Source organism: Blastomonas sp., assembly GCF_030373265.1.
In the GTDB taxonomy this organism is placed as follows: domain Bacteria; phylum Pseudomonadota; class Alphaproteobacteria; order Sphingomonadales; family Sphingomonadaceae; genus Blastomonas.
The window spans coordinates 1-40,775 of the sequence record NZ_JAUCZC010000030.1 but is presented as its reverse complement, the minus strand read 5'-3'; the positions used below and the strand labels follow the sequence as shown (position 1 = coordinate 40,775).

Annotated in this window: 34 protein-coding genes; 14 read left to right on the top strand and 20 right to left on the bottom strand. The window is 65.4% G+C overall.

Features of this window, described 5'->3' with window-relative positions; all coding sequences use genetic code 11:
* Nucleotides 1–379 precede the first annotated feature (379 nt).
* Together QUV11_RS14960 and QUV11_RS14955 are read right to left on the bottom strand one after the other, a co-directional pair.
* A complete protein-coding gene (locus QUV11_RS14960; RefSeq protein ID WP_300883694.1) occupies nt 380–1,219 on the bottom strand; it encodes a helix-turn-helix domain-containing protein in 840 nt (279 codons plus the stop codon).
* 298 nt (nt 1,220–1,517) lie between these two features.
* On the bottom strand, nt 1,518–3,329 hold the full coding sequence (locus tag QUV11_RS14955) for a DUF885 family protein (RefSeq protein WP_300883693.1): 1,812 nt from the start codon (nt 3,327–3,329) through the stop codon (nt 1,518–1,520).
* Nucleotides 3,330–3,447: 118 nt separating this feature from the next.
* Between QUV11_RS14955 and QUV11_RS14950 the strand changes: the two genes are divergently transcribed.
* From QUV11_RS14950 to QUV11_RS14935, 4 genes are all read left to right on the top strand, one after another.
* Nucleotides 3,448–4,479 (top strand): quinone-dependent dihydroorotate dehydrogenase, encoded by a 1,032-nt coding sequence (locus tag QUV11_RS14950; protein WP_300883692.1) that lies wholly within the window; start codon nt 3,448–3,450, stop codon nt 4,477–4,479.
* 154 nt (nt 4,480–4,633) lie between these two features.
* Nucleotides 4,634–6,361, top strand: coding sequence for a gamma-glutamyltransferase (gene ggt / locus QUV11_RS14945; RefSeq protein ID WP_300883691.1), 1,728 nt, complete (start codon nt 4,634–4,636; stop codon nt 6,359–6,361).
* Nucleotides 6,362–6,467: 106 nt separating this feature from the next.
* A complete protein-coding gene (locus QUV11_RS14940) occupies nt 6,468–7,580 on the top strand; it encodes a sensor histidine kinase (protein ID WP_300883690.1) in 1,113 nt (370 codons plus the stop codon).
* An 88-nt stretch (nt 7,581–7,668) separates the two neighbouring features.
* Complete coding sequence (locus QUV11_RS14935) at nt 7,669–8,397, top strand: response regulator (RefSeq protein ID WP_300883697.1); 729 nt, start codon at nt 7,669–7,671, stop codon at nt 8,395–8,397.
* Nucleotide 8,398: 1 nt separating this feature from the next.
* On the opposite strand, the gene QUV11_RS14930 is transcribed toward QUV11_RS14935, so the two are convergent.
* Together QUV11_RS14930 and QUV11_RS14925 are read right to left on the bottom strand one after the other, a co-directional pair.
* The gene (locus tag QUV11_RS14930; protein WP_300883689.1) at nt 8,399–9,598 is read right to left on the bottom strand and encodes a dipeptidase; all 1,200 of its coding nucleotides are present in this window, start codon (nt 9,596–9,598) and stop codon (nt 8,399–8,401) included.
* A 14-nt stretch (nt 9,599–9,612) separates the two neighbouring features.
* A complete protein-coding gene (locus QUV11_RS14925) occupies nt 9,613–10,278 on the bottom strand; it encodes an MOSC domain-containing protein (RefSeq protein WP_300883688.1) in 666 nt (221 codons plus the stop codon).
* Nucleotides 10,279–10,493: 215 nt separating this feature from the next.
* Between QUV11_RS14925 and QUV11_RS14920 the strand changes: the two genes are divergently transcribed.
* The 3 genes from QUV11_RS14920 to QUV11_RS14910 all read left to right on the top strand — a co-directional run bounded on the left by QUV11_RS14920 (nt 10,494) and on the right by QUV11_RS14910 (nt 13,056).
* Nucleotides 10,494–11,525, top strand: coding sequence for an RcnB family protein (locus QUV11_RS14920; protein WP_300883687.1), 1,032 nt, complete (start codon nt 10,494–10,496; stop codon nt 11,523–11,525).
* Nucleotides 11,526–11,642: 117 nt separating this feature from the next.
* A complete protein-coding gene (locus QUV11_RS14915; protein WP_300883686.1) occupies nt 11,643–12,323 on the top strand; it encodes a 2OG-Fe(II) oxygenase in 681 nt (226 codons plus the stop codon).
* 226 nt (nt 12,324–12,549) lie between these two features.
* On the top strand, nt 12,550–13,056 hold the full coding sequence (locus tag QUV11_RS14910) for a cytochrome c family protein (RefSeq protein WP_300883696.1): 507 nt from the start codon (nt 12,550–12,552) through the stop codon (nt 13,054–13,056).
* Between the two features lie 213 nt (nt 13,057–13,269).
* On the opposite strand, the gene hemA is transcribed toward QUV11_RS14910, so the two are convergent.
* From hemA to bchF, 14 genes are read right to left on the bottom strand one after another with little or no spacing between them, the layout of a single operon-like run.
* A complete protein-coding gene (gene hemA / locus QUV11_RS14905) occupies nt 13,270–14,490 on the bottom strand; it encodes a 5-aminolevulinate synthase (protein WP_300883685.1) in 1,221 nt (406 codons plus the stop codon).
* A complete protein-coding gene (puhE, locus tag QUV11_RS14900; RefSeq protein WP_289618849.1) occupies nt 14,480–15,295 on the bottom strand; it encodes a putative photosynthetic complex assembly protein PuhE in 816 nt (271 codons plus the stop codon). The genes hemA and puhE overlap by 11 nt, the downstream gene beginning before the upstream one ends.
* A 4-nt stretch (nt 15,296–15,299) precedes the next feature.
* Nucleotides 15,300–16,388 carry a magnesium-protoporphyrin IX monomethyl ester (oxidative) cyclase gene (gene acsF, locus QUV11_RS14895; protein ID WP_300883695.1) on the bottom strand — a complete coding sequence of 363 codons (1,089 nt, stop codon included), beginning with the start codon at nt 16,386–16,388 and terminating at the stop codon, nt 15,300–15,302.
* Nucleotides 16,389–16,425: 37 nt separating this feature from the next.
* The gene (locus QUV11_RS14890; protein ID WP_300883684.1) at nt 16,426–16,719 is read right to left on the bottom strand and encodes a hypothetical protein; all 294 of its coding nucleotides are present in this window, start codon (nt 16,717–16,719) and stop codon (nt 16,426–16,428) included.
* Nucleotides 16,720–16,732: 13 nt separating this feature from the next.
* Nucleotides 16,733–17,239: a photosynthetic complex assembly protein PuhC gene (puhC, locus tag QUV11_RS14885; protein WP_300883683.1), complete on the bottom strand. Its 507-nt coding sequence runs from the start codon at nt 17,237–17,239 to the stop codon at nt 16,733–16,735.
* The gene (gene puhB / locus QUV11_RS14880; protein WP_300883682.1) at nt 17,236–17,868 is read right to left on the bottom strand and encodes a photosynthetic complex putative assembly protein PuhB; all 633 of its coding nucleotides are present in this window, start codon (nt 17,866–17,868) and stop codon (nt 17,236–17,238) included. The genes puhC and puhB overlap by 4 nt, the downstream gene beginning before the upstream one ends.
* Nucleotides 17,865–18,638 (bottom strand): photosynthetic reaction center subunit H, encoded by a 774-nt coding sequence (gene puhA, locus QUV11_RS14875; protein ID WP_300883681.1) that lies wholly within the window; start codon nt 18,636–18,638, stop codon nt 17,865–17,867. Before puhA ends, puhB begins: the two co-directional genes overlap by 4 nt.
* 27 nt (nt 18,639–18,665) lie before the next feature.
* Nucleotides 18,666–20,099: a BCD family MFS transporter gene (locus tag QUV11_RS14870; protein ID WP_300883680.1), complete on the bottom strand. Its 1,434-nt coding sequence runs from the start codon at nt 20,097–20,099 to the stop codon at nt 18,666–18,668.
* Complete coding sequence (gene bchM, locus QUV11_RS14865; protein ID WP_300883679.1) at nt 20,096–20,791, bottom strand: magnesium protoporphyrin IX methyltransferase; 696 nt, start codon at nt 20,789–20,791, stop codon at nt 20,096–20,098. Before bchM ends, QUV11_RS14870 begins: the two co-directional genes overlap by 4 nt.
* Nucleotides 20,791–21,684, bottom strand: a complete 894-nt coding sequence (bchL, locus tag QUV11_RS14860; RefSeq protein ID WP_300883678.1) for a ferredoxin:protochlorophyllide reductase (ATP-dependent) iron-sulfur ATP-binding protein — start codon at nt 21,682–21,684, stop codon at nt 20,791–20,793. Before bchL ends, bchM begins: the two co-directional genes overlap by 1 nt.
* Before the next feature lie 15 nt (nt 21,685–21,699).
* Nucleotides 21,700–25,320, bottom strand: a complete 3,621-nt coding sequence (locus QUV11_RS14855; protein WP_300883677.1) for a magnesium chelatase subunit H — start codon at nt 25,318–25,320, stop codon at nt 21,700–21,702.
* Nucleotides 25,310–26,989: a ferredoxin:protochlorophyllide reductase (ATP-dependent) subunit B gene (gene bchB / locus QUV11_RS14850; RefSeq protein ID WP_300883676.1), complete on the bottom strand. Its 1,680-nt coding sequence runs from the start codon at nt 26,987–26,989 to the stop codon at nt 25,310–25,312. Before bchB ends, QUV11_RS14855 begins: the two co-directional genes overlap by 11 nt.
* A 4-nt stretch (nt 26,990–26,993) precedes the next feature.
* Entirely contained in the window at nt 26,994–28,283 is a 1,290-nt protein-coding gene (locus QUV11_RS14845; protein WP_300883675.1) for a ferredoxin:protochlorophyllide reductase (ATP-dependent) subunit N, read from the bottom strand.
* Entirely contained in the window at nt 28,280–28,852 is a 573-nt protein-coding gene (bchF, locus tag QUV11_RS14840) for a 2-vinyl bacteriochlorophyllide hydratase (RefSeq protein ID WP_300883674.1), read from the bottom strand. Before bchF ends, QUV11_RS14845 begins: the two co-directional genes overlap by 4 nt.
* 212 nt (nt 28,853–29,064) lie before the next feature.
* Between bchF and QUV11_RS14835 the strand changes: the two genes are divergently transcribed.
* Nucleotides 29,065–30,159, top strand: coding sequence for a B12-binding domain-containing protein (locus tag QUV11_RS14835; RefSeq protein ID WP_300883673.1), 1,095 nt, complete (start codon nt 29,065–29,067; stop codon nt 30,157–30,159).
* 23 nt (nt 30,160–30,182) lie between these two features.
* Complete coding sequence (gene ppsR, locus QUV11_RS14830) at nt 30,183–31,610, top strand: transcriptional regulator PpsR (protein WP_300883672.1); 1,428 nt, start codon at nt 30,183–30,185, stop codon at nt 31,608–31,610.
* A 40-nt stretch (nt 31,611–31,650) separates the two neighbouring features.
* Here ppsR and QUV11_RS14825 read toward each other — a convergent pair whose 3' ends face one another.
* Nucleotides 31,651–34,464 carry a CHAT domain-containing protein gene (locus QUV11_RS14825; RefSeq protein WP_300883671.1) on the bottom strand — a complete coding sequence of 938 codons (2,814 nt, stop codon included), beginning with the start codon at nt 34,462–34,464 and terminating at the stop codon, nt 31,651–31,653.
* A gap of 154 nt (nt 34,465–34,618) precedes the next feature.
* Nucleotides 34,619–36,055 carry a hypothetical protein gene (locus QUV11_RS14820; RefSeq protein WP_300883670.1) on the bottom strand — a complete coding sequence of 479 codons (1,437 nt, stop codon included), beginning with the start codon at nt 36,053–36,055 and terminating at the stop codon, nt 34,619–34,621.
* Nucleotides 36,056–36,242: 187 nt separating this feature from the next.
* On the opposite strand from QUV11_RS14820, the gene chlG reads away from it, so the two are divergent.
* Genes chlG through QUV11_RS14795 form a run of 5 tightly spaced genes read left to right on the top strand, consistent with a single transcriptional unit; the run spans nt 36,243 to nt 40,536 of the window.
* Complete coding sequence (gene chlG / locus QUV11_RS14815; protein WP_300883669.1) at nt 36,243–37,145, top strand: chlorophyll synthase ChlG; 903 nt, start codon at nt 36,243–36,245, stop codon at nt 37,143–37,145.
* Nucleotides 37,142–38,506, top strand: a complete 1,365-nt coding sequence (locus tag QUV11_RS14810; RefSeq protein ID WP_300883668.1) for a BCD family MFS transporter — start codon at nt 37,142–37,144, stop codon at nt 38,504–38,506. The genes chlG and QUV11_RS14810 overlap by 4 nt, the downstream gene beginning before the upstream one ends.
* A gap of 21 nt (nt 38,507–38,527) precedes the next feature.
* Nucleotides 38,528–39,739 (top strand): geranylgeranyl diphosphate reductase, encoded by a 1,212-nt coding sequence (locus tag QUV11_RS14805; RefSeq protein WP_300883667.1) that lies wholly within the window; start codon nt 38,528–38,530, stop codon nt 39,737–39,739.
* A gap of 43 nt (nt 39,740–39,782) precedes the next feature.
* Entirely contained in the window at nt 39,783–40,265 is a 483-nt protein-coding gene (locus QUV11_RS14800; RefSeq protein ID WP_300883666.1) for a TspO/MBR family protein, read from the top strand.
* 1 nt (nt 40,266) lies between these two features.
* The gene (locus QUV11_RS14795; protein ID WP_300883665.1) at nt 40,267–40,536 is read left to right on the top strand and encodes a hypothetical protein; all 270 of its coding nucleotides are present in this window, start codon (nt 40,267–40,269) and stop codon (nt 40,534–40,536) included.
* Nucleotides 40,537–40,775 lie beyond the last annotated feature (239 nt).

Genomic DNA, 40,775 nt, shown 5'->3' with positions numbered 1-40,775 from the left:
CAGCGCAGTGCAGAAACACCCTTGCCAACGGAGAGCCGTCCACACAGGGGTCGCTTGCTGAATGGCAACTTTTGCCAGACATGCTCCAAAGCCGCCACCCCTCCGCTCAGCCTGAGCTTGTCGAAGGCCCCGCTATACGGCCTGCCTGGGTGGCGGCCCTTCGACTTCGCGGGCTCAAGGAAGGACCAGGCGGGCATCGCCAAAGGCAAATCCCGTCCCGGCCTGTCTTTCCTCATCACCCCGGACCTGATCCGGGGCCCAGGGCGTGTCTGTGCGCCGAATGGAATTCAAACCCTGGGTTCCGGGTCAAGCCCGGGATGACGGACCAGGCCGACTATCGGCATCAGGGAGGCCGGGTTTCGGCTAGCTGCCTTACGTCTCACGTGTCGGCCACCAGCGGGTTGATCCGGCCCTTGAGCTTGCCGCGCTGGTCGATCAGCCTGGCCAGCGCGCCCTCACCGGTGCGCAGCCGGTTGGGCGTGGTCCCGGCAAACAGCTTGAGCTCGCGAATCATGTGCGACTGGTCGTAGAATGCGTCGCGCAGGAAATCCGCCTCGTCGGGCTGGGCATCGATCAGCGCGCGCGCCGCCCGCAGCGCGCGATATTTGCGCGACAGATATTTGGGCGGCATCCCGTAAAGCTGCTTCACCCGCCGGGTGAGCTGCCGCTCGGACAGCTTGCTCATGGCATGCAGTTCGGTGACCATCGGCGACACGCTCGACGCCAGCCACTGATCGACCATCCGGGTGAAGGCCACCATCTCGGGATTGGCCTGCTCCATGATCGGACCCAATATGGCGTCGGCGGCAGCGCACATCGCGGGCAGCGAATCGAGCGCGCGGACCTCCTCGAGCCGTTGTTCGATATTGGGGAACACCTTCACCGCAGGCTCGATCCGGTCGAGATAATCCGCCGCGCTCTGCTGGGTGAGCGCACCCCAGCCCGCCGCCGTGATCCCCAGACCGAACATGTGGAACGGCCCCTCGATCTCGAACTTCACCGCCGCAGTGGTCGGCCCCATCAGCACCGCGCCGCTGCATTGCGTCTTCGAGCCATCGGGGAAATGCATGGTTACACGCCCGCGAGTTGCCAGCCGCAACTGCGCGATCGCTGCGCGTTCGCCATCCATGACATACGGGTCCGGACTGTCGAACAGATAATAGACGGACACGAATTCGCGAAGCGGTTCGCCCGGAAGGGCGTATTGAAGATTCGGCATGCGCGGCCCCACTCCCGGTACAACAGGCAGCGGATTGCCCGCTCGTCCTGTGCCGGTGTTATGTTTTAGTCGACCCGTTAAATCCTATAGACCGATTGGCGCACAAAAAAAAGGCGATCCCGCCACAAGGGCAGGATCGCCTGTTAGGAAAAGAACTCTTGGCATCTCTGCCTTGAGCCCTTCGGGTCGCAGGGGGGCTATAAGCCATGATTTCGAACGTGGATTGGACAGATTCGACACTATGAAAAATCATGCAAAATCTGTCGGCTAGGCGAAATTTGGTTAACAGTGGCGGAATTCAGCCGCCTTGGCTCACCCAGGCATCGATGCGCTCTTCGAGCACCGTCAGCGGCACCGGTCCGCTTTTGAGAATCGCATCGTGGAAACGGCCGTATTCGAACTTGTCCCCCAGCGCCTTTTGCGCGCGATCGCGCAATTCCATGATCTTGAGCTTGCCGATCATATAGGCGTTGGCCTGGCCCGGATAGACGACATAGCGCTCGATTGCCTTGGAGATGTCGCCATCGGGATTGGGGGTGTTGTCGGTGAGATACTGGATCGCCTGCTCGCGGCTCCAGCGCTTGTGGTGGATGCCGGTATCGACCACCAGACGGCAGGCGCGCCACAATTCCATCCCCAGCCGGCCGAAGTCCGAATAGGGATCTTCATAAAAGCCCATGTCCTTGCCCAGCTCTTCCGAGTACAGGCCCCAACCCTCGGTATAGGCGGTGACCCCGCCAAAGCGGCGGAACGGGGGCAGATCGCCCAGTTCGGTCTGCACCGCGCGCTGGAGGTGATGGCCGGGCAGGCCTTCATGATAGGCCAGCGCCTCGAGCTCGGTCGACGCCATGTCGTTGAGGTTGTACAGGTTCACATAATAGGTGCCGGGGCGCGACCCGTCGGGCGCGGGGCTCTGGTAGAATGCCTTTCCGGCAGATTTCTCGCGGAACGCCTCGACCGCCTTCACCGTCAGCGGTGCCTTGGGCAAGGTGTTGAAATACGCCGGCAGCTTTGCCTGCATCGCTGCCAGCTTGGTGTCGACCGCGGCGAGATAGTCTTCGCGGGTTTTGAAATAGAAGCGCTCGTCGGTGCGCACGAACACGAAGAATTCCTGCAGCGTGCCTTTGAAGCCGACGGTCTTCATGATCTCGCGCATTTCGCCATGGATGCGCGCGACATTGTCCAGTCCGATCTTGTGCACTTCGTCGGCGCTGAGGTCGGTGGTGGTGTAGTTCGCGAGCCGCTCGGCATAATACTCCGCGCCGTTCTCGAACCGCCACACGCCGTCTTCGGCAGGGGCGATGGCCTGCTGCCGTTCCATTTCGGTGATCAGCCGCTGATAGGATGGCTGCACGCTGGTCCGCAGCGCCTGGCTGCCGGCTCCAATCAGCGCCGCCTTTTCGTCTGCCGCGATATCGAGCGCCTCGACCTTCTTGGTGAGATCGGCGAGCAGCGTCGAGGGCGCGCCATCATCGAATGGCGCGCCCTTGATGACGTTGCGCGCATCGTCGATCACGAACGGAAAGACCCATTTGGGCGGCATGACCCCCGCTTCGGCGCGCGCGCGCGAATCGGCGATCAGGCTGTCGAGCCTGGGCCCCATCCCCTGCAGCCGCGCGACATACGCCTCGGCATCGCTCCTGTTCGCGACCCGGTGGATGTTGATCAGAAAGGCAGGCATCTGGCTTTGCGCGCCGTTCATCTGATCGAAGACGTAATCGTTGCGGCGGAACGGGTGCGCCCTGGCCGACCGCTCGGCCTGATATTCGAACAAGCGGTAGCTCAACCGGTCTTCCTCGCTGAGCGTGGCCGGATCGAAGCGCTCTTTCATCGTCGCCAGCGCCTGCTGTCCCCGCTGGAAATCGACCACGGCCGTGGTGTCCGACGGATCGTTCCATTTGCCATAGTCCTCGTCGCGAATGCCGCGATAAGCCTTGCCCTGAGGGGATTTGGCGAGATTCTCGGCATCCACCTGCTCGAAGAACGCGGCAAGCTCGGCATTCTGGGGTGCAGCAGCGGGGGCGGCTTGCGTCTGGGCAGCCAGCGGGCTGGCGAGCACCAGCGGGCTGGCGGCGAGGAACAGGGCTTGGGCGAGGGTACGCAAGGACATAGGGCGACTTTCCGTTGTTCTGGGAGGACTTGGCCCAAAGCGTATACGGTTGGTTCCACCGGGTAAACCGCTCCGCGGAGCGCTTGACCATCGACCCATCGCAAAGCCATAGGACAGCATGCTGTTTTCGCTCGCCCGGCCCGCCCTGTTCCTGCTCGATGGAGAGACCGCGCACCGGATGACGCTGGCGGCGCTGCGCCTGATGCCCGCCTCTGCCCCGCCTGCGCCCGATCCGGTGCTTGCGATGCGCGTGGCGGGGATCGATTTTCCCGCGCCGGTGGGCCTGGCTCCCGGGTTCGACAAGAATGCCGAAGCGCCGCACGCGCTGTTCGGCTTCGGTTTCGGCTTTGTCGAGATCGGCACCGTCACCCCGCTGCCGCAGGCGGGCAACCCGCGCCCGCGGCTGTTCCGGCTGGTCGAGGACAAGGCGGTGATCAACCGCATGGGGTTCAACAACGACGGCGCCGGCGCCGTGGTCGAGCGGCTGGTGGCCGCCAGAGACAAGGCCGGGATCATCGGCGTCAACATCGGCGCCAACAAGGACTCGGTGGATCGAGTCGCCGACTATGCGACGATGACCCGGATCATGGCGCCGCTGGCGCGCTATCTAACCGTCAACATCTCCTCGCCCAACACGCCGGGTCTGCGCGCGTTGCAGGATGCGGACGCGCTGGGGGCGCTGCTGGATGCGGTGACCGAGGCGCGCGGCGGACATCCGTGCCCCATATTCCTCAAGCTTGCGCCCGATCTGGAACCGGCGGACATCGACGACATCACCCGGATCGCGATGGACCGGAAGCTCGATGCGCTGATCGTATCGAACACCACGATCACCCGCCCCGCGCTGCGCTCGCGCCATGCCGGCGAGGCAGGCGGGCTGTCGGGCGCGCCCTTGCGCGACCTGGCACAGCAGCGGCTCAAGGATTTCCGGGTGGCGAGCGGCGGCGCGATCCCGCTGATCGGCGTGGGCGGAATTGCCTCGGCCGAGGACGCCTATACCCGCATCCGCGCAGGCGCGTCGCTGGTGCAGATCTATTCCGCGCTGGTGTATCAGGGTCCGGGGCTGGCGGGACAGATCAACCGGGGGGTGAAGGCCCTGCTCAAGCGCGACGGATTCGCGACACTGGCCGACGCGGTTGGGGTCGATTAAGGGTCAAAGCCCATCCGGTCCCCTGCGCAGGCAGGGGCCCATCTTCTAAGCTTTCGTACGGATACGCCGGCGGCAATGGGGCGTGGGCAGGGGGGATGGGCCCCTCCCTTACCACCAGCCTTGCCGCACCCTGCCCCGGCGCTATAACGCTGCAATGATCGCTTTTCCCCGTCCGCTGCTCGTCGCAGCCGCCTTCGCCCTCTCCTCGCTGTCGATCGCCTGCCACGCGCAGGCGCCGGCGCCACGCGACACATCCGCCACCGCTGAAATCGGCAAGGGCGTCGTTTCCGCCGCTGACCCGCGCGCGACCGCGGCCGGGCAGGAAATCCTGCGCAAGGGCGGGTCTGCCGCCGATGCCGCGATGGCGATGATGCTGGCGCTAACCGTGGTCGAACCGCAAAGCTCGGGGATCGGCGGCGGCGGGCTGCTGCTGCACCATGATGCGACGACCGGTACGCTCAGCACCATCGACGGGCGCGAAATGGCGCCATCTGCAGCCACCGACCAATGGCTGCTGGGCAAGGACGGCAAGCCGCTGCCGTTCATCGACGCCTTTCAGGGCGGACGCGCGGTGGGCGTTCCCGGCAACATCCGGCTGATGGCGATGACTCACGCCAAATGGGGCAAATTGCCTTGGGCGGATGTGTTTGCCCCTGCAATCCGGCTTGCGGACGAGGGCTTCGAGGTCAGCAACGTTCTCGCCAGCACCTTGAAGCGCTTAGCGCCGATCTGGGCGCGCTTCCCCGATGCCCGCGCGATCTACTGGAACGCCACCGGTCCCAAGGCGGCCGGCGAGAAAGTGACCAACCCCGCGCTCGCCGAACTGCTGCGCGCGGTGGCGAAGAACGGCCCCGACGCGTTCTACACCGGCAAGCACGGCCAGGCTCTGGTCGACGCGGTCAGCAAGGCGAGCGTCAACCCGGCCGCGATGACGATGGCCGATCTTGCCGCCTACACCGCCAAGGAACGCCCTGCGGTGTGCTCGCGCTATCGCGGCTACAAGGTCTGCGGCATGGGCCCGCCCTCGTCGGGCGCAACCACGGTCCAGCAGATCCTCGGCATGCTCCAGGCCCACGATATCGGCGCGCTGGGCCGTGACGACCCGAAGACCTGGCACCTGATCGGCGAGGCGATGCAGCTCGCATATGCCGACCGCGAACAGTATCTGGGCGATAGCGATTTCGTTTCGGTTCCGGTCAACGGCCTGCTCGATCCCAGCTATGTCGCCAGCCGCGCCGCAATGATCGATCCGGCCAAGGCGCTCAATCGCTATGAGGCGGGCACCCCGCCGGGCGCGCAGCCACGCACTGCAGCAATCTCGAGCGAGGTCGAGGGCACCACCCATTTCGTCGCGGTCGATGGCGCGGGCAATGTCGTCAGCATGACCTCGACGGTCGAAGGCCCGTTCGGCAGCCAGCTCATCGCCAACGGCTATTTCCTCAACAACGAGATGACCGACTTCACCTTTGCGCCCGAGAAGAACGGCGCGCCGGTCGCCAACCGGGTGCAGCCCGGCAAACGGCCGCTCTCGTCGATGTCGCCGCACATCGTCTATGACGCCGCCGACCGGCCGGTGCTGGCGGTGGGCTCTGCCGGTGGCAAGCGCATTATCATGCACGTCACCAAGGCGCTGATCGGCGTGATCGACTTCGGCCTGCCCGCAGGCGAGGCACTGGCGCTGCCCAACATCTATTTCGGCAACGGGTCGTTGATGGTCGAAAAGGACTCGGACCTTGGCAGCATGAGCGAGGCGCTGGCCGCTCTGGGCCAGCCCGTGGTGGCCAGTGACCTGGGGTCCAAGCTCAACGCCGCGCAGTTCGATGGCACGCGCTGGACAGGCTATGCCGATCCGCGCAGCCCGGGGGTCGCGCTGGCCGAGTGATCCACCGCTTGCCGACGCACCGCTTTCGACCAACCTTCCCCCCTGTTCGACCAGCAGGCAGCGGCGTTAAAGACATACGCGTCATCTGCGGTTAAGAATGGGCGCGATGAAAACGCTTGCGACGCGCCATACCCGGCCAAGGGTAGACCAGCAGGTTGCCCTGCTTTCGATCCTGGGGTTCTGGCTGTTCTACATGATCATCGTCACGCTGCGCGCGGCGGTGCTGGATTTCCCCGCGCAGGAGGAGCTGGTCATCCGCCGGGTGGGGGTCACGGTGTTCGGCATCGTGACCAACGTGGCGCTGTATCTGGGCCTGCGCTGGTTCGAGGACAAGCCGCTGACCCCGCGCATCATCGCGGCGTGCATCGGCGCGATCCCTGCGGCGCTGGCGATCTCGTCGTTCAACTATTTCGCGTTCAACGTCTATGATCCGATCAGCGTGTTCGAGGACAACGAGCTGCGCGAGAAGATTGCCGAGATCGACCCGCTGGCGATCGTGCTCGAGTTCGCGATCTCGAGCTATTACTTCCTGATGTCCTGGGCGATGCTGTATCTGGCGCTGAGCTATGCCAGCGAGGTGCGCGCCGCCGAGCGCCGCGCCGCGCGCTTCGCCCAGGCCGCACAGCAGGCCGAACTGCGATCCCTGCGCTATCAGGTGAACCCGCACTTTCTGTTCAACACCCTGAATTCGCTTTCGACGCTGGTGCTGCGCAACCGCCCGGACGAGGCCGAATCGATGATCATGAACCTGTCGACCTTCTACCGCACCAGCCTGACCGGAGACCCGCTCGACGATGTGCCGCTGGCCGACGAGGTCCAGCTGCAGCAGCTTTACCTCGCGATCGAGGCGGTGCGATTCCCCGACCGGCTGAAGATCGAGATCGAGGTTCCCGATGCGCTGATGAACTGCTGCGTGCCGGGCCTGATCCTGCAGCCGCTGGTGGAAAACGCGATCAAGTACGGCGTTGCGCGCGCCACCCGTCCGGTGACGATCCGCGTCGGCGCGCGCGAGGAGGATGGCGTGCTGCGCATCACCGTCAGCGACGATGGCGATGTCATCCCCACCGATCAGGACAAGGGAAGCGGCATCGGCCTGGCCAATGTCCGCGACCGGCTGGACGCGCGCTATGGCAGCGCGGCGCGAATCGAATGGCACGTCCCGTTTGAAGGAGGCTTCGTGGTGGAACTGACATTGCCGGCGGTGCGCCATGAGTTCTGAGCCCGACAGCCCTGAAGGTGCGCCCTTGCGCACGATGCCAGAAGGTGCGCCCCTGCGCACGATGCCCGAAGGTGCGCCCTTGCGCACCATGATCGTCGACGACGAGCCGCTGGCGGTCGAGCGGCTGCAACTGCTGTGCGCGCGGCTGACCGGAATCAGCCTCGTCGGCACCGCAAGCGACGGCGAATCGGCGCTGCGGCTGGCCGAGCAGCTGCGTCCCGAACTGGTGTTCCTCGACATCAACATGCCCCGCCTCGACGGCATGGGCGTCGCCCGCGCGCTGGGCAAGATGGACCAGACGCCTGCGATCATCTTCGTCACCGCCTACCAGGCATTCGCGGTCGAGGCGTTCGATCTGGCGGCCATCGACTATCTGCTCAAGCCCGTCGCCACCGACCGGCTCGAGCGCGCGGTCGCCCGCGTGATGGACCGGCGCAACTTCGTGCTCGCCAACCCCGCGCCTGACGCCACGCCCGCCAGCCAGTCGTGGGTGCGCGAATTCTGGGTGCCGCACCGCTCCGAGCTCAAGCGGATCGATGCCGAGCTGATCGAGCGCATCGATGCCGAGCGCGATTACATGCGGCTGCACGTCGGCACCCGCAGCTATCTGATGCACGAGACGATCAAGACGCTGGAAGAGCGGCTCGACCCGTCGCGCTTCGTGCGGCTGCACCGCTCGCACATAGTGCGGAACGACTATATCACATCGCTGCGCCACAATGGCGGCGGTGTGTGGTTTGCGTGCCTGGCGGACGGCAGCGAGCTGCGCGTCGGCCGCACCTATCTGGCGCGGGTCAAGGAGATGGCGGGGCGCTGAATCAGCCGCCTGCGGCCTTCTCCACCTCGGCCATCACCCGCAGCACGTTGCCGCTCCAGATTTTCTCCACGTCCTGCTCGGTGAGGCCGCGCGCAAGCAGCGCCCGGGTGATCTTGGGGATGTCGCTGATCTGGTTGAGCCCCGGCACGCCGCCGCCGCCATCCCAGTCCGCGCCGATGCCGACATGGTCGACCCCCAGCAGGTCGATGCAGTGGAACACCGCCTCCATATAGCGATCGAAGTCTGCGGCGGAGCGAGGCTCTGCCGCGTTGACCCTGGCCCACTCCTTCATCAGAGCGGCGCGTTCTGTCGGCGGCAGGCTGTCGGCGTTGCGCATCCGTTCGCGCATGGCATCCACCGTTGGACGCGGCAGATCGGGTGCGAGGAACAGGCTGTTGATCTGGATCACCCCGCCCTTGGCGGCCAGCGCCTTGAGCCGCGCGTCGTCGAGATTGCGCGGATGATCGTGGAGCGCCTTGGGGCCCGAATGCGACAGGATGATCGGCGCCTTGGATAGCGCCAGCATCTGGTCGAACGACGTATCCGCGGCATGGCTGGCATCGATGATGATGCCCAGCCGGTTGGCCTCCTTCACCCAGGCCTTGCCGAGGTCACTGAGGCCGCCGTGCACCGCCTCGCCATTGGTCGAATCGGCGAGCTGGTTGCTGCCATTGTGCACCGGCCCGGCCATGCGCAGACCAAGCTGGTAAAAGGCTTCCAGGTTGGCGAGGTCCATGCCCAGCGGATAGCCGTTTTCCATCGAGATATAGACGATGCGCTTGCCGCTGGCGGCGATGCGCGCAGCGTCGGCAGCACTGGTCGCCAGCGCGAAGCTGTCGGGCGTGGCGGCGACGAAATCGTGGATCTGGTGCAGTCTTTTGAGCGCATGCGCGAGCGCGCGGGCATAGCCCTGGGCATCGGTCGGCCCCTGCCCGGTGTAGATCACCCAGAAGCCGCCATCGAGCCCGCCCTCGATCATGCGCGGCAGATCGACCTGGGTGGTGTCGTGGTCTACATCGTGCCGGTCGGTAATCGCCCAGCCGGTGCGGTCGAGATTGGCCGGGCTGTCGAGATGCGTGTCGAGCGTCAGGATGCGCTCATGCACTGCGGCAGCATCGGTCGATGGGGCAGAGGCCGTCTGCGCCAGCGCGGGAGCAGCGCCCAGCGCCAGCGCCAGCGCGCCCGAAATCCAATGTCGCAAACCCGTATCTCCCTTTAATCGATCAGACCCTGGGCGCGTTTGCGCCAGTCAGCCGCCAGCTGCGGCAGCTGCGCCAGCGCGCGCACCGCTTCGGGCTCCGCCTTGTATTGCCCGCCCACCAGCAGCTTGAACACCCGGTCGACCGTCCAGGGGGTCGGCCCCGGCTCGACCAGCCGCATCACATCGCCTGCCTGCACCCGTCCGGGCTCCAGCACCCGGTAATAGGCGCCGCAGCGCGCGGTGCGGACGATTTCCGCCATCACCGATTGCTTGCCCGAGACGCCAAAGCGGTGATCGAGCTTCCAGCAGGGCTGGCGGCCTTTGGTCAGCTCGACCAGCGCTTCGCCCAGCCGGAACCGGTCGCCGATGCGCAGGTCGCTTTCGACCAGCCCGCGGGTCGAGATGTTCTCGCCAAAGGCACCGGGCTTCTGCAACAATTTGTGCGCGTCGAGCCGCTGCTGCCAAAAGCCGTAATGGTCGAACGGATAATGGTGCACCGCCATGTCCGGCCCGCCGTGATGGACCGGATCGGCCACCTGGTCGCCCTCGAAACCCAGTTCGCCCAGCATTACCGGCCCGGTTACGGGCTGGCGCGCGATGGCGCTCTTCGTGCCATCTTCACGAAACGGACGGGGCGTGCCGGTGAGCAGCGCCAGGATGCGAACTGCGTGCGAACTCATGCAAGACAGAGGCTAAACCGCGCAGCTACTTGGTGCAATCTTATTCACCTTTGCTGGCAGACACGGTGTTACGACTCTGAACAAGACCCTGATGATCCGGTTAAGCTGGGGGTCAGCATGGGCCTGATAGACATGGCTGCAATCACAACCGTCCTGTGCCGCGTGGTTGCCGACACGATTGCTCAGGCCATTTTCGAAAAAGGTCGACTATGGTCATGTCATATTATCCAACCACCCACCCCCCCGGCACAGATGCGCTCGCCATCGGCCAGCGCCTGATGGGCACACTCCATCGCATGCCGCTGCTGATCGCGGGCCTTGCGTTCGCCAGCCTCCTCCTGCCGGTCTCCCAGGCCGAAGCCGCGGCGATCGAGCCAGCGTCGCAGAATCAGAGCATAGCACAGCAGGCCGGGCTGCAGCCGGTCGCACAACAGCGCGACGGTCGGCGCGGTGGCGGCGAAATGCGCGGCAATCGCGGCGGCGGACGCGACATGCGCGGCAACCGCGGCGGCGGCGGACGCGAATTCCGCGGCCAGAACCGCAACAACATCGGCACCGCACGCCCCCAGAACCGTCAGCAATTCCGCCAGGAACGCCGTGTCGACCGGCGCGACTTCCGCCAGGAGCGCCGCTCCGACCAGCGGGATTTCCGCCAGGATCGCCGCGGTGACCGCCGCGATCTGCGCCAGGGCAACATCACCCGGCCCGAGTTTCGCGCCGAACGCCGGAACGACCGCCGCGACTTCCGCGTCGACCGGCGCAATGATCGCAGGGACTTCCAGGTCGACCGGCGCAATGATCGCCGCGATTTCCGCCAGGACCGCCGCTTCGACAACCGCAACTTTCGCGATGATCGCCGCGGCTGGGACAATCGCCGCGGCTATAGCAACCGGGGCTGGGACAACCGAAACTGGGACAACCGTGGCGGGCGCGGCGGCAACTGGAACCGCGGCTGGCGCAACGACAACCGCTATGACTGGCGTGGCTTTCGCAACCAGAACCGCAATTTCTTCCGCGCCGGGCGCTATTACCCGCCGGTGCGCGGCTGGGGCTATCGCCGGCTGGGGATAGGCTTCACGCTGGGCGCCCCGTTCTTTGCCAGCAACTTCTGGATCAACGACCCCTGGGCCTATCGCCTGCCGCCCGCTTATGGCCAGTTGCGCTGGGTGCGCTACTTCGGCGACGTCCTGCTGGTCGATACCTTCTCCGGCCAGGTGGTGGACGTGATCCCCGACTTCTTCTGGTAAAACGGACGACCGTTACGGCTGCGACACGACAGCCCGTCGGAGCAATCCGGCGGGCTGTATCGTTGCACGGCGTCAGGCGGGTTGACTTGACGCCGCCGCTGCGCACAACGGTCAGCTATGATCGCCGACTATTTTCATCGCAGGCAACTCGCGCGGATCGGGCGGGAGGTGGGTGAGCGGTTGGATGCGCACGAGCGCGTGCAACGGATCACCTTCGACGATGTGCGCGTGCCGATGCAGGTCTATTGCTATCAGGACTTCATGACCCGCGCCGAGTGCCGCGACATGATGCAGATGATCGATGCCGATGCCATCCCGTCCGAACTTTATCGCTCCGGCCAGCAGGACGGGAACGATTTTCGCACTAGCTACAGCTGCAATCTCGATCGCTGGCACCCCGATGTTCTGCGCATCGATGATCGCATCTGCGGGCTGACCGGCATCGATGCGCGCCGCGGCGAGACGCTGCAGGGGCAGCGCTATGCCAAGGGCCAGCAGTTCAAGCCGCATCACGACTTCTTCCACACCAATCAGTCTTACTGGCAGAAGGAACGCAAGGCGGGCGGCCAGCGCAGCTGGACCGCGATGATATTCCTCAACGAACCCAAAAGCGGAGGCGAAACCGAGTTCCCGCAGCTCAGCTTCAAGATGATGCCGCGCACGGGCATGCTGCTGATCTGGAACAATATGGGTCTCGACGGCAGGCCCAACCTCAACCTGCTGCACAGCGGCAACCCGGTGACAGCGGGAACCAAGTACATCGTCACCAAATGGTTCAGACGGGGATTCTGGGTGTGAACCGCTCTGCGACCGGGCGGGATTCCAACGGTATCGATCTTGCGGGACGATTGGCGAAGGGGGCAAACCGGCCATTAATGCGCTGCCCAGTGGTCCCTGCTTGAACAAAATCTTTCATCGCGCGTTCATATTATGGCTTGCCCACTTTTCAACCGGTGCAGTCCGTCTATATTGGCGGGTGCTTAAGGGCGAAGGTCGCCGAGCAAAAGGAGAGTTCATGTCAAGATTGAATGCACTGCGCTATTCCGGAGCCTTTGCCGGTCTCGCGCTGCTGGCCGCCTGCTCGGGCGGCAGCGAAACCCCCGCCGCTGAGGAAAACGCCGCCGCACCGGCTGCTGACGCCCCCGCCGCCACTCCGACGCCTGCTGCTGCCGAAGCACCGGCTGCGGACAATACCGACACGCTCGACGGCACGAAGTTTGCCGACATGACCGGCGTTGCTGCTGAAGGCGAGAAGGTCTTCATCCAGTGCAAGACCTGCCACGTCAAGGAAGCCGGCCAGAACCGCGTCGGCCCCTCGCTCGCCGGCATCGTCGGCCGTGCTGCCGGAACCGTCGAAGGGTTCAACTACTCGCCCGCCAACAAGAACAGCGGCATTACCTGGACCCCGGAAAAGCTGTTCCAGTATCTGGAAAAGCCCGCCCGCGTGGTTCCCGGCACCAAGATGGTGTTCGCAGGCCTTCCCGATGCGCAGAAGCGCGCCGATCTGATCGCCTATCTGCAGCAGCCCTGATCGCCAGCGATCGCAGGCATCTGCCGACAAACAAAAGGCCGTCCCTTACGGGGCGGCCTTTTTCTTTGGCTGCACGATCCGACGAATCGAAATCGGGCATTGCCCCCATCTTTCGTCACCCCCGCGAAGGCGGGGGTCCCGCTCTGCGCCGGCGTCGGCGCCGAAGCGGGATTCCCGCCTTCGCAGGAATGACGATACGGCTGGACGAACGGATCAGGCGGCCACCGCGCGGCGTGCCAGCTCGCATTGCGACCAGATGTCGCTCAGCGCGTGGATCAGCTTGTCGATGTCGCCATCGCTGTGCACCGGCGAAGGCGTGATGCGCAGCCGCTCGGTGTCCTTGGGCACGGTGGGATAGTTGATCGGCTGCACATAGATGCCGTGATTGTCCATCAGCCAGTCGCTGATTCTTTTGCATTTGTGCGGATCGCCGACCATCACCGGGATGATGTGGCTGGGGTTGTCGAGATGGGTGATGCCCATCAGGTCAAGCCGCTTGCGAACCTTGGCAACGCGATCCTGATGGCGCGCGCGCTCCATCTGGCTGCTCTTCAGGTGACGGAGGCTGGCGGTGGCGCCGGCAGCCAATGCGGGCGGCAGCGCGGTGGTGAAGATGAAGCCGCTGGCAAAGCTGCGGACGAAATCGCACAGCGCCGAGGAGGCCGCGATATAACCGCCCATGACGCCGATCGCCTTGCCCAGGGTGCCCTCGATCACGGTGATCCGGTCCATCAGGCCTTCGCGCTCGGCGATGCCGCCGCCACGCGGGCCATACAGGCCGACCGCGTGGACTTCGTCGATATAGCTCATCGCGCCGTGCTTTTCGCAGACGTCGAGGATCTCGGCGATCGGGGCGATGTCGCCGTCCATCGAATAGACGCTTTCGAACGCGACCAATTTGGGACGGCCCGGCGCGATGCCCGCGAGTAGCCGGTCGAGATCTTCAGGATCGTTGTGCTTGAACTTCAAGCACTCCGCGCGGCTGTGACGGATGCCCTCGATCATCGAGGCGTGGTTGCCCGCGTCCGAAAGCACGACGCAGTTGGGCAGCTTGGCCGCCAGCGTGCCCAGCGCCGCCCAGTTCGAGACATAGCCCGAGGTGAACAGCAGGGCGGCTTCCTTGCCGTGCAGATCGGCAAGCTCGGCCTCCAGCACGACATGGTGGTGGTTGGTGCCCGAAATGTTGCGGGTGCCGCCGGCGCCCGCGCCGCACTGGTCGAGCGTGTCGTGCATGGCTTTGAGCACATTGGGGTGCTGGCCCATTCCCAGATAGTCGTTCGAGCACCATACGGTGACCTCGTCGGTGCCTTCTTCGGTATAGCGCGTGGCATGCGGAAAGCGGCCACGATGGCGTTCCAGTTCGGCGAATATGCGATAGCGCCCCTCGTCGCGGATCGTATCGATCTCGCTCTGGAAAAAGCCCTCATAATCCATAACCACTCTCCTTCTTCTTATCCTTGTCGGTAGCTGGAATTGCCCAGCGCCACAACGCGCCGTCCCTGAACGGCAACGCGAGAAACAGATGCTCGAGCGAACCCAGCGCCGCGAGCGTGAACACCAAGGTGGCACTGACCGCCGCAAAGCTGTCCGCCGGGGCGGCGAGCGCGCGCATCCCCAGATACACAGACAGCGCCAGCAACGCCACCAGACTGAAAGCCAGCGCGCCATGCAGGCGGCGCGGGCCGAAATAGGTCTTCAGATACTCCAGATGCCCCGGCATGATCTCGTCGCTCATGTTGGGCACACCGACGAACAGGTTGAGCTTGGCAGACAGCCGCAGCGCGAACAACAGGGTGAAGATCACCGTCCCGGTCGGGTTGGCGCTGTCCCAGGTCAGCGACACCAGGATGATCATCACCGCGGCGATCGCCAGCTCGTGATAGATCAGCGTGGCCGCGGCCTCGGAGAACCGCCGCCAGCCGCGCGCCAGCGGATCGCTGACGATGCGGCGGGGTCCTGCGACGATCCCGGTCAGGAACGTCAGCTCCAGCCAGCCCCAGATCACCAGCGCCGCCGCGAAGCTGATATAGGCATCGGTCCGTTCGGGACCTGCAGCGCCATGGCCGTGGCCGGCATAGACGATCACGCACAGGCATATCCCGGCGGCAAAGCCCGCCCAGGAGATGCTGCGCGCAAAGGTGTCCTTGCCGCGATTGGCCAGCCAGGCGACAACGCCGGTGCTGCCGAACCAGGCAAGCAGGACCACCACAGCGGGCAGGATATGGCCGTACAGGCTCATGCGCTTACCAGGCCGGCTGCAGGCGGATGGTGGCCGGCAGGCGGTTGGGCTTGCCGGGCAGGAAATACATCCGCGCGAATGCCGTGCCGGCACCGATCATGCCGCCTGCACGCTGGACCAGACCGCCAAGGCCGCCTTTGGCCTTGCCCGCAGCAATGCGATCCGAGGCGAGGCGCAGCTTTTCCATCTGCGCGCGCAGCGCCGGGCTGTCGGTGTCGATCTCCACCGGGAACACCTGGCGGCTGATCGCGGTGCAGATGCGGAACACTTCGTAATCATAATCGGTCGGGTCCATGCCCAAGGCGGCGTGGAACACCGGACGGGTGTGATCGCGCACGTACATCGTGGCATAGACCGACAGGATGAAGAACTTGATCCAGTAGCGGTTCATGCCCTTGAGCAATTTGGGATCGGCGTGGAGCAGCATCGCGAACGCCTCGCCATGGCGGAACTCGTCGTTGCACCATTGCTCGAACCAGTTGAAGATCGGGTGGAAGCGGTATTCCGGGTGCTTCGCCAGATGCCGGAAGATCGCAATATAGCGCGCATAGCCGATCTTCTCCGACAGATAGACCGCGTAGAAAATGAACTTGGGCTTGAAGAAGGTGTATTTCTTGGTCTTGGTGAGGAAGCTCAGGTCGATGCCGATCCCGGCATCCTTGAGCACCTCGTTGATGAAACCGGCATGGCGGCTTTCATCGCGCGCCAGCAGCTTGAACAGCTTCTTGACATCAGGGTTCTTGGTGCGGCGGGCGATCTCGGCATAGAGGATGCAGCCCGAGAATTCGGAGGTCAGCGAGCTGACCAGGAAATCGATGAATTCGCGGCGCAGCGCAGGCTCGAGCGATTCGATGACACCATCGAACGATTCGCTGCGGCGGAAATGCGCCTTGTTGGGGTCGCCCTCCATATCGGCCATCAGCTGGTCCCACTCGGCGCGCACCAGGCTGACATCGATGGCGTCGAGCGCATCGAAATCGGTGGTGTAGAAACGCGGGGACAGCACGGTCTCCTGCGTCGCCAGCTCCATGGTATCAGGGACATCTGCCAGCGCTGCGGCGTTGGCCGGTGCCGGTTTGATCTTCGCCTGCATGTTCATCACACCACTCCCGTTATCTTCTGAACAGCGCTCACCACCGGCTGGTGGTGAAACTCACTTCGTAGAGCTCCTTGAGCTCGCCCATCGCGGTCAGCTTGGTCCATGCGCGCAGCAATGGACCCGCCGGTTGCACCGTTGCCATGCGCTGGATCAAAATTGACTCGCCAAAACCAACTATAATTGGCGCGCCATGCACCCGCACCTTGTCGCCCGGCTGGATCGCGACATCGCCATCCAGCTCGACATGCGCGTGGAAATGCGCCTCGCTCTGCTCCACTGCGATCCGGCAGGGGGTGTCAAAGGCTGGCTCGCGGAGCAGTCCCATCAGTTGAGGCCCTTCACTTGAGCAAAGCCGCGAAGGTGTCGCGATTGGTGTGCCCGAAGGCGCCCAACTCGACGATGCGGTTGGTTGCCGTGTCGGTGAGCGACAGCGATCCGTCGCTCCAGTGGTTGAGCTCATAGGGCGCATCCATCGGGATCGAACGCCTGTGCCGGTCGCGTCCCATGCCGCGCAGGACGCCGCGGATAAAGCCGCTGCCTTCCTCGCCATAGACATGCACGGTGGCGTTGTTGGTCGCATCGGTGACCACCACGGTACCACCCGGGCCGTCGGCAAAGCGCAGCACCTTGGAGGCGATCGCGCTGGCCGCCTGCGAGGCGCGGACATCGCTCGCCGAGGGCGACGGTGCGATCCATCCGATCTGGGTCGCCCCGGTCAGCGCCAGGGTGACCAGCACCACGCCGCAAGCCATCACCAGCGCGCCTCTGGGCACGGTGTTCTCATGGCTGTGGCCATGGCCGCCATGGCTGTGACCGGGATTGTTGATAGGCTGGGCGGTGGTCATGCGACGGCTCCCTGAAGGCCTGCGGGCATCGGTTCGCTCTGCGGTGCGACCTGCTCCTGGGCGCGATCGACCGGAGCGATCGCGGCAACGGCGCGGGCCAGCCGCTCACCGACCACGGCAGCGTCGGGCAGCGCGCGCAGCATCGGCTGCGGGTTGCCCAGTTTCCAGGGACGGGCGTGCGGCCACAGCACCAGATAGCCCAGCCGATGCGGGCCGATGAGCTGCAGCGCCAGATCGCCCTCGACCGGCCCGAGCGGACGCAGATTGGCGCCGCCAATCTTGGCGAGAGGCAGGTTGATGCACATGTTGAGCGCCACGCCGATGCGCAGCACGACACGGCGGCTGGTCAGCGTGTACACCGTGGTGCGCGCGACCGCCCAGGCATAGAGCATCAGCAGGCCGATGCCGACTGCGCCTGCGATGATCGTGGCGATCACCCCGCTGGTGCTGCCGTTGGCAACGGCCAAAGCGACCAGCACCGCGAAGTACAGCCCCACGAAGCGGGTAAAGAACGCGCTGCGGGCCAGCAAGCGCCACTCGGGCGATCCCTGCCAGAGCAGCGTTTCGCCTTGTGGCAGGTCTCCCGGCAAGCCCCGGATGGGCTCGTCATCATATTCTGTGAGGATCATATCAGCGGCTCCTGACGGGCACGGTTGGCATAGAGATAGCCGCCGCCGAAGTAGCCGGAGATCTTGTCCTCCTCGAAGCGGCTGATCTGGCCTGCGGTTTCAACCTGCGGGCAGCCGGAGAAGTCCGCAGCGTTGATCGCGTCGACGACGATCTGCCGGGCGGTCTTGCGGACCTTCGCCATCGCCATCGGGGCGAGCGCATGCACGCCTTCGGCAGTGACAACCTCGAGGTATCGCACCTGATGCTCGGCACGATCGACCCAGATTTCCGATACGGTGCCTGCGACCGCGCCATCGGCGCCAATCACGGTCATGCCGCGCGGATCGGGATCGCCGCGTGCGATCGAAAAACTGGGCTCAAGCGTCATCGGAACGATGCGGTTGCGGCCGAAGGCGTCGATGTCGGGCAGCGGGCTGCGCTGGGCATAAGCCGACGGGCCGATGCAGTCGGTCAGCGGGTTGCCGGTGGGGATATAGGGATCGCCAGCGCCCGGACCTGCCTTGCGCGCGGCGATGTTGAACGGCTCCTTGCCGATCGTCGGCGTGGTGACCGTGCCGCGGCCGAAGGGCAGCTTGAACGACTTGGGGCTGGCATGCAGCAGCGGGCCGCCCATGTTCAGCGAACGTCCGGTCAGCTCGTCCTCAAGCGGAAAACCCTCTCGCCGGTCCTCGCGCCTGAGATAATAGATCAGACCGATGAAAAAGAGCACGAAAGCCCAGAAAGCGATCGATGCAACATCAATATTGCCCACGATATTGCCGTTAAACATGGCGATTACCTCTCTTCTTCAAAACCTTCATGTCGGAAACTCGGTCAGCCCGAACCGCGAGTTCGGCACCGCGGTATCGGCGCTTTGGCCCCCGACAAGCGGGCCAAGCACGATCATGGTGACAAGCAGCAAAACGATCTCGATCAGGTAGACGGTGCCATAGCCGGTGGCGCGATAGGCCAGGGTGTGACCGATCTGGTCCGCCAGCGCGAGCGCCGACACCCCATCGCGGATCAGCCCGCCCGCCAGGATCGCAAGACCTGCGCAGCTGGCCTGCACCGCGCCCCAGGCGCCCAATGCCAGGCCCGAACCCTTGTGCTGGCCGCTGCCGGCGATCGCCATGATCGCGCTCAGCGTGCCGACCGAGAACAGGCCCGAGCCGATACCGATCAACAGCGCTCCGGCGAAGACCATAAAACTGGCATCGAGCGGAACCGCAAACAGCAGCATCGCAAACGCCAGCATGCCGACAACCGCGCCAAAGCCTGCCAGCCGCAACGGATCGGCACCCGCGCCCAGGCGGCGCGCGGCATAGGCAAAGCTCAGCAGCATGCCGAACGCCCACAGCCCGGTCAGCATCGTGGTCGCTCCGACCGACATCCCCAGGATCTCGCCGCCGAACGGTTCAAGCAGCACGTCCTGCATGCTGAACGCCGCGGTGCCGCAGCCGATCGCTGCGAGCAGCCGTGCGTTGCGCGCTTCAGCGGTGAATTCGCGCCACACGACCGAGAATTTGGGGGTCGGACGCTCGGGCCGCGTGGTCGAGGGACGGCGTGCCTCCTGCTTCCACAAAGCGATGATGTTGAGCGCCATCGTGAACATCGCTGCGCCCTGAACGATCGCGACCAGCCGGGTCGCCGAGAAGTCGGCGAGCAGCGATCCCATCACGAACGCCGCCATCATCATGCCGACCAGCAGCATCACGAACATCAAAGCGACGACGCGCGGGCGGGTGTCTTCGGGCGCGAGATCCGTCGCGAGCGCCAGCCCTGCGGTCTGGGTGGTGTGCATGCCGAGCCCGGTCAGCAGGAAGGCGAGCGCGCCTGCGATCAACCCGACGGTGAAGGTTTCGGGGCGCGACAGCAGCAGCAATGCGAACGGCATGATCGCGAGCCCGCCGAACTGCAGCAGCGACCCGAACCAGATATACGGCACCCGGCGCCAGCCGAGCATCGACTTGTGGTTGTCCGACTTGTGGCCGATCAGCGCGCGGAAAGGCGCGACCAGCAAAGGAATCGCGATCATCAGCCCGACCAGCCAGGCCGGCGTGCCCAGCTCGACGATCATCACCCGGTTGAGCGTGCCGTTGAGCAGCACGGTCGCCACGCCGACGGTCACCTGGAACAGCGACAGCCGCAGCAGACGGCCGATCGGCAGCTCTGCGCTCGCCGCATCGGCGAACGGCAGGAAACTGCTTCCCAGGCCGGCGAAGAACCGGGTCGAGACGCCGGCAAGGTTCATGCGCGCGTCACCATCATCGCGTGGCTGGTGTAGAAACCGCTGACGATGCGTTCGCTCGCGGCGATGCCATGGCCGGGCAGACGCTGGGCAAGCAGTCTGGTCAGCCTCGCTTCGGCCACCGGAACGATCGCGGGTGCGCGATCGGATTTGGGAAAGAGCTTCCCGGTGGCATGCATCGCCGCGAGCAAGGGTGTCCGCGGAGCGAAAGTGAAGGCGATGTTCGGTGCGCGCTCGGCCAGCGAAGCCAGCACATCGACGATATCGCCGGTCTGATAGTGGATCAGCGAGTCCATCGCGACGACATGGTCGAACTCGCCCAGCGCGGGATCGAGCATGTCGCCCACCCGCCAGTCGATATCGAGCCCCGATGGCGCGCGTTCGCGCGCGACATCGACCAGCCCGCCCGAAATGTCGATCGCGGTGACATGCGCGCCCAGCTGCGCGGCGGCGACCGCCAGTGAACCGGTGCCGCATCCTGCATCCAGGATGCGCATGCCGGCAAGATCATCGGGCAACCAGTCGAGCAGCATCGCGCGCATCCGGTCGCGGCCGGCGCGCACGGTGGCGCGGATGCCGCTGACCTTGGCGTCGGAGGTCAGGTCGACCCAGTTCTGCCGCGCGGTGCGGTCGAAATAGGTCTCCAGACGGCCACGATAGACATCGTAGGTGGAGCGAGGCGCGTGGCTGGCCATCATTCGAAGCCCAGGAAGTCGAAGATGTCGCGATCCTTCATCGGCATCGCGTCTAGTGGGTCGGTCCCGGCCCACAGCGTGGCGGCGAGCCGCAGATATTCGGTCTTCACCGCCTCGATCTCGGGGGTCGAATCCATTTCGAAGATCGTGCACTTCTTGAGGCGGCTGCGACGGATCGCATCCAGATCGGGGAAATGCGCCAGCGTCTTCAGGCCCGTGGCGTCGTTGAAGCGGTCGATCTCGTCGGTCGCGGCCGAGCGGTTTGCGATGACGCCCGCCATGCGCACGTCATAGTTCTTCGACTTGGCCTTGATGGCAGCAACGATGCGGTTCATCGCGAAAATGCTGTCGAAATCGTTGGCGGCGACGACCACCGCGCGCTCGGCATGCTGCAGCGGCGCGGCAAAACCGCCGCACACCACATCGCCCAGCACGTCGAAGATCACCACATCGGTATCTTCGAGCAGATGGTGCTGCTTGAGCAGCTTCACCGTCTGGCCGACGACATAGCCGCCGCAGCCGGTGCCCGCAGGCGGTCCGCCGGCTTCGACGCACATCACGCCGTTGAAGCCTTCGAACATGTAATCTTCGGGGCGCAGCTCTTCGGAATGGAAGTCGACGCTTTCGAGCACGTCGATCACCGTCGGCATCAGCTTCTTGGTCAGCGTAAAGGTGCTGTCATGCTTGGGATCGCAACCGATCTGCAGCACGCGCTTGCCGAGCAGCGACAAAGCGGCGGACAGGTTCGAGGAGGTGGTCGACTTGCCGATGCCGCCCTTGCCGTAAACGGCAAACACCTTGGCACCGGTGATCTCGTCGCGCGGGTCGAGCGCGACCTGGGTGCTGCCTTCGCCATATCCGGGGGGCGCGCTGCCGTGGTCTAAAAGGCTCATATCAAATCTCTCCCGTCATTCTGCTGCGATCAGGCCTTCGAGCCTGTCTTCGATATCGTCCGCGGCGGCGCGCAGCGCTGCCAGGGTTGCGGCATCCGGTTCCCACAGCCGGCGGTCGCATGCTTCCAGAAGGCGTTCGGCAACACGGGCCGAGGCCTTGGGATTGAGGCTGGCAAGACGCGCGCGCATCGCATCGTCGAGCACATAGGTTTCGCTGATCTGCTGATAGACCCAGGGTGCGACCTGGCCGGTGGTGGCCGACCAGCCCATCGTCGTGGTGACATGGCCCTCGATCTGGCGGACGCCCTCGAAGCCGTGCTTGAGCATGCCTTCGTACCATTTGGGGTTGAGCATGCGGGTGCGGGTCTCGCGGTCGATCTGTTCGGACAAGGTGCGCACCTTGGCGGCGCCTTCGGTGGCATCGACGATGTAGACCGGCGCGGCCTTGCCGCCGCGGGCGCGGGCGACCGAGCGGCTGACCCCGCCCAAAGCATCGACATACTGGTCGATATCGGTGACGCCCAGTTCGACCGAGTCGAGGTTCTGATAGGTGAAATCGACCGAGGAAAGCGCGCTTTCGAGCAGTTCGCGGTGCTTCACCGGCGCGCCCGAGCGGCCATAGGCATAGCCCTTGTGGGTTTCGAACGCTTCGGCGAGTTCGTCGGGATCGGTCCAGGCGCCGCCGTCGATCATCATGTTGACCTGCGCGCCATAAGCGCCTTCGGCGTTGGAGAAGACGCGCAGGGAAGCGGTCTCCAGATCGCAGCCGATGCGGCCGGCATGCGCCAGCGTGTGCTTGCGCACGAAGTTCAGCTCTTCGGGCTCGTCGGCGGTCGATGCCAGCCAGGCGGCTTCGGCGATCATCCGGGTCTGCAGCGGCAGCAGATCGCGGAACACACCCGACAGCGTCGCGATCACGTCGATGCGCGGGCGTCCGAGTTCGGCGAGCGGGATCAGCTCGGCACCGGCGAGGCGGCCATAGGTGTCGAAGCGCGGGCGCGCGCCCATCAGGCACAGCACCTGGGCAACCTGCGTGCCCTCGCTCTTCAGATTGTCGGTGCCCCACAGCACCATCGCGATGCTTTCGGGCAGCGGGTCGCCCGCCTCGACATGCCGCGCCAGCAAAGCTTCGGCCTGAATGGTGCCGGTGGCGCAGGCAAAGGCGCTAGGGATGCGGAAGGGGTCGAAGCCATGGGTGTTGCGGCCGGTGGGCAGCACTTCGGGGTTGTGCAGGATGTCGCCGCCGGGTGCCGGACGGACATAACCGCCATCGAGCGCATGGACCAAAGCGCCGAGTTCGTCATTGGCCGAAAGCTTCGCCTCGAGTTCGGCGCGGGTCGCGCCATTGTCGGCGGCGGCCAGCGCGTTCAGGAACGCCTCGCGCTCTTCGCCTTCGAGCTGGCTGCCCAGCACATGCAGGCCGAACGGGATCAGCGCGCGTTCGAGCTCGTACAGGTTGCCCGCGAGCGCGGCGATATCCGAACCGTCGATATCGAGCGCGATTGCGGCATCGTGGATCATGATCTCGAGCGCGGCGCGTTCGACGCCTTCGCCGGCCAGCGAACGCCAGCGTTCCACCAGGGCTTTCAGATCGGCAAAGCCCTTGTACAGGCCTGCTTCGGCGAGCGGCGGGGTGAGATACGACACCAGGGTCGCACCCGAGCGGCGCTTGGCGATGATGCCTTCGGACGGGTTGTTGGCCGCATAGAGATAGAAATTGGGGACGGTGCCCAGCAGCCGGTCGGGCCAGCAATCGCCCGAAAGCCCGGCCTGCTTGCCCGGCATGAACTCGAGCGCGCCGTGGGTGCCAAAGTGCAGCATGGCATCGGCGCGGAAGTCTTCCCGGATCCAGCGATAGAAGGCGGCGAAGGCGTGCGTCGGGGCGAAATCGCCATCGAACAGCAGCCGCATCGGATCGCCCTCATAGCCGAAGCTGGGCTGGACGCCGACGAACACATTGCCGAACTGCTTGCCGAGCACATGGATCGACCAGCCATCGCTGTTCAGCTTGCCGGGCGCGGGGCCCCATTGCTTTTCGATCGCGCGCAGGTGCGGCTCGTTGGTGACATGGTCGTCGGTCGAGATCCGCACCGCGACATTGGCGTCCGAACCGAAGCGCTCCGAATTGCCCTTGAGGATCGCATCGCGCAGCCCATCGACGGTGGCGGGCGGTGAGCAGTCATAACCTTCCGCCGCCAGCCGGTGGAGCGTGGCGTGGAGCGATTCGAACACCGCAAGATGCGCCGCGCTGCCGGTGGCGCCGGCATTGGGCGGGAAGTTGAACAGGATGATCGCGAGCTTGCGCTTGGCGCGCTCGGACCGGCGCAGCGTGACCATGCGCTCGACCTTGGCGGCGAGCATCTCGGCGCGCTCGGGGCAGCTCTGCATCGCGCGCATCGCATCGGGCGCGGTGAACAGGCAATGGCGTTCGCAGCCTTCGCACGGCACGCCGGCGCCATCGGAACGGCCACCGAAGACATGCGGCATGATCGCGCCGTCAAGCTCGGGAATCGCCACCATCATCGTCGCTTCGAGCGGTAGCAGGCCCTGGTGGCGGCTGCCCCATTGCTCGAGAGTCTGGAACTCGATCGGATGCGCGGCGATATACGGCAGATCTATGCCCGCTAGCACCTCTTCGGCCGCAGCAGCATCGTTATAGGCCGGGCCACCGACCAGCGAGAAGCCGGTGAGGTTGATCACCGCATCGACCACCGGATGGCCGTCGCGGACCAGGAAGCGGTCCATGGCCGGGCGCGCATCGAGCCCGCTGGCGAACACCGGGACGACATTGAGCCCGCGGGCTTCGAGCGCGGCGATCACGCCGTCATAATGCGCGGCGTCCTTGCCCAGCAGATACGAGCGCAACAGCACCAGGCCCACCGTTCCGGTGGCCTGCGCGACGCGCGGCAACGCGGCTGCATCTTCGGTCATGCGCTGCGGCAAGGCGGGGTGATACAGGCCAAGCTCGGGATATTCGCGCGGTGCCTGCGCGGGCGTGGTGCCCTTGAGCGCGGCGCGGTCGCCCGCGGCATAGCGGTCGATCAGGCTGCGGATCATCGAGACGACATTGTCGTCGCTGCCGGCCAGCCAGTATTGCAGGGTCAGGAAATAGTGCCGCACGTCCTGCGCGGTGCCGGGGATGAACTTCAAGATCTTGGGCAGGCGGCGCAGCATCTTCATCTGCCCCGCGCCCGAGCTCGCGCCCGGCTTGGAAGAGCCACGCAGCTTCTTGAGCAGCGCCAGCGGCCCGCGTGCGGGCGCATCCATGCGATAGCCACCCATGCGGGTGAGCTTGACGATATCGCCTGCCGACATCAGCCCCAGCATCGCGTCGCAATGCTCGCGCCGGGCCTCGAGCGCGGGCAGGATGGCCCGCACATGGTCCTCGAGGAACAGCATGGTGGCGATGACGATGTCGGCGCGCGCGATATCGGCGCGCGCGGCATCGATCGCACCGGGGTCGCGGTCCCAGTCGGCAGCGGCGTGGAAGCCGATCGACAGGCCGGGAAGATCGTTGACCAGCACCGCTTCGGCCCGATCGACGGCACCCGACAGATGGTTGTCGAGCGTGATGAACACCACGCGGATCGCAGCGGAGCGGCTCTTGGCCGCAGACGGGTTGGCTCTACCGGGCATAATGCGCCTTTGCCTCGTACAGCGTGTCTATAGTGATGGAGGCCAGCCCACGCTCAGCGGCATAAGCCTCAGTGTTGCGCCGCGCCTTGCCACGCACAAAGAAGGGGATTTTCTTGAGTTCTGTCTCCGCTTCGGCGGTCCAGCGGGTCAGTTCGAGCACATCGCCGTGGGCAGAACCCAGATCCTCCCCGGTACGGGGAGGTGGCAGCGCGTCAGCGCTGACGGAGGGGAAGCGTTCGGGCGCAATGTCGTCAGGGAAGTGCAATCCGGCTTCCCCTCCACCATGCTGCGCATGGTCCCCCTCCCCGGTCCGGGGAGGATTGGATGTCGTGCCATGCGCCAGATGACTCGCGCCGGCGCCGTCGTGAAACTCCGGATCGTCGCGGAACATGGTGAGCAGATGCTCTTCCAGACCCATGACCAAAGGATGCACCCAGCTGTCGAACAGCACGTTGGCGCCTTCGAAGCCCATCTGCGGGCTGTGCCGCGCCGGGAAATCCTGCACGTGCACCGGCGCCGAGATCACCGCGCAGGGGACCGACAGCCGCTTGGCGATGTGGCGCTCCATCTGCGTGCCCAGCACCAGCTCGGGATGCGCGGCGGCGATCGCGTCCTCGACCTCGAGATGATCGTCGGTGATCAGCGGCTCGACGCCATGTTCGGCGGCGGCAGCGCGGATATCGCGGGCGAATTCGCGGTTGTAGCAACCCAGGCCGCAGACCACGAAGCCCAGCTCGTCGCGTGCCACGCGGGCCGCGGCGATGGCGTGGGTCGCATCGCCGAAGATGAAGACGCGCTTGCCGGTGAGATAGGTCGAATCGACCGAACGGCTCCACCACGGCATCCGCGCTTCGGCGAGGTCCAGCGCCGGAGCGGCATCGACACCGGCCAATGCCGCGACTTCACGGATGAAGTCGAGCGTTGCGCCGTGGCCGATGGGGATGGTCTTGGTGAAGGGCTGCTTGAAGCTCTTCTCCAGCCACCGCGCCGCGGTATCGGCGATTTCGGGATACATCACGATGTTGAAATCGGCCTCGCCGATCCGGGCGATGTCGGCCGCGCTTGCCCCCATCGGCGCGGTGACGTTAATCTCTATGCCGAGCGCAGCCAGTATCTTCGCGATCTCGACGATATCGTCGCGATGGCGAAAACCCAGTGCGCTCGGCCCAAGCAGGTTCGCTTTGGGACGCGGAGAACCTGCCTGGCACGGTGCGGGGCGGGAGGAATCCCCGACCGCGAGAGTCCTGACTATCTGGTAGAAAGTCTCTGAAGCGCCCCAATTCTCCTTGCGGGAATAGCTGGGCAGCTCGAGTGGAATGACGGGAATATCCAGCCGCATCGCCTGCGCCATGCCGGCGGGGTCGTCCTGGATCAGTTCGGCGGTGCACGACGATCCAACGAGCAAAGCAGCCGGATTGAACCGCGCCACAGCATCGCGTGCGGCGGTCTGGAACAGTTCGGCGGTGTCCTTGCCCAGATCGCGCGCCTGGAAGGTGGTGTAGGTGACCGGCGGACGCTTGCCGCGCCGTTCGATCATCGTGAACAGCAGGTCGGCATAGGTATCGCCCTGCGGCGCGTGCAGCAGATAGTGCACGTCTTTCATGCCGGTCGCGACCCGCATTGCCCCTACATGAGGAGGCCCTTCATAGGTCCAGACCGATAGCTGCATCGCCCTATACCCTCAACACATCGCGGCGGCGGATCGGCCGGGCGAAAAGTTCGGCAAGATCGCCAGCTTGGTCGAAACCATGGATCGGCGAGAACACCAGTTCGATCGCCCATTTGGTGGTGAAGCCTTCGGCCTCGAGCGGATTGGCAAGGCCAAGGCCGCATACGGTGATGTCGGGCTTCGATGCGCGCACCCGGTCGAGCTGCTTGTCGACGTCCTGGCCTTCGCTGATCGTCGTGCCGACCGGCAGCTGTGCGAGTTCTGCCGCCATATGCTGGCGGTGCAGATACGGCGTGCCGACCTCGACGGTGATCATACCCAGCTCGACATGCAGGAAGCGCGCAAGCGGCACTTCGAGCTGCGAATCGGGGAGGAAGAAGATGGTCTTGCCTTCCAGCCGCGCGCGGCTGTGCTCGAGCGCGCGCTTGGCGCGTTCGCGGCCTGGCGCGACGACGCTGCGGAAATGCATTTCGTCGATCCCGAAGGCGTTGGCGGCGGCGTGCAGCCAATCGGTGGTGCCTTCCGCGCCAAACGGGAACGCTGCGGGCAGATGCACCGCGCCGCGATCTTCGAGCGCCTGCGCGGTATCGCCGAGGAACGGCTGGGCGAGCAGGAAGCGGGTGTTGGGGCCGACTGCGGGCAGATCGCGCGACGACCGCGCGGGCAGGCACGCAACCTTGGTGATGCCCATGTCGCGCACCAGCCGCAGCAGCTGGTCCTCGACGATATCGGGCAGCGCGCCGACGACCAACAGTTCCTGGCCCGAGTCGGCGGCCTGGGCGGGCATGAACGGCACCAGCGAGGCGAGGCACGCATCCTCACCCTGGGTGAAGGTGGTTTCGATGCCGCTGCCCGAATAATTGACGATCCGCACATCAGGCAGGAACGCGCTGGCCAGCCGCTGTGCGGCGCGGGCGAGATCGAGCTTGATCACTTCCGACGGGCAGCTTCCGACCAGGAACAAAGTGCGGATCTCGGGACGGCGCGCGAGCAGGCGGCGCACCACCCGGTCGAGCTCTTCATTGGCATCGGCCAGCCCTGCCAGGTCGCGCTCTTCGATGATCGCGGTGGCAAAGCGGGGCTCGGCGAAGATCATGACGCCTGCGGCCGACTGCAGCAGATGCGCGCAGGTGCGCGATCCGACGACGAGGAAGAAGGCGTCGGGCATCTTGCGGTGCAACCAGACGATGCCGGTGAGGCCGCAGAACACTTCGCGCTGGCCGCGTTCGCGCAGCACCGGAGCGTTAGTGCACCCGGCATCGGCGATGGCGGGGGTGGGGGCGGTCGCGATCATGATGCCACCGCGAGTGCGCCGTGCGAATCGGCTTGCGAACCAGCGCCCTGCAGCCGGGCGACACGCAGTTTCCAGAGGAACTGGCCGGCGTTGATGACATAGGCGCCATAGCCTGCGAGCGCGACGCCCATCCGGGCCTCGATGCTGCCGATGCCGCCCAGCAGCATCACCAGATAGGCGGTGTGCAGCGCCAGCACGAGCATCGAGAAAACGTCTTCCCAGAAGAAGGCCGGCGCAAACAGCCATTTGCCGAACACGACCTTTTCCCAGATCGAGCCGGTAACCATGATGGTATAGAGTGTCAGCGTCTTGACGATGATCGAGACATCGGCGGCGAATGCGCCTTCCCCGGTTGCCAGATACCGCAGCACCAGCGCCAGGCTGGCAAGGAATATGATGAACTGGACAGGTGCGAGCACGCCCTGGACCAGCGTCCATACCGTCGAGTCGCGGCGCGCGCGCTCGGCCGGTGTATAGAGCGAAACAGCCGCACCGGCTGAACGGCGACCCGAAGGATCAGCCGTAAAGGTGCGTATTTCCGCGGGTCCAGGCTGGTTTTCCAGTGGCATAAGCGCCGTTGCGTCTCCCGTATCAAGAACTGAAACCTACGCCGCGCTCGCCAAAAGTGTCAAGTTAAATTGACGTATAGCTTTCTTGACAAATTGGGTGTTGTCAGGCCCACTGGACAGGCGTAGGGTTGAGGCCTGGCGAGAGAACGGTCCAAGAAGTCTCCAGCCTCGAGGCCGATGCACGACGCATCGACGAGACCGGGAGAGTCTGAATGGCCTCAGTTTTTGGCATCGATTTAATCAAGTCGACGACAGGACTGTTCCGCAATGCGCGCACGCGCAAGAAGGGGTCGCCTTGGGATGGCGAGCAGACCGGCTATGGCCGTGCTGCACGCCATCGCGCCAGCGACGACGTTGGTCGCCTTGTGGAAGACGAAATCATCCCGCGGCTGCTAATGGTGCACCAGGATGACCCACGAATGAGCCAGTTTCCCGCCGATATGCCAGCGACCATGAGTTCCGGAACCTTGCCTGCCACCGGGGCAGACGACGACGCCAACGAATTTCGCAACACATCCGGCATGCAGTCGAACGACAACGTCCGGGATGCCGCAGCCCAATCCACGGCTGGCCCCAACACCGCGATGGCCCCGAAACCAGCCATGGCCCTGAAGACCGACGCACCGCGCTTTGACGATGCGACGGTCCGGGCTTTCGCCTCTGATGTGCTGATCCACGAGGTCGATGTCCTGTCGGATATGGTCAGCGCCTATCTCGATCAGAATATCGCGCCCGAGACGCTGTTCATCCAGCTGATCGCGCCGGCGGCGCGCGAGCTGGGAGAGAAATGGACCCGCGACGAATGCGACTTTGTCGATGTCACCATGGGATTGTGGCGGCTGCAATCGCTGCTGCGGACCGTCGCCTTGTGGGCCCCGCCCTCGCCGGGCTGGAACCTGCGGACCAACAAGGCGCTGTTCACGGCCATGCCCGATGACCAGCACAGCCTGGGCACGCTGATCATTTCGGAATGCTTCCAGCGGGCAGGCTGGGATGTCGAAACTCTGATCGAGCCGCAACAATCGGACATTCTGCAGGCGTTGAGCACAACATCATTCGATCTGGTTGGATTGACAGTCACGACCGACTTTTCTATCGGGGCGGTTCCCAAGCTGCTGACGGCGATGAGAAGCGTGTCCTGCAATTCCAATCTGGCAATCATGATCGGCGGTCCGGCCCTTGGCTATGACCCCGTACGTGCGCGTGAATTGGGTGCGGATGGAACCGCTCCCGATGCCGAGGCCGCGCTCAAGATGGCCGACGAACTTGTATCTGCCGGGGTTGAGCGCACTGCTCTGACGTTTTGAAGTCCGCTCCCGGCGCGGCAATAATGAAGGACGAGCCCTCCGCGATCCCTATGCCTTTTCGCGACCTCAAAGGCGTCGTCGGCAAACTTGAAATCGGTGCAGCACTCGCTTTGGTGCTCGCCGCAGGCGATATCGCCCTGGCGCTCGATTCCGATGGCGTCATCAGCGATGTTTCCGTCAGTGCCGAAGACATGCCCGACCTGAGCGCCTGGATTGGCAGGCGCTGGGAGGATACGGTTGCCCTCGACAGCAAGCCCAAGATCAACGAGATGCTGGCCAGCCAGCCGTCCGACACCCCCGATCGCTGGCGCCAGGTCAACCACCCCGGCCCCGACGGCAATCTGCCGATTCATTACCGCCTTGTCGACCTGGGCGAAGGCAATCCGCGCATGGCTATCGGCCGCGATGTCCGCGCCTGGGCCAGCCTGCAGCAGAGGTTGTTGCAGACCCAGCAGTCGCTCGAGCGCGATTACCTGAAGTTGCGCCAGACCGAAGCGCGCTACCGCTTGTTGTTCGACATGATCACCGATCCGGTGCTGATTATCGATGCCAGCACCCGCCGGATCACCGCGGCCAACCCAGCCAGCTACCGTCTGTTCGGCGTGAAGTCGGGCTCGCTGGACAATCGCGATCTCGCCAATGTCATCGGCGGAATCTCGCGGGACGATCTGATCGCCAGCCTTGGCGGCGCCACTGCCACAGGCGAGCGCTGCGAAATGCAGGTCAGCATCGTTACGGGCGAAGCACCGATGCTGCTCACCGCAATGCCCTTCCGCCAGGACAGCGGCCGGCAGTTCATGATCCGCCTGACGCACACCGGCGAGAGCCCGGGCGCCGATGGCGACCAACGGCCGCTGCACGAGCTGATCGAGCGCATGCCCGATGCGTTCGTGCTGACCGATGGCGCAATGCAGATCATCACCGCCAACTCGGCTTTTGTCGATCTCGTGCACGGCAGCTCGAAGGAAGCGATCACCGGACAGCCGCTCGGCCGCTTCATCGGGCGTCCCGGGATCGATGTCGATTTGATGCGCAAGCAACTCGACACCCACGGCCAGGTGCGCAACGCCACCACGATCATCCATGCCGACGACGCCATCGAAGAGGCGATCGAGGTCTCGGGGGTCAAGACCGACAGCCAGGGCGGACATTACGGCTTTGCCATCCGCACCGTCAGCCGGCGGATGCGCGACCTGCCGCCTGCAGACCGTGACCTGCCGCGCTCGGTCGACCAGCTCACCGAACTGGTCGGGCGGATGCCGCTGCGCGAGATCGTGCGCGAATCGACCGACCTGATCGAACGGATGTGCATCGAGGCGGCGCTGGCCTACACCTCGGACAACCGCGCCTCGGCGGCCGGAATCCTGGGCTTGAGCCGCCAGAGCCTGTATTCCAAGCTCCATCGCCATGGCCTTGGCAATCTGGTCGGGCGCAAGGACGAGCTCAGCTAGAAGCGCGCCGATACCGGCAGGCCGATGGCCCCCGGTCGGTTCAATTGGCCTCGAAGAGCTCGAACATCGCCCACAACCCCGGTCTGTCGAGCGCTGCTTCGCCGTCGCTGCCATCGCGGACCTTGGCGATGGCCCGGCGCAGCGCCTCTGCCGGGACCAGACCATCACCCATCCCCAGTACGGTGCCGACCGACAGCCGTCTCGAGACATCGTCGCGAACCGGCCAGTGGCTTGCCAGCACGCGCCCCGCGCCTGCCAGAAAGAACCCCTGCACCAGCCCGGCCAGCTGAGGCCGGTCGGTCAGGCTGGTCGCCGCGGTGTTGCAAGCCGACAGGATCACCAGCCCGGCGGGCAGGCTCATCGCGCCGATCTCGCTGGGCTTGAGCAGCCCATCGTCGCTGCCCGCGGGCGAGAGCAGCAGCGCAGGCTCGCTCAAGCCGTCGAGCTCGCCCGACAGCAGACCATGCGTGGCGAAGGCCAGCACCGCGCCCGACGGAACGATCGCACTGCGCAGCGCCTCTTCGGTCGCCGCATCCCCCACCAGAAGTTGCGCCGACCCTGCCCCGATCGCATTGCCCAGCGAAGCCAGCTCGCGCCGGGAATCGGGCAGATCGGGAAGATCGGCGATGGTCTTGGCGGTGGTCGCCGAGCGCATCGCCATCAGCGAGCGTGCGGGCGCGCCCGCCACACCGCCGAACGCGATAAGTGTCTTGCTCATCGGCGCGAACGCCCCCTTGCGGCCATGCGGAACGCCCACGCGCCGGACGATCGTTGTCGTCTCCACCAACAGCCTGCGCCCGTCCCTGTCGCCGGACAGCAGGCCGAAGGGAAGCGACGACAGCGCGCCATTGGTCGTGACATACAGCTGCCCCGCCGATCGCACCATGGTGCCGATATCGTCAGGAAACAGGCTTGCGAAAAGCTGCGCCGCAGCGCCCCGGTCGAGCGCACCCTCTCCCTCCGGATCGGCGACAGCGCGCAGTCGTCGGATCAGCGCATCGATCGGCGCATCGGCCCCGACCAGCGCCTGCCGGACCGTGTCAGGCCCGATCGCGGTGACCAGCCAGTCCTTGCCGATATCGGTGACCATCACGCTCACATCACCGGCCGTCGCCGTCGCCTGAATCTCGGCGAGCGCGGCAGGCGCGAAGATCAGGCTGGCCCGCTGATCGGGCGTGAGCCCGGCATCCAGCGCTGCAATGGCCTGCCGGTTGCGCGCCAGCTCGCCCGACACCCCAGCGAGGTCGAACGCGGGGTCGGGCTTGCCACCATTGGCATCGATCCGGGCTTCGAGCCCCTGCCGCGCCGACACCAGTTCGCGTCTTTGTGCCAGCAACCCGGCGAGTGTGGGATCCGATTTTGCCGCGCGCTCGGTCGCCGCGATGGCGAGAACATCGTCCAGCGCGGTGCGCGCTGCCCATTGCTGCGCGCGAAACGCATCCTCCGCAGCGCCGCGGCGCGCGAAAATTTCCGCAAGCCAGCCATAAGCGGGCCGCTGTCGCTCGGCCTGCGTCGATCCGCGGACAAGCTGGGCGTTGAGCGTCAGCGCCTCGAATACCGCGCGGGCCTGGGCCAACAGTTCGGCCGCGGGCCGCAGATCGCCGCGATCCTCCACCCGCAACGCAAACGCGCGCGACAGCAAGAGGTCGGGATGGTCGGGCGCAAACATCCGGCTGCGCACCGCCACCGCCTGCTGCGCGGCATCGCGCGCGGTTGTCCAGTTGCTTCGCGCAAACGCCGCCTTGGCGAGGTTGTCGCGCGCATTGGCCCGGTCCCTGTGCCCCTCCGGCAACCGGGCATCGCGCACCGCGAGCAGTTCCTGCGCCAGCGCCTCGGCCTGAACCCCCTGCCCCAAAGCGATCAGCGCGATCAGCCGGGTGTCGCGCGCGCTCAGCGAGCGGTCGCTCTGCACGCCGAGTTGCGCATCGATGATCGGCGTGGCGTAATCGAGAAAGGCATTGGCATCCGCATGACGCCCCGCCCGCACCAGCGCCTGAGCGAATTGCGTGCGCATGGTCGCGCTGTTCTGGTTGGGCCCGCCATTGGCCTTTTCGATCAGCTCGAAGCCCTGGCGGATCGGCGCCATCGCATCGTGCGGACGGTTGAGGCGCATCAGGATGGCCCCCAGATTGGCATAGAGATTGGCCATCGCCGGATGATCGGCGCCCAGCGCGCCGCCCGTCTTGGCGATCGCATCCTGCGCCGTGATCACCGCGTCCTCGGTCCGGCCTGCGGTGTACAGATACACCACCCGGTTGGCGCTCCAGATGGCGACGTCCTGCGGCACCGGATCGAGCGCGAGACCGATCCGGATCGCCTCGGCGTTGCGCGCCAGTGCATCCTCCAGCCGGCCATGCTCCAGATAGGATGCCGCGAGGTTCGACAGCGTCACGGCATGGTCGCGAATCCCCTGGGCGGAAGGATCGTTGTCGTATTCGGCGGCAAGCTGCTCGTTGATCGCCAGCGCACCGGCATGGTCCGCCTTGAAGTTGAGGATATAGGCACGCAGGCTGAGCGCGTTGCGCCAGTCGGCGCGATAGCCTTCGGCCCCGGCGAGCCTTGCCACGATCCAGTCCACCTCGGCCTGCGCCTTGTCCATTTCGCCCGCCGCAGCATAGGCTTGCGCCACATACAAAGCCCGCGCGGCGATTTCGGGGTGGTCTGCAGGATACAGCCGCTTCGCCTCCGCCAGCGTCTGGTCGGCGAGCGCGCGGTAGCCGGCGGCATCGCTGTTGGCGTCCGCCGCTTCGAACCGCGCGATCAGGTCATCCAGCCGCGTCCGGTCGGGCGCGGCCTGCGCCGACGCAACCCCCAGAGCGACCCACATTGCCAACGCCGCAACAGATTTTTTCATGAATGCCCCCTTTGCCATTGCTGGCCCCATCCCAAATTGGCGAGACACGAAACAAATGGAAAGCGATTCCTTCGGCGGGGGGCAGCGTGCGTCCCGTGGCGATACAGATCGAAGCGCCGGCGTCAGCCCCCGACAAGGCGACCGACCGGACCGATTATTGCCCGATCAGACCCAGGGCATGGCGGATGAACGCGTCGCGGTCGCGCACCCAGGACGCCTCGGGCGGCAACGCGGGATCGACATAGGTCCACCCCTCGGGCGAATAGGGTTTGCGGATGGTCCCGCGCGTGGCGAACGCCAGCGATACCATGCGCTGCTGCGCCCTGGTGGTGCGCTCGTTGCCCATCACCGTGGGGGTGCCGGGTTCCACGCCCAGGCCCTGCGGCCGCAGCGCGAAGACATACGGTTCGGTCCGAAAGCTCTCGACCACCGTGTTCTGGAATACCGACAGATAGACCTGATCGAGCGCGGCCAGCGGCGAGGACGGCATCCGCCAGTCGGGGCTGACCATGATGTTCCACGGGTAATTTTCGGGCGCGCCATAGACGATCTCGGTGCGCAGATCGACCAGCGCGTCGCGCGGCGCCTGTGCCGGTGCGACGCGTTTCAGACGCAGATTGTTCGACCATGTGAAGCCGAACGCCGAGATATCGACCAGCGGCATCGCCGACGGCGTGGTCACACCCGGCAGATTGGCGACGGTGACGTCTTCGTAAATGCGAAGATACGCCTTGTCCTTGAGCTGATGCCCGCTGGCAACGTCGATCCAGCCCTTCTGCCCATACCAGACCGAGTTGCGCAGATGCGAGACCAAAGTACCGTTGATATAGGTCGAATGCTCCTGATCGACATTGTCGCCGACATTGCCGCGGATTTCGCTGTCCTCGACATAGACCATGGTCTGCCCGCCCGGAACGAACAGCGCATTCTTGCCGCCGAAGACCTTCGCTCTGCGGATCACCGCGGTCAGCAGCCCCGGCCGGGTCACCCCGGTCACCTCGAGGTGCACCGCGCCCTTGGCCTCGCCCGCGCCGGGGAAATCGAGCGCGATGTCGCGCATCTCGAAATGCACCCGCTGCGGCCCCAGGTCGAACAGCCGCAAGTTGATCGAGGCCCAGGCGTCATCGGTGCGGAAGGTGACAGGCACGCCGGGAACCGACGAGCGGAAGATATACTGCGTGCCCTGAGTCGATCCGACGATCTGCGGCATCCAGGGGGCGAAGGGATAGACGCACGGCTGGCCCGAGCTGTCATAGGCCTCGTAGATAAACTCGAAGCCGCCCTCGACCCGGCCGTAGAGCGATTCGGCAGAGGGGCCGGCATACACCTCACGCCGTGCGGCGCGCGAGGCGTCGCAGCGGATCCGCAGGGTCGCTGCCGGCGTGCGCAGATTCTGCATCGGCATATAGAATGGATAGGCGCGATCGCGCTGCGCAGCGTTTTGCGGCGGTTCGCGCGACGTGACATTCTCGGTCGCCGCGAGCGTTTCTGTTGGCAGCATCACCCCGGGCGTTTGCTTTACGGGCCCGGCGGACGACAGCAATGTGGTCGGCACCAACGCCAGCAGGATCGCCAATCTGCGTCGTGACATCATCCGACTTCCAACCTGCCTGCGTGTTCTCGCCGCTCCAGAGAACACGGCCTAGCTGCTATAGCTTAATTTTCGACATAATCGCCATACCTCCCTGGCAGACCGCGTTCCGCAACCCCACCGACCTGACATCCTGAACTGTCCATTTTGATTGACACTCTGTGGGTCCGGGCATAGCTTTGCCCGCATGGATCGCTCCGCCAACATCCCCCGCCCTGTCCCGATTCCCGCCCCGCGCGATGTGCTTGAGCTGCTCAAGCCGGTCACCTGGTTTCCGCCGATGTGGGCGTTTTTCTGCGGGGTGATGTCGTCGGGCGCATCGCTCGATGGTCGCTGGCTGTTCCTCGTCGGCGGTGTGCTGCTGGCAGGTCCCATGGTCTGCGGCACCAGCCAGGCGGTCAACGACTGGTACGACCGGCATGTCGATGCGATCAACCAGCCCGAGCGGCCGATCCCTTCGGGCCGGATCGCGGGCCGATGGGGGCTGTATGTCGCGCTGATTGGCTCTGCGCTGTCGCTGGTGCTGGGCGCGGTGCTCGGCTTCTGGGTGTTTATCGCGACCATCGTCGGGCTGCTGTGCGCCTGGGGCTACAGCGCGCCGCCGTTCCGCTTCAAGATGAGCGGCTGGGTCGGACCGGGCGTGGTGGCGTTGAGCTATGAGGGGCTGAGCTGGTTCACCGGTGCGAGCGTGATGACGGGCGGACTGCCCGACACCCGGGTGCTGATCGTCATCCTGCTGTACAGCATCGGTGCGCATGGCATCATGACCTTGAACGATTTCAAGGCGGTCGAAGGCGACACCGCGATGGGCGTGCGCTCCTTGCCGGTGACCCTGGGCGTCGCCAACGCGGCAAGGCTGGCCTGCGCGGTGATGGCAGTGCCGCAGGTGGTGGTCATCGCATTGCTGCTCAACTGGGGCTTGGCGATCTCGGCGATCGCGGTCACCCTGCTGCTGGCGATGCAATTGGTGTTCATGCGCCGGTTGCTCACCGATCCCAACAAATACGCGCCCTGGTACAACGCTACGGGCGTTTCGTCCTATGTCTTCGGCATGCTCGCTGCGGCTCTGGGCCTGGGGGGCTGGATATGAGCGCCTCCGCCTTGATGCGCAACGCGCGGATCGGCGCCCCCCGTATCGGCCTGGGCTGGACCGACATCATTCGCATGGGGCTGGTCCAGGCGAGCATCGGCGCGATCGTCATGCTGGCCACCTCGTTGCTCAACCGGGTAATGGTGGTCGAATACGCGCTGCCCGCCGCGCTGCCTGCGGGCCTCGTCGCCTGGCATTATGCGGTGCAGCTCTCGCGCCCGATCTGGGGCCATGGCTCCGACCGGGGCCGCAAGCGCACGCCGTGGATCATCGGTGGCATGGGGGTGCTGGCGCTGGGCGGCATCGTTGCGGTCAACGCGACGATCCTGCTCCCGGCCTCGCCGCTCTACGGCACCTTGCTCGCCATCGTCGCCTTCAGCATGATCGGTGCGGGCGTGGGCGCGGCCGGAACGTCGCTGCTGGCGATGCTCGCCTCGGGCGTGGTGCCCGAACGCCGTGCTCCAGCTGCCGCGATCACCTGGATCATGATGGTCGGCGGCATCGTGATGGCGGCCGCGACCGCGGGCAGTCTGATCGATCCGTTCAGTGAGCAGCGGCTCGCGGTCGTTTCGGGCGGGGTTGCGCTGAGCGCATTCGTGCTTGCCTGCGTCGCCATCGCCGGGATCGAAAGGCGGCTGGTGCCGCCCGCGCACCCCCATGGCGATGCGCCGACGGGCAGCTTCGGCGAAGCCTTGCGCGAAATCATGGCCGATGCCACCGCGCGCCGCTTCACCATCTTCGTGTTCATCTCGATGCTGGCCTATGCGATGCAGGACCTGATCCTCGAGCCGTTCGCCGGACTGGTGTTCGCGATGACCCCGGGTGAATCGACCAAGCTCTCGGGCCTGCAGCATGGCGGCGTGATGGCTGGGATGATCGTAGCAGGGATCGGCGGCAGCGCCTTTGCCGGACGGCGGCCATCCGATCTGCGCTGGTGGATCCTGGCGGGCTGCGGCGGCTCGGCGCTGGCGCTGGCGGGGCTGGCGATCGCCGCCACCACCCCCACTCTTGGCGGCGGTGACTGGCCGATCAAGGCCAATGTCGCGGTGCTGGGCTTTGCCAACGGGCTGTTCGCAGTCTCGGCGATCGGCGCGATGATGGGGCTGGCGGGCGCCGGCCAGCAATCCAAGGAAGGCGTGCGCATGGGCGTGTGGGGCGCGGCACAGGCGATCGCCTTCGGGCTGGGCGGGCTGACCGGCGCGATCGGCGTCGACATCGCGCGCGACCTGCTGGCGAGTGACGGCGCAGCGTTCCAGATGATTTTTGCAGGCGAGGCGGGGTTGTTCATCCTCGCGGCGCTTCTGGGGGTGCGCGTGACCATGCGCACCGCCGATCCGCTCATATTGGCGGCACCGGCCTGAGGGCCATACAGGAGACAGGCAATGGCAAATGCGGATTTCGATGTCGCGGTCATTGGTGGCGGACCATCGGGCGCGACCGCGGCCAACGATCTGGCCAAGCGGGGACTCAAGGTGCTGCTGCTCGACCGCGATGGCCGGATCAAGCCGTGCGGCGGCGCGATCCCGCCGCGCGCGCTCAAGGATTTCGAAATCCCCGAATCTTTGCTGGTCGCCAAGGCGCGCGCCGCACGGATGATCTCGCCTGCCGGGCGCAAGGTCGACATGCCGGTGGGCGACGGGCCCGAGGGCAAGGGCTATGTCGGCATGGTCGACCGCGACGTGTTCGACGAATGGCTGCGCGCGCGCGCCGCGCTCAACGGCGCAGAACGCATCACCGGCACCTATGAACGCATCGACCGGGACCAGGACGGCATGGCGGTGCTGGTGTATCGCAGCGAGCGCGGCGGGCCCGACCGGCGGGTGCGGGTGCGCTCGGTGATCGGCGCCGACGGCGCACGCTCGGCCGTCGCCAGGCAGAACATCAAGGGCGCCGAACAGGTCAAATGCGTGTTCGCGTATCACGAGATCATCAAGGCCCCCGAACCGGCGCTCGCCCACGCCACCGATTTCGACGCCGACCGCTGCGATGTCTATTATCAGGGCAAGCTGTCGCCTGACTTCTACGCCTGGGTGTTCCCGCACGGCGACACCGCGAGCATCGGCCTGGGCAGCGCCAACAAGGGCTTTCCGTTGCGCGAAACCACCGCGCTGATGCGCGAGCAGATCGGGCTGGCGGGCTGCGAGACGATCCGCAAGGAAGGCGCGCCGATCCCGTTGAAGCCCTTGAAGCGCTGGGACAATGGCCGCGATCTGGTGGTCGCGGGCGATGCCGCCGGCGTGGTCGCCCCGGCCTCGGGCGAGGGCATCTATTACGCGATGGCCTGCGGGCGGCTGGCGGGCGACGCGGTGTTCCAGTTCCTCGTCACTGGCAAGCCGGCCGCGCTCAAACAGGCCCGCAAGCAGTTCATGGCCAAGCACGGCAAGGTGTTCTGGATCCTGGGGATGATGCAGTATTTCTGGTATTCGTCGGACAAGCGCCGCGAGCGTTTCGTCAAGATGTGCGCCGACCCCGATGTTCAGTATCTCACCTGGCAGAGCTACATGCACAAGGAACTGGTCCGCCGCAAACCGGTGGCGCATGCCAAGATTTTCGTGAAGGATATGGGACATCTGCTCGGGCTGTCACGCGCCTGATATGAAGGCTACGTGATTTTTGCAGCTGGGAGGCTGAAGTCGAATGCATCGTGAAGGTTTTCTGCCCGTCATCCTGGCGGCGATGGCGGCATTGATCGTGGCCGCAGGCGGCGCGACGATTACCGATCTGGGGCCATGGTACCAAAGGCTCACCCAACCGGACTGGGCGCCGCCGAACTGGTTGTACGGCGTCGCGTGGACATTGATCTTCGCGCTGGCCGCGATGGCCTCGCTCGCCGCCTGGCGCGCCGCGCCGACGCGCAATGCGCGCACCAACGTCATCGGGCTGTTCGCGTTCAACGGTTTCCTCAACGTGCTGTGGAGCCTGTTGTTCTTCCGCGTCCAGCGGCCCGACTGGGCGCTGATCGAGGTCGCGGCCTTGTGGCTCTCGGTCGCGGTGCTGATCGTCTATTGCGGGCGTTTCTCGAAGGCGACCGCGTGGCTGCTGCTGCCCTATATCGCCTGGGTGAGCGTCGCGGCCGCGCTCAATTACGGAATCGTCCAGCTCAACGGACCGTTCGGCTGAGATGGGTGCGGTATCCGCCCTCTTCGCCAGCGGTCATGCGGCGGACCTGATTTTGATCGTGCTGGCGGCCGAGTTCGTCTGGCTGGTAACGCGCGGCGGCAAGGCACTGGATGTCGCATTGGCGCTGGGGCCTGCGGTGTTCATCGTGCTGGCCCTGCGCGGCGCGCTGACCGGTGCTGCCTGGCCGCTGATCGCGCTGCCGCTGATGCTGTCGTTCCCGGTGCATATCGCAGACTTGTGGCGACGCGGGATGTTGGGCAAACCCAGTTAACCGATGCCGGTCCCCTGCGCAGGCAGGGGCCCATCATCGAACCCTTCCATGTTCAGCCAGCGGTGTGGGGTATGCACTTGCAGGAGAAGAGCCCCGGCCTTCGTAGGGGACCGAAGACTGTTGTGAGCGTAACGCCCCCTTATCGCCTCTCCCTTGATGGGAGAGGCAGCGAGACTTGGTGGCTTTGCCACCTAGGGTCAGGACTCATTGATCCAGAAGATGAAGATAGCCGCGAACGT

Excerpts from the sequence above, each read along its gene's own strand:
- QUV11_RS14960 (WP_300883694.1), bottom strand. The coding sequence starts at position 1,219 with ATGCCGAATCTTCAATACGCCCTTCCGGGCGAACCGCTTCGCGAATTC.
- QUV11_RS14955 (WP_300883693.1), bottom strand. The coding sequence starts at position 3,329 with ATGTCCTTGCGTACCCTCGCCCAAGCCCTGTTCCTCGCCGCCAGCCCG.
- QUV11_RS14950 (WP_300883692.1), top strand. The coding sequence starts at position 3,448 with ATGCTGTTTTCGCTCGCCCGGCCCGCCCTGTTCCTGCTCGATGGAGAG.
- ggt (WP_300883691.1), top strand. The coding sequence starts at position 4,634 with ATGATCGCTTTTCCCCGTCCGCTGCTCGTCGCAGCCGCCTTCGCCCTC.
- QUV11_RS14940 (WP_300883690.1), top strand. The coding sequence starts at position 6,468 with ATGAAAACGCTTGCGACGCGCCATACCCGGCCAAGGGTAGACCAGCAG.
- QUV11_RS14935 (WP_300883697.1), top strand. The coding sequence starts at position 7,669 with ATGATCGTCGACGACGAGCCGCTGGCGGTCGAGCGGCTGCAACTGCTG.
- QUV11_RS14925 (WP_300883688.1), bottom strand. The coding sequence starts at position 10,278 with ATGAGTTCGCACGCAGTTCGCATCCTGGCGCTGCTCACCGGCACGCCC.
- QUV11_RS14920 (WP_300883687.1), top strand. The coding sequence starts at position 10,494 with ATGTCATATTATCCAACCACCCACCCCCCCGGCACAGATGCGCTCGCC.
- QUV11_RS14915 (WP_300883686.1), top strand. The coding sequence starts at position 11,643 with ATGATCGCCGACTATTTTCATCGCAGGCAACTCGCGCGGATCGGGCGG.
- hemA (WP_300883685.1), bottom strand. The coding sequence starts at position 14,490 with ATGGATTATGAGGGCTTTTTCCAGAGCGAGATCGATACGATCCGCGAC.
- puhE (WP_289618849.1), bottom strand. The coding sequence starts at position 15,295 with ATGAGCCTGTACGGCCATATCCTGCCCGCTGTGGTGGTCCTGCTTGCC.
- acsF (WP_300883695.1), bottom strand. The coding sequence starts at position 16,388 with ATGCAGGCGAAGATCAAACCGGCACCGGCCAACGCCGCAGCGCTGGCA.
- QUV11_RS14890 (WP_300883684.1), bottom strand. The coding sequence starts at position 16,719 with ATGGGACTGCTCCGCGAGCCAGCCTTTGACACCCCCTGCCGGATCGCA.
- puhC (WP_300883683.1), bottom strand. The coding sequence starts at position 17,239 with ATGACCACCGCCCAGCCTATCAACAATCCCGGTCACAGCCATGGCGGC.
- puhB (WP_300883682.1), bottom strand. The coding sequence starts at position 17,868 with ATGATCCTCACAGAATATGATGACGAGCCCATCCGGGGCTTGCCGGGA.
- puhA (WP_300883681.1), bottom strand. The coding sequence starts at position 18,638 with ATGTTTAACGGCAATATCGTGGGCAATATTGATGTTGCATCGATCGCT.
- QUV11_RS14870 (WP_300883680.1), bottom strand. The coding sequence starts at position 20,099 with ATGAACCTTGCCGGCGTCTCGACCCGGTTCTTCGCCGGCCTGGGAAGC.
- bchM (WP_300883679.1), bottom strand. The coding sequence starts at position 20,791 with ATGGCCAGCCACGCGCCTCGCTCCACCTACGATGTCTATCGTGGCCGT.
- bchL (WP_300883678.1), bottom strand. The coding sequence starts at position 21,684 with ATGAGCCTTTTAGACCACGGCAGCGCGCCCCCCGGATATGGCGAAGGC.
- QUV11_RS14855 (WP_300883677.1), bottom strand. The coding sequence starts at position 25,320 with ATGCCCGGTAGAGCCAACCCGTCTGCGGCCAAGAGCCGCTCCGCTGCG.
- bchB (WP_300883676.1), bottom strand. The coding sequence starts at position 26,989 with ATGCAGCTATCGGTCTGGACCTATGAAGGGCCTCCTCATGTAGGGGCA.
- QUV11_RS14845 (WP_300883675.1), bottom strand. The coding sequence starts at position 28,283 with ATGATCGCGACCGCCCCCACCCCCGCCATCGCCGATGCCGGGTGCACT.
- bchF (WP_300883674.1), bottom strand. The coding sequence starts at position 28,852 with ATGCCACTGGAAAACCAGCCTGGACCCGCGGAAATACGCACCTTTACG.
- QUV11_RS14835 (WP_300883673.1), top strand. The coding sequence starts at position 29,065 with ATGGCCTCAGTTTTTGGCATCGATTTAATCAAGTCGACGACAGGACTG.
- ppsR (WP_300883672.1), top strand. The coding sequence starts at position 30,183 with ATGAAGGACGAGCCCTCCGCGATCCCTATGCCTTTTCGCGACCTCAAA.
- QUV11_RS14825 (WP_300883671.1), bottom strand. The coding sequence starts at position 34,464 with ATGAAAAAATCTGTTGCGGCGTTGGCAATGTGGGTCGCTCTGGGGGTT.
- QUV11_RS14820 (WP_300883670.1), bottom strand. The coding sequence starts at position 36,055 with ATGTCACGACGCAGATTGGCGATCCTGCTGGCGTTGGTGCCGACCACA.
- chlG (WP_300883669.1), top strand. The coding sequence starts at position 36,243 with ATGGATCGCTCCGCCAACATCCCCCGCCCTGTCCCGATTCCCGCCCCG.
- QUV11_RS14810 (WP_300883668.1), top strand. The coding sequence starts at position 37,142 with ATGAGCGCCTCCGCCTTGATGCGCAACGCGCGGATCGGCGCCCCCCGT.
- QUV11_RS14805 (WP_300883667.1), top strand. The coding sequence starts at position 38,528 with ATGGCAAATGCGGATTTCGATGTCGCGGTCATTGGTGGCGGACCATCG.
- QUV11_RS14800 (WP_300883666.1), top strand. The coding sequence starts at position 39,783 with ATGCATCGTGAAGGTTTTCTGCCCGTCATCCTGGCGGCGATGGCGGCA.
- QUV11_RS14795 (WP_300883665.1), top strand. The coding sequence starts at position 40,267 with ATGGGTGCGGTATCCGCCCTCTTCGCCAGCGGTCATGCGGCGGACCTG.